47 protein-coding genes and 2 pseudogenes (1 of these 49 running past the window's edge) are annotated in these 57047 nt (G+C 72.9%); 17 read left to right on the forward strand and 32 right to left on the reverse strand.

The window, feature by feature from the left end; translation table 11 throughout:
* Positions 1-90 precede the first annotated feature (90 nt).
* Positions 91-1428, reverse strand: a complete 1338-nt coding sequence (locus ACIRFL_RS31260) for an MFS transporter (protein WP_404034943.1) — start codon at positions 1426-1428, stop codon at positions 91-93.
* A gap of 71 nt (positions 1429-1499) precedes the next feature.
* Here ACIRFL_RS31260 and ACIRFL_RS31265 point away from each other — a divergent pair, with 71 nt between their 5' ends.
* Complete coding sequence (locus ACIRFL_RS31265) at positions 1500-2576, forward strand: GlxA family transcriptional regulator (protein ID WP_404034945.1); 1077 nt, start codon at positions 1500-1502, stop codon at positions 2574-2576.
* Here the strand turns inward: ACIRFL_RS31265 and ACIRFL_RS31270 are convergent.
* The 3 genes from ACIRFL_RS31270 to ACIRFL_RS31280 form a co-directional block, all read right to left on the reverse strand.
* Positions 2498-3547, reverse strand: a complete 1050-nt coding sequence (locus tag ACIRFL_RS31270) for an alcohol dehydrogenase catalytic domain-containing protein (RefSeq protein WP_404034947.1) — start codon at positions 3545-3547, stop codon at positions 2498-2500. The genes ACIRFL_RS31265 and ACIRFL_RS31270 overlap by 79 nt on opposite strands.
* Positions 3547-4704: an acyl-CoA dehydrogenase family protein gene (locus tag ACIRFL_RS31275; RefSeq protein ID WP_404034949.1), complete on the reverse strand. Its 1158-nt coding sequence runs from the start codon at positions 4702-4704 to the stop codon at positions 3547-3549. The genes ACIRFL_RS31270 and ACIRFL_RS31275 overlap by 1 nt, the downstream gene beginning before the upstream one ends.
* A gap of 405 nt (positions 4705-5109) precedes the next feature.
* Positions 5110-6021, reverse strand: coding sequence for an SDR family oxidoreductase (locus ACIRFL_RS31280; RefSeq protein ID WP_404034951.1), 912 nt, complete (start codon positions 6019-6021; stop codon positions 5110-5112).
* 84 nt (positions 6022-6105) lie between these two features.
* Here ACIRFL_RS31280 and ACIRFL_RS31285 point away from each other — a divergent pair, with 84 nt between their 5' ends.
* Entirely contained in the window at positions 6106-7032 is a 927-nt protein-coding gene (locus ACIRFL_RS31285; protein WP_404034953.1) for a cyclase family protein, read from the forward strand.
* A gap of 206 nt (positions 7033-7238) precedes the next feature.
* On the opposite strand, the gene ACIRFL_RS31290 is transcribed toward ACIRFL_RS31285, so the two are convergent.
* The 5 genes from ACIRFL_RS31290 to ACIRFL_RS31310 all read right to left on the reverse strand — a co-directional run bounded on the left by ACIRFL_RS31290 (position 7239) and on the right by ACIRFL_RS31310 (position 11682).
* Positions 7239-7703: an ATP-binding protein gene (locus ACIRFL_RS31290; protein WP_404035060.1), complete on the reverse strand. Its 465-nt coding sequence runs from the start codon at positions 7701-7703 to the stop codon at positions 7239-7241.
* Positions 7704-7721: 18 nt separating this feature from the next.
* The gene (locus ACIRFL_RS31295) at positions 7722-7859 is read right to left on the reverse strand and encodes a hypothetical protein (protein WP_351739096.1); all 138 of its coding nucleotides are present in this window, start codon (positions 7857-7859) and stop codon (positions 7722-7724) included.
* Positions 7860-8256: 397 nt separating this feature from the next.
* A complete protein-coding gene (locus tag ACIRFL_RS31300; RefSeq protein WP_404034956.1) occupies positions 8257-9348 on the reverse strand; it encodes an acyl-CoA dehydrogenase family protein in 1092 nt (363 codons plus the stop codon).
* 7 nt (positions 9349-9355) lie between these two features.
* Positions 9356-10489: an acyl-CoA dehydrogenase family protein gene (locus ACIRFL_RS31305; RefSeq protein WP_404034958.1), complete on the reverse strand. Its 1134-nt coding sequence runs from the start codon at positions 10487-10489 to the stop codon at positions 9356-9358.
* A complete protein-coding gene (locus ACIRFL_RS31310) occupies positions 10489-11682 on the reverse strand; it encodes an amidohydrolase family protein (RefSeq protein WP_404034960.1) in 1194 nt (397 codons plus the stop codon). Before ACIRFL_RS31310 ends, ACIRFL_RS31305 begins: the two co-directional genes overlap by 1 nt.
* A gap of 160 nt (positions 11683-11842) precedes the next feature.
* Between ACIRFL_RS31310 and ACIRFL_RS31315 the strand changes: the two genes are divergently transcribed.
* Complete coding sequence (locus ACIRFL_RS31315) at positions 11843-13360, forward strand: class I adenylate-forming enzyme family protein (RefSeq protein WP_404034962.1); 1518 nt, start codon at positions 11843-11845, stop codon at positions 13358-13360.
* A gap of 28 nt (positions 13361-13388) precedes the next feature.
* On the opposite strand, the gene ACIRFL_RS31320 is transcribed toward ACIRFL_RS31315, so the two are convergent.
* Together ACIRFL_RS31320 and ACIRFL_RS31325 are read right to left on the reverse strand one after the other, a co-directional pair.
* On the reverse strand, positions 13389-13901 hold the full coding sequence (locus ACIRFL_RS31320) for an EF-hand domain-containing protein (RefSeq protein WP_404034964.1): 513 nt from the start codon (positions 13899-13901) through the stop codon (positions 13389-13391).
* Between the two features lie 677 nt (positions 13902-14578).
* A complete protein-coding gene (locus ACIRFL_RS31325) occupies positions 14579-14959 on the reverse strand; it encodes an STAS domain-containing protein (RefSeq protein ID WP_404034966.1) in 381 nt (126 codons plus the stop codon).
* Positions 14960-15668: 709 nt separating this feature from the next.
* Between ACIRFL_RS31325 and ACIRFL_RS31330 the strand changes: the two genes are divergently transcribed.
* Both ACIRFL_RS31330 and ACIRFL_RS31335 read left to right on the forward strand, forming a co-directional pair.
* Positions 15669-16247 (forward strand): sigma-70 family RNA polymerase sigma factor, encoded by a 579-nt coding sequence (locus tag ACIRFL_RS31330; protein ID WP_404034968.1) that lies wholly within the window; start codon positions 15669-15671, stop codon positions 16245-16247.
* Positions 16244-17569, forward strand: coding sequence for a maleylpyruvate isomerase N-terminal domain-containing protein (locus ACIRFL_RS31335; protein WP_404034970.1), 1326 nt, complete (start codon positions 16244-16246; stop codon positions 17567-17569). The genes ACIRFL_RS31330 and ACIRFL_RS31335 overlap by 4 nt, the downstream gene beginning before the upstream one ends.
* A gap of 186 nt (positions 17570-17755) precedes the next feature.
* Here ACIRFL_RS31335 and purU read toward each other — a convergent pair whose 3' ends face one another.
* Together purU and ACIRFL_RS31345 are read right to left on the reverse strand one after the other, a co-directional pair.
* Complete coding sequence (purU, locus tag ACIRFL_RS31340; protein WP_404034972.1) at positions 17756-18637, reverse strand: formyltetrahydrofolate deformylase; 882 nt, start codon at positions 18635-18637, stop codon at positions 17756-17758.
* A gap of 46 nt (positions 18638-18683) precedes the next feature.
* Positions 18684-19184 (reverse strand): hypothetical protein, encoded by a 501-nt coding sequence (locus tag ACIRFL_RS31345; protein ID WP_404034974.1) that lies wholly within the window; start codon positions 19182-19184, stop codon positions 18684-18686.
* A 117-nt stretch (positions 19185-19301) separates the two neighbouring features.
* On the opposite strand from ACIRFL_RS31345, the gene ACIRFL_RS31350 reads away from it, so the two are divergent.
* Positions 19302-20618 carry an ABC transporter substrate-binding protein gene (locus ACIRFL_RS31350; protein ID WP_404034976.1) on the forward strand — a complete coding sequence of 439 codons (1317 nt, stop codon included), beginning with the start codon at positions 19302-19304 and terminating at the stop codon, positions 20616-20618.
* 24 nt (positions 20619-20642) lie between these two features.
* On the opposite strand, the gene ACIRFL_RS31355 is transcribed toward ACIRFL_RS31350, so the two are convergent.
* Both ACIRFL_RS31355 and ACIRFL_RS31360 read right to left on the reverse strand, forming a co-directional pair.
* Positions 20643-22313: a hypothetical protein gene (locus ACIRFL_RS31355; protein WP_404034978.1), complete on the reverse strand. Its 1671-nt coding sequence runs from the start codon at positions 22311-22313 to the stop codon at positions 20643-20645.
* Positions 22314-22559: 246 nt separating this feature from the next.
* Positions 22560-23945, reverse strand: a complete 1386-nt coding sequence (locus ACIRFL_RS31360; protein WP_404034980.1) for a transcriptional regulator — start codon at positions 23943-23945, stop codon at positions 22560-22562.
* Positions 23946-24217: 272 nt separating this feature from the next.
* On the opposite strand from ACIRFL_RS31360, the gene ACIRFL_RS31365 reads away from it, so the two are divergent.
* The 3 genes from ACIRFL_RS31365 (at position 24218) to ACIRFL_RS31375 (ending at position 27635) form a co-directional block, all read left to right on the forward strand.
* The gene (locus ACIRFL_RS31365; protein WP_404034982.1) at positions 24218-24871 is read left to right on the forward strand and encodes a bifunctional DNA primase/polymerase; all 654 of its coding nucleotides are present in this window, start codon (positions 24218-24220) and stop codon (positions 24869-24871) included.
* Between the two features lie 389 nt (positions 24872-25260).
* Positions 25261-26052, forward strand: coding sequence for an ABC transporter ATP-binding protein (locus tag ACIRFL_RS31370; RefSeq protein WP_404034984.1), 792 nt, complete (start codon positions 25261-25263; stop codon positions 26050-26052).
* On the forward strand, positions 26049-27635 hold the full coding sequence (locus ACIRFL_RS31375; protein ID WP_404034986.1) for a transporter: 1587 nt from the start codon (positions 26049-26051) through the stop codon (positions 27633-27635). Before ACIRFL_RS31370 ends, ACIRFL_RS31375 begins: the two co-directional genes overlap by 4 nt.
* Before the next feature lie 261 nt (positions 27636-27896).
* Here ACIRFL_RS31375 and ACIRFL_RS31380 read toward each other — a convergent pair whose 3' ends face one another.
* Positions 27897-28754, reverse strand: a complete 858-nt coding sequence (locus ACIRFL_RS31380) for an alpha/beta fold hydrolase (protein ID WP_404034988.1) — start codon at positions 28752-28754, stop codon at positions 27897-27899.
* A 489-nt stretch (positions 28755-29243) separates the two neighbouring features.
* Positions 29244-29936, reverse strand: a complete 693-nt coding sequence (locus ACIRFL_RS31385) for a metal-dependent transcriptional regulator (RefSeq protein ID WP_404034990.1) — start codon at positions 29934-29936, stop codon at positions 29244-29246.
* A gap of 223 nt (positions 29937-30159) precedes the next feature.
* Between ACIRFL_RS31385 and ACIRFL_RS31390 the strand changes: the two genes are divergently transcribed.
* On the forward strand, positions 30160-30915 hold the full coding sequence (locus ACIRFL_RS31390) for an SIS domain-containing protein (RefSeq protein WP_404034992.1): 756 nt from the start codon (positions 30160-30162) through the stop codon (positions 30913-30915).
* 204 nt (positions 30916-31119) lie between these two features.
* Here ACIRFL_RS31390 and ACIRFL_RS31395 read toward each other — a convergent pair whose 3' ends face one another.
* Positions 31120-32538 (reverse strand): PAS domain-containing protein, encoded by a 1419-nt coding sequence (locus tag ACIRFL_RS31395; protein ID WP_404034994.1) that lies wholly within the window; start codon positions 32536-32538, stop codon positions 31120-31122.
* A 691-nt stretch (positions 32539-33229) separates the two neighbouring features.
* On the opposite strand from ACIRFL_RS31395, the pseudogene ACIRFL_RS31400 reads away from it, so the two are divergent.
* Positions 33230-34193 (forward strand): annotated as a pseudogene (locus tag ACIRFL_RS31400) (isopenicillin N synthase family dioxygenase).
* A gap of 21 nt (positions 34194-34214) precedes the next feature.
* Here the strand turns inward: ACIRFL_RS31400 and ACIRFL_RS31405 are convergent.
* Positions 34215-35315, reverse strand: coding sequence for a citrate synthase 2 (locus ACIRFL_RS31405; RefSeq protein ID WP_404034996.1), 1101 nt, complete (start codon positions 35313-35315; stop codon positions 34215-34217).
* 214 nt (positions 35316-35529) lie between these two features.
* On the opposite strand from ACIRFL_RS31405, the gene pdxH reads away from it, so the two are divergent.
* Positions 35530-36222 carry a pyridoxamine 5'-phosphate oxidase gene (pdxH, locus tag ACIRFL_RS31410; protein WP_404034998.1) on the forward strand — a complete coding sequence of 231 codons (693 nt, stop codon included), beginning with the start codon at positions 35530-35532 and terminating at the stop codon, positions 36220-36222.
* A gap of 37 nt (positions 36223-36259) precedes the next feature.
* On the opposite strand, the gene ACIRFL_RS31415 is transcribed toward pdxH, so the two are convergent.
* The 7 genes from ACIRFL_RS31415 to ACIRFL_RS31445 all read right to left on the reverse strand — a co-directional run bounded on the left by ACIRFL_RS31415 (position 36260) and on the right by ACIRFL_RS31445 (position 44971).
* Entirely contained in the window at positions 36260-36859 is a 600-nt protein-coding gene (locus ACIRFL_RS31415; RefSeq protein ID WP_404035000.1) for a TetR/AcrR family transcriptional regulator, read from the reverse strand.
* Positions 36847-37581 (reverse strand): enoyl-CoA hydratase family protein, encoded by a 735-nt coding sequence (locus tag ACIRFL_RS31420; protein WP_404035002.1) that lies wholly within the window; start codon positions 37579-37581, stop codon positions 36847-36849. Before ACIRFL_RS31420 ends, ACIRFL_RS31415 begins: the two co-directional genes overlap by 13 nt.
* A 132-nt stretch (positions 37582-37713) precedes the next feature.
* Positions 37714-39006: an acyl-CoA dehydrogenase family protein gene (locus ACIRFL_RS31425; RefSeq protein ID WP_404035004.1), complete on the reverse strand. Its 1293-nt coding sequence runs from the start codon at positions 39004-39006 to the stop codon at positions 37714-37716.
* Positions 39003-40889, reverse strand: coding sequence for an acetyl/propionyl/methylcrotonyl-CoA carboxylase subunit alpha (locus ACIRFL_RS31430; RefSeq protein WP_404035006.1), 1887 nt, complete (start codon positions 40887-40889; stop codon positions 39003-39005). Before ACIRFL_RS31430 ends, ACIRFL_RS31425 begins: the two co-directional genes overlap by 4 nt.
* Before the next feature lie 10 nt (positions 40890-40899).
* Positions 40900-42498 (reverse strand): acyl-CoA carboxylase subunit beta, encoded by a 1599-nt coding sequence (locus ACIRFL_RS31435; protein ID WP_404035008.1) that lies wholly within the window; start codon positions 42496-42498, stop codon positions 40900-40902.
* Complete coding sequence (locus ACIRFL_RS31440; protein ID WP_404035010.1) at positions 42495-44171, reverse strand: acyclic terpene utilization AtuA family protein; 1677 nt, start codon at positions 44169-44171, stop codon at positions 42495-42497. The genes ACIRFL_RS31435 and ACIRFL_RS31440 overlap by 4 nt, the downstream gene beginning before the upstream one ends.
* Positions 44168-44971 (reverse strand): TIGR03084 family metal-binding protein, encoded by an 804-nt coding sequence (locus ACIRFL_RS31445; RefSeq protein ID WP_404035012.1) that lies wholly within the window; start codon positions 44969-44971, stop codon positions 44168-44170. The genes ACIRFL_RS31440 and ACIRFL_RS31445 overlap by 4 nt, the downstream gene beginning before the upstream one ends.
* A 120-nt stretch (positions 44972-45091) precedes the next feature.
* Between ACIRFL_RS31445 and ACIRFL_RS31450 the strand changes: the two genes are divergently transcribed.
* From ACIRFL_RS31450 to ACIRFL_RS31460, 3 genes are read left to right on the forward strand one after another with little or no spacing between them, the layout of a single operon-like run.
* Positions 45092-45937, forward strand: coding sequence for a helix-turn-helix transcriptional regulator (locus ACIRFL_RS31450; protein WP_404035014.1), 846 nt, complete (start codon positions 45092-45094; stop codon positions 45935-45937).
* Positions 45903-46163 (forward strand): DUF397 domain-containing protein, encoded by a 261-nt coding sequence (locus ACIRFL_RS31455; protein ID WP_404035016.1) that lies wholly within the window; start codon positions 45903-45905, stop codon positions 46161-46163. The genes ACIRFL_RS31450 and ACIRFL_RS31455 overlap by 35 nt, the downstream gene beginning before the upstream one ends.
* A 20-nt stretch (positions 46164-46183) precedes the next feature.
* The gene (locus ACIRFL_RS31460; RefSeq protein ID WP_404035018.1) at positions 46184-46522 is read left to right on the forward strand and encodes a DUF397 domain-containing protein; all 339 of its coding nucleotides are present in this window, start codon (positions 46184-46186) and stop codon (positions 46520-46522) included.
* Between the two features lie 8 nt (positions 46523-46530).
* Here the strand turns inward: ACIRFL_RS31460 and ACIRFL_RS31465 are convergent, their stop codons facing one another.
* Positions 46531-47277, reverse strand: a complete 747-nt coding sequence (locus ACIRFL_RS31465; RefSeq protein ID WP_404035020.1) for a hypothetical protein — start codon at positions 47275-47277, stop codon at positions 46531-46533.
* 262 nt (positions 47278-47539) lie between these two features.
* Between ACIRFL_RS31465 and ACIRFL_RS31470 the strand changes: the two genes are divergently transcribed.
* The gene (locus ACIRFL_RS31470) at positions 47540-48874 is read left to right on the forward strand and encodes a DNA-binding protein (protein ID WP_404035022.1); all 1335 of its coding nucleotides are present in this window, start codon (positions 47540-47542) and stop codon (positions 48872-48874) included.
* Here the strand turns inward: ACIRFL_RS31470 and ACIRFL_RS31475 are convergent, their stop codons facing one another.
* From ACIRFL_RS31475 to ACIRFL_RS31490, 4 genes and pseudogenes are all read right to left on the reverse strand, one after another.
* Positions 48875-49888, reverse strand: a complete 1014-nt coding sequence (locus ACIRFL_RS31475) for an NAD-dependent epimerase/dehydratase family protein (protein ID WP_404035024.1) — start codon at positions 49886-49888, stop codon at positions 48875-48877. It abuts the gene before it with no gap.
* A gap of 134 nt (positions 49889-50022) precedes the next feature.
* On the reverse strand, positions 50023-50955 hold the full coding sequence (locus ACIRFL_RS31480) for an EamA family transporter (protein ID WP_404035026.1): 933 nt from the start codon (positions 50953-50955) through the stop codon (positions 50023-50025).
* Between the two features lie 143 nt (positions 50956-51098).
* Positions 51099-51853: pseudogene (locus tag ACIRFL_RS31485) on the reverse strand (metallophosphoesterase family protein).
* 4 nt (positions 51854-51857) lie between these two features.
* The gene (locus ACIRFL_RS31490) at positions 51858-54740 is read right to left on the reverse strand and encodes an FAD-binding and (Fe-S)-binding domain-containing protein (protein WP_404035028.1); all 2883 of its coding nucleotides are present in this window, start codon (positions 54738-54740) and stop codon (positions 51858-51860) included.
* 691 nt (positions 54741-55431) lie between these two features.
* Between ACIRFL_RS31490 and serC the strand changes: the two genes are divergently transcribed.
* Entirely contained in the window at positions 55432-56550 is a 1119-nt protein-coding gene (gene serC, locus ACIRFL_RS31495) for a phosphoserine transaminase (protein WP_404035030.1), read from the forward strand.
* A gap of 92 nt (positions 56551-56642) precedes the next feature.
* On the opposite strand, the gene ACIRFL_RS31500 is transcribed toward serC, so the two are convergent.
* Positions 56643-57047, reverse strand: partial view of a cellulase family glycosylhydrolase gene (locus ACIRFL_RS31500; protein WP_404035032.1) — the end only. Its footprint extends 1119 nt past the window's final position; the window shows 405 of its 1524 coding nt (coding positions 1120-1524); the start codon falls outside the window, past its right edge; the stop codon is at positions 56643-56645.

A 57047-nucleotide genomic window follows, 5' to 3' on the forward strand; every position in this document is an offset into this window, starting at 1 on the left:
CAACCGCTCACCCGCAGGCGCCTTGACCTGCCCCACCCTCGCCATACGAAGGACAACGAGCCACAGCCACTTAAGTCACCGGCATTGGGTCTAGGCGGCCTGGAGCGATGGGGCGGGGGCCGGTGGGTGGCGGCGGATGATCAGGGCCATGAGGGCCGCCGCGGCGCACAGGGTGCCGGAGGCGTACCAGACCATGTCATAGGAGCCGAAGACGTCGCGGGAGACGCCGCCCAGGTAGGCGACGAGGGCCGCGCCGACCTGGTGGGAGGCGAGTACCCAGCCGAAGACGATGGCACTGTCCGCGCCGTACTGCTCGCGGCACAGGGCGAGGGTGGGCGGCACGGTGGCGACCCAGTCGAGGCCGTAGAAGACGATGAAGAAGATCATCGGCGGGTGGATGCTCGGCCCGAGCAGCATGGGCAGGAAGAGCAGGGACATCCCGCGCAGGGCGTAGTACACGGCGAGCAGGCGGCGCGGCTCGAAGCGGTCGGTGAACCAGCCGGAGGCGATCGTGCCGACCACGTCGAACACGCCGATGACCGCGAGCAGCGAGGCCGCCGCCGTGATGGGCATGCCGTGGTCGTGGGCGGCGGGCACGAAGTGGGTCTGGATCAGGCCGTTGGTGGAGGCGCCGCAGATCGCGAAGGTGCCGGCGAGCAGCCAGAAGGGCCCGGTGCGTGCGGCGGAGGCCAGCACGGTCAGGGTGCGCCGGGCGGCGCCGGTGACGGGGGCCGGCTTGGGCACGAACTCCGGTGCGCCGTACGGCTTGAGACCCACGTCGGCCGGGTGGTCGCGCAGCAGCAGCCACACGAACGGGACGACCGCGAGGGCGGCGAGGGCGACCGTCACGGCCGCCGGACGCCAGTCGTACGTCTCGACGGTCCAGGACAGCACCGGCAGGAAGATCAGCTGCCCTGAGGCGGAGGCGGCGGTGAGGATGCCGGTGACCAGTCCGCGGCGCTCGGTGAACCAGCGGTTGGTGACGGTCGCGGCGAAGGCGAGGGCCATGGACCCGGAGCCGAGCCCGACCAGCAGGCCCCAGCACAGCAGCAGTTGCCACGCCGCGGTCATCCACACGGTCAGGCCCGAACCCAGCGCGATCACGGTCAGCGCCACGGCGACCACCTTGCGGATGCCGAAACGATCCATCAGCGCGGCGGCGAACGGCGCGGTCAGCCCGTACAGCGCGAGGTTGATGGAGACCGCCGCGCCGATCGTGCCGCGCGACCAGCCGTACTCCTGGTGCAGCGGGTCGATGAGCAGGCCGGGCAGCGAGCGGAAGGCCGCCGCGCCGATGATCGTGACGAACGTGACGGCGGCGACGAACCACGCGCGGTGCACCGCCGTGCGGCGGCCCCGCCACGGACGCCTCGGTCGGGGCTCCCGCAGCCGCCGGACGGCCGCCGCTGCATCGCTTGTCTGAGTCACGTCATAGAGCTTCCGGTGCCGCGCCGCCTCCGGCGAGTGGCCCAAAGGACAGCGTTCGCTAGGATCGGGCCATGAGCGCAGAGCCGGACTTCCGCCCGCACCGCGTCGTCGTCCTCGCGCTGGACGGCCTGCTCCCCTTCGAGCTGGGCATCCCGCACCGGATCTTCGGCCGCCCCAGGGACGCCCGCGGGCGGCACCTGTACGAGGTCGTCACCTGTTCCGTCCGGCCGCCCGGACCGGTGGAGACCGACGCCGACTTCGCCATCCACGTGGCGCACGGCCCGGAAGCCCTGGCCACCGCCGACACCGTCATCGTCCCGGCCTCCTACGAACTGGGCCCGGTCTACGAGCGGGGCGTGCTCGGCGAGGAGCTGGCCGCCGCGCTCGCCCGGATCCGGCCCGGCACCCGGCTCGCCTCCATCTGCACCGGCGTGTACGTCCTCGCCGCCGCCGGACGCCTCGACGGCCGCCCGGCGACCACGCACTGGGCCGACGCGGAACGGTTCCAGCGGATGTTCCCGAAGATCAAGGTGGACGCGGATGTGCTGTTCATCGACGACGGCGACGTGCTGACCTCGGCGGGGGTCGCCGCCGGGATCGACCTGTGCCTGCACCTCGTACGCCGCGACCACGGCACCGCCGTCGCCAACGACGTGGCCCGCCGCATGGTCGTACCGCCGCACCGCGACGGCGGCCAGGCGCAGTACATCGACCGGCCGGTGCCGGACCCGCAGCTGGCCACCACGACCGCCGCCCGCGCCTGGGCGCTGGACCGCCTCCACGAGCCGATCCAGCTGCGCGACCTGGCCGAGCAGGAGGCCATGTCGGTACGCACCTTCACCCGCCGCTTCCGCGAGGAGGTCGGCGTCAGCCCCGGCCAGTGGCTCACCCAGCAGCGCATCGAACGCGCCCGGCACCTGCTGGAGTCCACCGACCTCCCCGTCGACCGGGTGGCCCGGGACGCGGGCTTCGGCACGGCCCAGTCGATGCGCCAGCATCTGCAGACGGCGCTCGGCGTCACACCCACCGCGTACCGGCGCACCTTCCGCGCCGCCGGCCGGACGCGCGGTCAGAAGGTCAGCACCGCCCGGGCCAGCCGTCCCGCCGCCGCGTCCGCCCGCGCCCTGTCGAAGTCCTCGACCGGGTAGGTTCCGGTCACCAACTCGTCCAGCAGCAGCCGCCCCTGGCGGTACAGCTCGGCGTACAGGGCGATGTCGCGCTGCGGGCGGGCGGAGCCGTAGCGGCAGCCGAGGATCGACTTGTCCAGGTACATGGCGGAGACCAGGAACGACGCCTCGGCCGTGGCCGGCGGCACCCCGAGCAGCACCGCCTGCCCGTGCCGGTCCAGCAGGTCGACCGCCCGGCGGATCAGATCGGTGCGGCCGACGCACTCGAAGGCGTGGTCCGCGCCGGTCGGCAGCACGTCCCGCACCGCGTCCGCCGAGGTCAGGAAGTCGGTCGCGCCGAACCGCCGGGCCACCGCCTCCTTCGCCGGATTGGCGTCCACCGCCACGATCCGCAGCGCGCCCGCGATCCGGGCCCCCTGGATGACGTTCAGGCCGATCCCGCCCGCGCCGATCACCAGCACGCTGTCCCCGCGCTCCACCCGGGCCCGGTTGAGCACGGCCCCCACCCCGGTCAGCACCCCACAGCCGATCAGCGCGGCGCACGGCAGCGGGACGTCCTTCGGGATACGGACCGCCTGCACCGCCTTGACGACCGTGCGTTCCGCGAAGGCCGAGTTGGACGCGAACTGGAACAGCGGCTCCCCACCGCGGGTGAACGGCCGGCCCGGGCGGCCGATGGCCCGGCGGCACATGGTCGGCCGACCGCGGTCGCAGTCAGCGCAGGTGCCGCAGTTCGCGAGCGTGGACAACGCCACATGGTCGCCGGGCGCCACATGTGTTACGCCCACACCGACCGCCTCCACCACCCCCGCGCCCTCATGGCCCAGCACCACCGGAACCGGGAAGGGTATGGTGCCGTCCACCACCGACAGATCGCTGTGGCACAGCCCGGCCGCGGCGACCGCGACCAGCACCTCGCCGGGCCCCGGATCGCGCACCCGAAGGTCGTCGACGACCCGCACCCGTTCACCGTCGAACACCACACCGCGCATCACACGACTCCCCTCGACCCCTTCGGCTCCCTCGGCAGGCCGAGCACACGCTCGGCGATGATGGTGCGCTGGACCTGGTCGGAGCCGCCGTAGATGGTGTCGGCCCGGGAGAACAGGAACAGGTGCTGCGCCGGGTCCAGCGCGTAGGGCTGCTGCGGGGACCAGTCCTCCGGTCCCGCGGAGGCCGCCGCGCCCCGCACCCGCACCGCCAGCTCGCCCAGCCGCTGGTGCCAGCCCGCCCACAGCAGCTTGGCCACGCTGGGCGCGCCCGGGTCGTCCGCCCCGCCCAGGGTGCGCAGCGCGTTCCAGCGCATGGTGCGCAGTTCGGCCCACTGCCGCACCAGGCCGGCGCGCAGCACCGGGTCCGCTGCCGCGCCGGTCCGCACGGCCGTGCGCACGACCTGCTCCAGTTCCTGCGCGAAGCCGATCTGCTGGGCCAGCGTCGACACCCCGCGTTCGAAGCCGAGCAGGCTCATCGCCACCCGCCAGCCCGCGCCCTCACCGCCGACGACGTGCTCCACGCGCGCGTACGCCCCGTCGAAGAAGACCTCGTTGAAGTCGCTCGTGCCCGTCAGCTGCCGGATCGGACGGACCTCGATCCGGCCCGGCTGGTCCATGGGCACGAGCAGGAAGCTGAGCCCGTGGTGCCGGCGGGAGTCCGGGTCGGTACGGGCCAGCACGAAGCACCAGTCGGCCTCGTGGGCGAGGGAGGTCCAGATCTTCTGGCCGCTGACGCGGTAGCCGTGCGGCTCGCGTACGGCGGTGGTGCGCACGCCGGCCAGGTCGGAACCCGCGCCGGGTTCGCTGTAGCCCTGGCACCACAGCTCCTCGCCGGCCGCGACGGGCGGCAGGAAGCGGGCCTTCTGCTCGGCGGTGCCGTGGGCGATGAGGGTGGGGGCGAGCAGGTTCTCGCCGATGTGCCCGGAGCGTGGGGGCGCGCCCGAGCGTGCGTACTCCTCGGCCCAGGCGACCTGCTGGGTGAGGCCGGCGGTGCGGTTGCCGTAGCCCGGCTCCGGCCAGCCCAGACCTATCCAGCCGGCCTTGCCGAGCGTGCGTTCCCAGGAGCGGCGGTCCTGGGTGGCGCCGGCGTGCGCGGCCAGCCAGGCGCGGGCCTCGGAGCGGAATGCGGTGTCCTCTGGCGTTTGGCCGAAGTCCATGGCGGGGGCCTCCGGGGGTTTGGCCGTGGGGGCGGGGGGCGTCGGTTGTTCTGCGGGTGGGGTGGGCTGGGGCGGGGGTGCGCCGTTGGGGTGAGCGTCGTGGGCCGTGTGCGGGTGCGGTGGGCTGGGGCGGGGTCGCGCCGTTGGGTGGGCGTCTCGGCCGTCTGCGGGTGCGTTGTGGCTTGTCGCGCAGTTCCCCGCGCCCCTATGGGGCGCTGCCCAGCTGTGGGCTTGTGCGTTCGGGATGCTTAGCGGGTGTGGTGCGTCGTCGGGCGTCTGCGGGTGCGTTGGGGCTGGGGCGCGGTCCCGCCGTGGCGGTGAGCGTCGTCGGGCGTCTGCGGGTGCGTTGTGGCTTGTCGCGCAGTTCCCCGCGCCCCTATCGGGGCGCGCTGCACAGATGTCGGCTTATGCGTTGGGGCGGGAGGTTGAGCGGGCCGCCTGGGTCATTGCTGGGAGTTGGGACAGGAGCGGCATCGGGTCGGTGCCTACCGTGCCGGGGAGGGAGTCGGCGATGCGTTGCGGGGTCCAGGTGCCTTCCGCGTAGGCGGCGCGTAGTTCGCGGGGCTGGGCCCAGACGGCGATCTTGGGGCCGGCGATCGTGTACACCTGGCCGGTGACGGGCAGTTCGCGGGCCCGGTCGGAGAGCAGGTAGACCACGAGCGCGGCGACGTCCTCCGGTTCGCCGATCTCCGTCAGCTCCATCGGGACCCCGGCCGACATCCGGGTGCGGGCCACGGGTGCCACGGCGTTCGCGGTCACCCCGTACCGGTGCAGCCCGAGCGCCGCGCTGCGGACCAGGGAGATGATCCCGCCCTTCGCGGCGCTGTAGTTGGCCTGCGACACCGAGCCCTGGTGGTTGCCACTGGTGAAGCCGATCAGCGTGCCGGACCGCTGTTCGCGCATGACCGCGGCGGCGGCGCGGAACACGGTGAACGTGCCCTTGAGATGGGTGGCGAGCACCGGGTCCCACTCCTGCTCGGTCATGTTGAACAGCATCCGTTCCCGCAGGATCCCGGCGACGCAGACGACCCCGTCGAGGCGCCCGTACGCCGACAGGGCCGTCTCGACGACCCGCCGGCCGCCGGCCATCGTGGAGACGTCGTCGGCGACCGCGACCGCCTCACCGCCCGCCGTCTCGATCTCCTTGACCACGGAGTCGGCGACCTCGCTGCTCGGCGCGGTGCCGTCGGTCGCCACGCCGTAGTCGTTGACGACGACCCGCGCTCCCTCGGCCGCCGCCGCGAGGGCGACCGCGCGGCCGATGCCCCGCCCGGCGCCCGTCACGGCGACGGCCTTGCCTGCCAAGAAGTTCCCCACGCCCGGCCCCTTCCCGCGGTTTCTGACGGACCGTTAGATTTTATGGCGCCCCATACAGCCGGAGACAAGCCCCGGGAGGCCACGATGTCCTTGCCCGACGAGTTCCACGCCATCGCCAAGCGCGTGAACAACTGGGGCCGTTGGGGGGCGGACGACGAGATCGGCACCCTGAACCTGATCACCGACGAGGTGGTGCGGGAGGCCGCGGCCGGCGTCCGCTCCGGGCGCCGTGTCCCGCTGGCGCTGCCGCTGCGCCAGGACGGTGTGCAGACCGGGATGATCCCCGGGCGGGTCAATCCGCTGCACGCGATGGTGCAGATCAACCAAGAGTTGTTCGGGCCGGGCACGGTCGCGTGCAGCGACGACGCCGTGACGATGGGTCTGCAGGCCGGCACGCACTGGGACGCGCTGACCCATGTCTCGCACTCCGGGAAGCTCTACAACGGGCGGCCGGCCCACACGGTGTCGGCGCACGCCGGCGCGGAGTTCGGCGGCATCGACAAGGTGCGGCACCTGGTCTCCCGCGGGGTGCTGCTGGACGTGGCACGCGCGCATGGCACGGACCGGCTGGAGGGCGGGTACGCGGTCACCCCGGAGGATCTCGACGCGGCCGAGGAACTGGCCGGCACCCGGGTGCGGGCCGGTGACGTGGTGCTGGTGCGGACGGGGCAGATGCAGGTGTACCTCGCGGGCGACAAGCACGGTTACGCCCATCCCTCGCCGGGTCTATCGGTGCGCACCCCGGAGTGGTTCCACGCGCGCGACGTCGCGGCCGTCGCGAACGACACGCTCACCTTCGAGGTCTTCCCGCCCGAGATCGACGGGCTGTGGCTGCCCGTGCACGCCCTCGACCTGGTGGAGATGGGGATGCTCCAGGGGCAGAACTGGAATCTCGAAGAGTTGTCCACAGCCTGTGGACAAGCCGGCCGGTATGAATTCCTGCTGTCGGCGATGCCCGAACCGTTCACCGGCGCCACGGGTACGCCGGTCGCCCCGGTGGCCATCCTCTGAGGCTTCTTCCGGGGCTCCGGCCCGACCCACACTCGACGAGGGCTTCCGTCACCAAGCCCTTGCCGTCCCCTCGCGGCGAATCGCAGACCACAAGCGTGATCAGACGGTCACGAGGCGTCAACACCCGTACGAGGATTTATCGCTCATCCCCTCTTCACACGGGGTGCGCACGGATGCATGGACCGGCGCATCGCCGTGCCCCCCGGCTACACCGCCTCGAAGGCCAGCCCCTCGTACGCGGACCCGCCGCCCCCGTACGCCGCCGCCGCGCTCCCCTGCGGCCGGTCGCACCGGTCGAGTTCGCACCAGATGCGCTTGCCCCCGCCCTCCGGGCTCCAGCCCCAGCGGTCGGCGAGACCGTCGACCAGCGCGAGGCCCCGGCCGCCGGTCGCCTCGCGGCCGGCGCACCGCGGCACCGGCGCCCGGGCGCTGGTGTCGGCCACCTCCAGGCGCACCGTGGCCGGCTCCGCCGCCGTACCGGGCAGCGAGAGCCTGAGAACGGCGGGATGGCCCGTGTGCACCACGGCGTTGGTCACCAGTTCGGACACGAGCAGGATCAGGATTTCGGCCAACTGCTCGTCGGCCGCTATCCCGGACCCGGCGAGCCGCGAGCGGGCCCATCTGCGGGCCCGCCCCACCTCCGCGGGGTCGGGCCGGATCTCCAGCTGCACTTGAAGCACCTGCACCGCTCACACCATCCGAACCGGCGGACACATGACCCGACGCCACGCGCACGCCACGACGAGGGCCGCGACGAGCACCACGACGAAGGCCACGATCGTAGCCATTTTCTGCATGGGCAGGACAACGACCACAGCAAGGGTCACGGAACGTGACTCCCTTACGAGACAGCATGGTTGACGTACAGTCACCCCAACAAGCGCTTCGGGCATATTCCAGCGCGAAGGAGTACGCGTGCGGCATACTGTGCGACGCTCGCGGCGGGGGGCCGCACGGGTGGGGGCGAAGGCCCTGGTCGCCCCGCGAACAGCGGCGCGCACCGCCGGATGCGGAGCCACCCCAGGGGCAACACCGGCATGGCTCGTGCTCGGAACCGCTCGCATCCCACACAAGGTACCGGAGGGGACGGCCGACTCCGGGCCGTGACGAGTCACGCGGAGGACACAAGCCGATATCAACGCTCCGTGATCCCTGAATGCCACGATCCGTGACATCGGCCAGGGGTGGGCGACGCCCGGCGGCCCGCCGGGTTCTTCCCGGCCGTCAGCCGGCCAGATCGGCGGCGAGCAGTTCGGCTCCGTCCGTGCCGCCCCCACCGCGCCGGGCCCGCAGCCATGCCCGTTTCAGCTGGAGATGAACCTCTGACTCCCAGGTGAAGCCCATGCCGCCGTGCACCTGGAGGCAGTCGCGGGCGCCGCGCACGGCCGCCTCGTCGGCGAGCAGCCGGGCCGCCGCGATGTCCACCGGGTCACCGGTGACGGCCGCCGCGTACACCGCCGCGCGCGCCGTCTCGGTGCGCACCAGCATGTCCGCGCACAGGTGTTTGACCGCCTGGAACGCCCCGACGGGCTGTCCGAACTGCTCACGCGTCCGGGCGTGTTGCGCGGCCAGTCCGCACACGCGCGTGGCCGTGCCGAGCTGTTCGGCCGCGGTGAGCAGGACAGCGACGGGGTCAGGCGCGCCGGGGCCAGGCACCACGGGGTCAGACGCGACGGAGCCAGGCACGACGGGGTCAGACGCGACGGAGCCCGGCACGACAGAGCCCGGCACCACAGGGTCAGACGCGACGGAGCCCGGCGCGACGGGGTCCGCCGCCGCGCCGACCGCCCCAGCCCCGCCGACCGCCCCGGCCTCACCAGCCGCCCGGACCTCACCGATCACCCCGGCCCCGCCGGCCGCTCCCGCCGTCCCCGCCGGGGGCACCCGGTGCAGTGGGGTCAGTGGGTCCACCGAGCGCATCGGCACCGCCGCTGAGGCGTCACCGCGTACCACGTCGGCCGCCGCCAGCCACTCCACAAGGCCGCCGTCCACGGCCGTCACCACCGTCTCCCCGGTGGCCGCCCCGGGCACGGTGCCGGCCGCGAGGTGGGTGGCCACCAGCGGGCCGGGCAGCAGCGCCCGGCCGGCCTCCTCGAAGGCCAGCACCGCCTCCGGCAGCCCGGCCCCCGCCCCGCCGTCGGCCTCGGGCAGCCGCAGCGCGAACAGGCCCGCCGCGCCCAGCTCCCGCCACAGCGCCCGGTCCAGGCGGGGCGGGCCGAGCGCGGCCCGCGGCCGCCACGCGTCCCGCCGCCGGGCCAGCAGCCGTCGCACGCCGTCCCGCAACGCGCGCTGCTCGCCGGTGAGTTGGAAGCGCATCGGCCGTTCACCGCCCCTTCGGCAGGCCGAGGATCCGCTCGGCCACGATGTTCCGCTGGATCTGCGACGTACCGGCGGCGATGGTGTACGACAGGGAGGACAGCCGGTCGAGGACCCACGGCCGGTCCAGGTCCAGGCAGTCCGCGCCGAGGACGTCGGCCGCCGCGTCGTACAGCTCCTGACGGGCGTGCGAATACCTCAGTTTGAAGACCGAACCGCCGACCCCGGGCACCCCGCCGACCCGTTCGGCCTCGCTCACGTTCCACTGGGTCAGCCGCCACAGGGCCCGGAACTCCGCGTTGAGCGCGCCGAGCCTGCGGCGCAGCGCCGCATCGTCCCAGCGGCCGTTGGCGCGGGCCTCGCGGGCGAGTTCGCCCAGCACCCGGCGGCAGGCGACCACCTCACCGGCGAAGGCCGTGCCGCGTTCGAAGGAGAGCGTCACCATGGTCACGCGCCAGCCGTCGTTCTCGGCGCCGACCCGGTTGGCCACCGGCACCCGCACCTCGTCGAGGAAGACCTCGGCGAACTCCGCCGACCCGGCGAGCGTGCGCAGTGGCCGTACGGTGACGCCCGGGGCGTCCATGGGCAGCGCCAGCCAGGTGATGCCCCGGTGCCGGGGCGCGTCGGGGTCGGTGCGGACCAGCAGTTCGCACCAGTCGGCGACCTCGGCGTGCGACGTCCAGACCTTGGACCCGCTCACCACGTAGTCGTCGCCGTCCCGCCACGCGCGCGTGCGCAGCGCGGCAAGGTCGGATCCGGCGTCCGGTTCGCTGAAGCCCTGGCACCACACCTGCTCGCCGCGCAGGATCGGCGGCAGCCAGCGCGCCCGCTGCGCGGCCGTACCCTCCGCGGCGATCGTCGGGCCGGCGTGCAGCAGCCCGACGAAGCCCGCGCCCACATAGGGCGCGCCCGCCCGCTCCGTCTCCTCCAGGAAGATCAGCCGCTGTGTCGGCGGCGCGTCCCAGTGCACGTCGGCGTACCCGGCGTCGTACAGCATCCGCTGCCAGCCGAGGTCGTAGGCGCGGCGCGCGGGCCAGTCCTCCGGGGACGGCCTGGCCGGCAGGGTGGGCAGCGCCTTCGCCAGCCACTGACGCAGCCGCGCCCGGAAGTCCTCCTCCTCCGGCGTGTACGACAGGTCCACTAGCGGTCCAGGTCGAGGCCGAGCATGCGGATCGCGTTGCCCCGCATCAGCTTGTACACGGTCTCCTCGTCCAGGCCCTTCACATGGTCGAGGGCGACCTCCTCGGTGTGCGGGAAGGTCGAGTCGACGTGCGGGTAGTCGGTCTCGAAGGTGGCGTTGTCGCGGCCCACGGCGTCCAGGGACGCGACTCCGTGCTTGTCGCGGAAGAAGCAGCAGAAGATCTGCCGGTAGTAGTACGTCGACGGCGGTTCCGGGATCAGGTCGCGGACGCCGCCCCAGGCGCGGTGCTCCTCCCAGACGTCGTCGGCGCGTTCCAGGGCGTACGGGACCCAGCCCATCTGGCCCTCGGAGTAGGCCAGTGTGAGCCGCGGGAACTTCACGAGTACGCCGCTGAACAGGAAGTCCATCATCGAGGCCATCGCGTTGTTGAAGCTGAGCGACGCCTGGACGGCGGGCGGCGCGTCCGGTGAGGCGGCCGGCATCTGCGAGGAGGAGCCGATGTGCATGTTGACGACGGTCCCGGTCTCCTGGCAGGCGGCGAAGAACGGGTCCCAGTGGCCGGAGTGGATGGAGGGCAGCCCGAGGTGGGTGGGGATCTCGGAGAAGGTCACCGCCCGCACCCCGCGCTCGGCGTTGCGCCGGATCTCCGCGACCGCAAGGTCCACGTCCCACAGCGGGATCAGGCACAGCGGGATGAGCCGGCCGCCGCTGCCCGCGCACCACTCCTCCACCATCCAGTCGTTGTAGGCGCGCACACAGGCGAGCGCGACCTCCTTGTCGTGGGCCTCGGCGAAGGTCTGCCCGCAAAAGCGCGGGAAGGTCGGGAAGCAGAGGCTGGCCTCGACGTGGTTGAGGTCCATGTCCTTGAGCCGCTCGACGGGGTCCCAGCAGCCGGGCCGCATCTGCTCCCGGGTGATCCCCTCCAGGGTCATCTCGTCGCGGTCGAAGCCGACGGCGGCGATGTTGCGCTTGTAGGGGAACTTCAGGTCCTCGTAGATCCACCAGTCGGTGGGCTGGCCGTCCGGGTCCATGGTGATGCGGTACTTGCCGCCGATGTAGGCCAGCTCGCCGATCCCGGCGGTGAGCGGCTTGGGCCCGCGGTCCCGGTACTTCGCCGGCAGCCAGGTCTCGAAGAGGTGGGCGGGCTCGATCACATGGTCGTCGACGCTGATGATGCGGGGCAGTTCGGGCATGGGTCCCCTCCGCCTGACGTGGTGCTGACGGCCGCCGTATCTGATGGCCCGTCAGAAATACTCCGGGCAGGAGACTAGTCCCGCACCCCTGGACCGACAAGGCGCACGGCCCTACGCTCTGCGCACTATCTGACGCTCCGTCAGTCGAAGGGGGGCGGGGATGGACACCGCCGCACACGAACTGAGCACGTCCCGCACGCTCTGGCAGCTCCTCGCCCGCCGCGCCGCCCTCACCCCCGACCGCCCGGTGTTCCTCCAGGACGACCGGACGCTGACCTTCGGCGGCCTGCGCGCGGGCGCCGAGCGGGTGGCGGCGGGCCTGTACGGCATGGGCGTACGGCCCGGCACGGTCGTCGCCTGGCAGCTGCCCACCCGCATCGAGACGGCCCTGCTGTCCTTCGCGCTGGCCCGGCTCGGCGCCGTGCAGTCACCGGTCATCCCGTTCTACCGGGACCGGGAGGTCGGCTTCGCGCTGCGCGAGTCCAGGGCGGAGTTCTTCGCCGTACCGGGCACCTGGCGCGGATACGACCACACGGCGATGGCGCGGCGGCTGGGCGCCAAGGGGATCTTCGAGGCGTACGACGCGCTGCCCGACGGCGATCCCGCGCGGCTGCCGCCGCCGCCCGACGAGGGCACCTCGGTGCGCTGGATCTACTGGACCTCGGGCACCACCTCCGCCCCCAAGGGCGTGCTGCACACGGACCGTTCGCTGATCGCGGGCGGCTCCTGCCTCGCCCACGCGCTGCGCCTGCGACCGGACGACGTGGGCTCGATGGCCTTCCCGTACGCGCACATCGCCGGCCCGGACTACACGGTGATGCTGCTGCTGTACGGCTTCCCGGCGGTGCTGTTCGAGCAGTTCGCGCTGCCTGCGGCGCTCGCCGGGTACCGCAGGCACCGGGTGACGGTGGCGGGCGGCTCCACCGCCTTCTACTCCATGTTCCTCGCCGAGCAGCGCAAACAGCCCGGCGAGAGGATCATCCCGACGCTGCGGCTGCTCGCCGGCGGCGGGGCGCCGAAGCCGCCGGAGGTGTACCACGCCGTGGTCCGCGAGATGGGCGTGCAGCTCGCCCACGGCTACGGCATGACCGAGGTGCCGATGATCACCATGGGGGATCCGCGGGACACGGCCGAGAACCTCGCGACGACGGAGGGGCGACCGCCGCGGGAGATGGAGATACGGATCGTCGACGGGGAGGTGCGGCTGCGCGGGGAGGCCGTGTGCCGGGGCTATCTGGACCCGGCGCAGACCGCGGAGGCGTTCGACGCGGACGGGTTCCTGCGCACCGGCGACCTCGGGTATCTCACCGACGGCGGGCACCTGGTGCTCACGGGGCGGCGCAAGGACGTGATCATCCGCAAGGGCGAGAACATCTCGGCCAAGGAGATCGAGGACCTGCTGCACCGGCATCCCGCCGTCGGGGACGTGGCGGTGATCGGGCTGCCGGACACGGAGCGCGGTGAGCGGGTGTGCGCGGTGGTCGAACGGGCCGTACCACCGCCCCCGGACGGGGAGTTGACCCTGGAGGCGGTGACGGCGTACCTGCGCGCGGCAGGACTTTCCGTGCACAAGCTGCCGGAGCAGCTGGAGGTGGTGGACGCCCTTCCACGGGGCGAGACGCTGCGGAAGGTGCTCAAGTACGAGCTGCGGGAGCGTTTTTCGGGCGGCGGGCGGTGAGCGCCGTGGGGCGGGTGCGCGGTGCGTCTCACTCCGGCACGGTGAAGTAGCGGGCGAACGCGGGGACGATCTCCGCCTCCCCCACCCGGCCGTCGCCGTCCGTGTCCAGCGCCGCGGCCACCGGCCCCGCGATGTCCTGCGGGACACCGAGGATCCGCAGCACGCGCGCGGTGTCGTCGACCGTGGCCGCGCCGTCGCCGTCGGTGTCCGCGACGGCCAGGGCCGCGTGCAGGAAGGGGTGGGCGATCTCGGCGAACCGCTCGGGGTTGTCGCGCAGGCGCTTGACCGCGCCGGTCACGAACTCCTCCCGGGTGATGCGCTGGTCGCCGTCCCGGTCCGCTATCCCCGCCATGCCCTGCCAGAACGCCTCGGCGCCCGCGTACAGCGCCTGGCCCCTGGCGGAGCGGGCCGCCGTGTCGAACTCGGCGAGCAGCGCCTTGGCCGCCGCGCTGAAGTCCTCCCGGTCGATCCAGCCGTTGCCGTCCTGGTCGAAGGTGGCGAACCGGGCTGCGATCCGCCGCTCGTACTCGGTGCTGACCATGTCTTCTCGGGCCGCCTTACGTCACGTGGGGTGCATCTCGCACGGAGCGTACGACGCCCACACGGCCCACGGCCCGCCAACCCCACGCTTGTACCAAGACCACCGAACCCCCGCAACAACCCCGTCACCCAAGACAAACGCCGCCCTCTCCCGCCGGGGCCGGGCGGCGGTGGCATACCGGGCCGGGACCGGCAGCGGCATGCCGGGGGTGGGGGCAAGTGGCATGCCGGGACGGGCACGGTGACCCGACGCCGAAGCGGGGGCGGCGAACTCACGCCGGAGCAGCCGCGCGGCGACCTCCCGCCGGAAAGACGCGCGAACTCACGCCGGACGGGGACGGCGATGGCATGCCGGCACGGGAGCGGCGGTTTCCGACTCCGGCAGACGCGCAGCCTCACGCCGAACGGGGGCGCCGCGGACTCCCGCCGAGGCGGGCGCGGCATGTACTGCCCGGGCAGGCGGGCGGCCCCACGGCCCCGTGCCGGACGGGATGTGGCGGACTCACCCCAGGACGGAACACGGCGGTCTCACGCCGCGCCAGGCACGCGCACTCACACCGGAGCGCGGGCCGCGGTCTCATGCCGGGACGGGGACGTGGGGGTCTCGTGGTGGGGCAGGGCGTGGCGGTCTTGCGTCGTGGCAAGGCATGCGGTCACGCCTGAAACAGGTGCGCGGGGTCAGGCCGTGAGGGGGTTGGGGGTCTCTGTTGTGGCCGTGGTGAGGTCGGGGTGGATGTCGAAGAGGCGGCGTACTCCCAGGGCGCCGAGGACGCGGTTGACGTGTGAGCCGTCGTCGGCGCCCCGGGCGGGCAGGATGAGCCGCAGCCGGCCGCGGCAGGAGCGGATGAGGCGACGGGTGGCTATCAGCACGCCGACCCCGCTGGAGTCGCAGAAGAAGACCTCGGAGAGGTCCACCACGAGCAGGCGGTGCCCGTCGGCCACCGCGTCGTGCACCCGCTGGCGCAGCACCGGTGAGGTCACCAGGTCCAGTTCGCCCGACACCCGCAGCACGGCCCAGCCGCCACGCTCGTCCTCGGTCACTGTGAACGCCACCACCACGCCTTTCGCTCGCCGGGACCTCCCGGAACCATCCAGAAACGTCCAGAAACGTCCGGAAACGGAAGTTCCTCCTACGCTTCCTTGCAGCGCGGCTACCCAGCGGCCGTTCCGTCAACCACCCGGGACCGAAGTCCCGGGCCTGCACAACGGGCGCCACTGGCTGTGGCGCTGCGTTTGCGCTCTGTCCCACGCCCCGGTTCCCGGGAGACCCGGTTCGCCCCCCGCCTTACGGGCCTTGTACACGATGAACTGCCCCAGCTGGGCGAAGGCCCGGCCGGAGTAGGTGGCCCGTGGGGGCTTCGCAAGCCGTACCCGCTCACGGATGCTCTTCCTTGCGCCGCGGATGCGGTTGAGCTGCCGTCCGGCCATGATCCCGCCGTGGCAGTCGTCCAGATCGAGATCCGGCGCCGGTCGATCTGCCAGGAAGCATCCGGTCATCGTAGGGCCGCGCACCCTCCGGGCGGAAGACGACCGGCTTCGCCACCGCCCCGCACGGCAGCAGAAACGAAAAACCGGAAGAAGAGGCTTGTTCCAGTCGTCTTCGATCCTGTTCGATCGGACGGGGGACGCACGGCCACGAAGGTCCATTACCACCTGCGGTCCGCCGGAGGCGCGCATTGACGCAAAGGCACGTGCTCCGTCGGAACCGCCGATTACATTCGTGGAGACATTGGGTAGGCGCTGGACAGGGGCAAGGGGAGGGGGCCGCATGGCGAAGAAGGGCGCACCGCCCCGCTGGGACCGCACGATGCAGCAGCGCCTCGCACGCGGCGAGGCCGCGGCCCTCGGCGAGCTCTACGACCGCTTCGCCTCGCTGGTGCACGGCCTCGCCCACCGCGTACTGGGCGACGAGGGGGCCGCCGACGGCATGACCCGCGAGGTCTTCGCCCACGTCTGGGAACACCCCGACACCTACGACCCCCGGCAGGGCCCGCTGCGTTCCTGGATGGCCGCGCTGACCCACCGGCTCGCCGTGCAGCGGCTGCGCGCCACGGAGACCGCCGCGCTCACCCAGGGCGCCGACGCCGAGTCCCGCGCCGAGGAACTGGAGCGCAAGGTGCGTCACGCCTCGGTCGCCGCCCGCGCCGACTACATCGTGCACTCCATGCCCGCCCCGCTGCGCGCCGCCCTGGACCTGGCCTACGTCCAGCGTCGCGACTACCGGCAGACCGCCGCCGACCTCGGCGTCACCGAGGACGAGGCCCGCCGCCGGCTCCGCCTCGGCCTGCAACTGCTGTCCACCGCCCACGACGCCGGGACGCCCCCGGAAGACGGGGGCGCGCGGTGAGCGGAGCGGAGTGGTTCGATGCGCGTCACCATGACGAGGAGCCGGGCGGCCCGGATGCCGGCAGCGGTGCCGGGCATCCGCCGGGGGCGGGCGGCCCCGACGGCCCGCGGCCCGGTGACGGCCCCGAACCGGACCGCCCGCCGCGCATCCCGCTGCCCCGTGCCTCCGTCGAGGACGGCGGGCGGCCCCTGCCCGAGCCGGACGCGGTGGCGCCCGCTCCGACGCTGCCGCACGGCGTGCTGAGATCACTGCTCGGCGCGTGGGCGCTGGCCGCCTGCTCGGCCACCGAGACCGCCGCCGTCGAGGAGCACCTGGGCGATTGCGGTACCTGCGCCGACGAGGCGCGGCGGCTGCGCGAGGCGGTCGGCCTGCTGCACCAGCCCGAAAGCCTCGACCTGGACCCGGCGCTGCGCACCCGGGTCCTCGCGAGCTGCCTGGACCGGCGACCGCCGCGCATCCCGCTGCCCGAGTGGGCGACGCCGTACGACGCCGAGACCGCCCGGCTCGACGCGCTGCTCCAGGACATCGGGGCCGCCGAATGGCATGCGCCGGTGCGGCTGCGGTGGTTCGAGGGCGAGGCGGCGACGAGCCGCCGTACCACCGTCGCCGGGGTGATCGCGCACCTGCTGTCGGTGGACGGTCTGGTCGCGGTGGCGCTCGGCCTTGAGGACCCCGTGGCCGAGCGGGGCGTGACGGGTCCGGCGGCACGCACGGAGGCGTACTGGCGGGCCCTGCACTTCCCGCCGACCCGTGCCGTGCGGGCGCCCTGGCGGGAGCAGAGCCACAACCTGGTGCGGATGGTGTCCTTCAGCGGCGGCGCCGGGAAACTGCCCGTCGGCTACGGCGACTTCACCCTGCCGCTGCATGACGCCATGCTGGACCGTGCCTTCGAGTGCTGGGTGCACGCGGAGGACATCGCGGAGGCGGTGGACTACCCGTACGAGCCGCCCGCGCCGCGCCATCTGCACCGCATGATCGACCTGGCCGCGCGGATGCTGCCCGGGGCGCTTGCGGCCCGGCGGCAGGCGGGGCTGGCCGCCATGAGCGGCGCCCCGCACCTGGTCGCGGCCGGGCGTCCGGGCCGTAGCCTCCGGCTGGAGATCGAGGGAGCGGGCGGCGGCGAGTGGCTGATCCCGCTCGACTCGCCGGGCGCGGCGGGCTCCGCCGAGCTGGAGGTGGCCCATGTCGCCCTGGACGGCGTGGAGTTCTGCCGGCTGGCCGCGGGTCATGTGCCACCGCAGGACGCCGCGGCGGGCCAGACCGGTGACCGCGAGGCGATCCGCGAAGTCCTGTTCGCCACAGCGGGATTGAGCCGCATGTAGCGCACGGCGGCGTTGAGCCGGATGTAGCGGCTCGTGGGGGCGAGTCGGTTCATCGGCGACCGCGGCTCGTGGGGACGGGTTGCGGTTCATCGGCGGCTGCGGCTCGTGGGGGCCGTTCGCGCAGTTCCCCGCGCCCCTGAGGTCGGACCAGTCGAGCCTCCTCGACCGGCACAGGTGCCCGAGTTGCTAGGCGAAGACCACCGTGCGGCGGCCGTTGAGGAGGATGCGTCGTTCCGCGTGCCACTTCACGGCCCGCGCCAGCGCCTGGCACTCCACGTCCCGGCCGATCGCCACCAGCTGGTCCGGGGTGACGCCATGCCCCACCCGCTCGACCTCCTGCTCGATGATCGGGCCCTCGTCGAGGTCGGCCGTCACATAGTGGGCCGTGGCACCGATCAGCTTCACACCGCGGGCATGCGCCTGGTGATACGGCTTCGCGCCCTTGAAGCTCGGCAGGAAGGAGTGGTGGATGTTGATGATCCGGCCGCTGAGCCGCTTGCACAGGTCGTCCGAGAGGACCTGCATGTAGCGGGCCAGGACGACCAGCTCGACCCGCTGCTCGCGGACGATCTCCAGCAGCCGCTCCTCGGCCTGCTCCTTGGTGTCCTTGGTCACCGGGATGTGGTGGAAGGGGATATGGTACGACTCCACCAGCTCGGTGAACTCGGTGTGGTTGGAGACCACAGCCGCGATCTCCACCGGCAGCGCGCCGATCCGGGCCCGGAACAGCAGGTCGTTGAGGCAGTGGCCGAACTTGCTGACCATCAGGACGATGCGCATCTTCTCGTCGGCCTGGTTGATCTGCCAGTCCATCTGGAACGAGTCACCGATCGCCGCGAAGCTCGCCCGCAGCTTGTCCACGGTGACCGGGGCCTCCGCCGAGAAGTGGACCCGCATGAAGAACAGTCCCGTGTCGTGGTCGCCGAACTGCTGGCTGTCCTCGATGTTGCACCCGGTCATGAACAGATAGCTCGACACCGCGTGCACGATGCCCTTCTTGTCCGGGCACGAGAGAGTCAGGACGTACTGGTCGGACGGGGCCGCGGCCCGGGTGGACTGCTCACTCATGCAGCACAGGGTCCCACATCCGGCCCGCCGCGGGAGGCACGGCCCGCTACGCGGACCGCGTCATGATGCGCAGCACCTCAAGGCTGCGCGGCGGCACCTCGGGGTCGTCGCCGTCGCTCATGGACATCCGGACGTGCGCGTCCCGCGCCGCCCGCACCGCCTCCGGCCAGTCCTGGTGTTCGACGTACGCGGCGACCGGCGCGTCCGGTCCGACCTGGTGCATGATCCGCAGCACCCGCAGCACGGCGGTGTCGACGAGCGCCGCCTCCTGGGAGTCCCGGAAGATCGTGCCGACGTACTTCTCGGCGGACCAGTTGTCCAGCCAGGTGTCCTCCACCAGCCGGTACACGGCGTCGGTCACATCCCCGTACCCGTCGACGCCGGCCAGCCAGACGTCCCGCTGGAACACCGGGTCCGAGAGCATGTGCAGCGCGGAGCGCACATTGCTGCGCCAGCGCCACCACGGCATGTCATTCAGTGGCATGCCGCCCATGGTGGAGGAGCGACGGCCGCGACGGGAAGAGTTCTCCGAACCTTGCACGGTCACCGATCGTACGTTCCCCGGCGGCGGCGCCTGACCGACCCCCGTAATTCACCTCTATGTCACCTTTGATTGACCGAGGGTCACTCGCCGGTTAGCGATGTGGCGGAATCGTGCGTGAGCATGACCGGCAGGCGACGCATCCGCAAGACCCTTCCCCCCGCCCTCCCCCGGCCCGTCAAAGCCGCCGCGCTGTCCGCGGGCGCGCTCGTGGCCTGTGTCTCGCTCGCCGCCGGATGCGGGGTCATCCCGGGCACCGCGGGCGGCTCAGGGGACGACCCGATCAAGGTGATGACCTGGGCGCCCCGGGACACCGGCGCCACCAACAAGGCCGGCATGCCCGCCGTGGCCGCGGCCTACGCCCGCTGGATCAACTCCCAGGGCGGCATAGGCGGCCGCAAGCTGAAGGTCCTGACCTGCAACGACCACAACAACGCGGTGGGCGCCGCGAAGTGCGCCCGGCGGGCGGTGGACGAGAACGTGGTCGCGGTCGTCGGCTCCTACAGCCAGTTCGGCGACTCCTACTTCGCGCCGCTGGAGGGCGCGGGCATCCCGTACCTGGGCGGCTACGGCGTGACGAACGAGGAGTTCACCAGCGCCCTGTCCTACCCGGTCAACGGCGGCCAGCCCACGCTGATGGCCGGCCTCGGCAGGGCGCTCGCCGACAGCTGCGGCCCCGTCGCCCTGGTCCGCCCCGACAGCATCGCCGGCGACCAGCTGCCCGAGCTGATCGACTCCGGGCTGGCCTCGGGCGGTCACGACGCGGCGAAGGACCAGCTCGCACCCGAGGACGCCACCGAGTACGGCGGCCAGTCCGAGCAGGCGCTCAAGGCGGCGACCGCGGACCCGCTGCACAAGGGGTGCGTGGTGCCCGCGCTCGGCGGCCGCACGGACACCTTCATGGACTCCTTCCGGCGCGCCCGCGGGGACTACCCGGAGGTGCGGACCGCCACCGTGCTCGGCAGCGTCGACCAGAGCGTGATCAACGCGACGGGCGGCGCGAGCGGGCCGTACGAGGGCTCGTACATCACCGGCTGGTACCCGGTGGCCTCCGACAAGCGCTGGGACGCCATGAAGAAGGTGATCAACAAGGAGGCGTTCGGCGACAACCGGATCGACCCCGCGGACGCCGGGGTGCAGACCACGTGGATCGCCTACACCGCGCTGCGGGCCGTCCTGGAGGAGATCGGCGACGGCGAGGTGAGCGCCGAGACCGTGCGCCGCACCCTGAACTCCGGGGTCAAGATCGGCACGGGCGGGCTCACCCCCGCCCTCAGCTGGCACCAGCAGGGCCGGGGCAAGCTCGCCTCCGTCGGGCTGTCCCGCCTGGTCAACACGCAGGTGACCCTTCAGGTGGTGCGCGGGGGCCAACTGGTGGCGGCCAAGGACGGGGGCGCCGTGGACGTCACCAGGACGCTGCTGAACGCCAACCTCAGCTGAGCCGGCCGCGCCCGCCGCCCCGGCTCACAGCTGGGTCGGCTGGCGCTGCGTGAGGCCGTACGTCTTCGCGATCGCGTTCCACAGCGGCGCCGCCTTGGCCTTCTCCGCGCTCGCGGTGCCGCTGTCCCGGTTGCCCGCCTGGGTCTGGCCGGTGGTGCGGGCCTGCTTCTTCTTGCAGCCGTGCTTCCCCGCGGTCTGGTCCGCCCAGGCCGCGTAGTGGTTGTCGGCCGACGCCGAGGCATGCCACGCCTTGGTGAGCGCGGTGGTCAGCTCGGCGTGGTTCGGCAGCTTGTCCACGGTCAGCTGGGACAGGCGGGTGACCAGCTCGGAGCGCTGCTTGGCCGCGTCCCGCAGGTCCGCCGCGGCCCGGTCCAGGTTCTGGCAGGACTTCACATCGGACACCGCCTTGATCACCGAGGCGCGGCTGCTGCCGCTGTCGGCGAGCAGCTTGTCCAGGGCGACGGCCTGCTGCTCGGCGGGGTCGGCGGACGCCGACGGCGACGGCGACTCCTCCTCGGCGGGGGCCGAGGCGGCGACGGTCTTGTTGCGGTCGCCCTGGTCGTCGCCCCCGCCGCTGAGCAGCGCGCCGGCGCCGACCCCGAGGACGATGATGCCGATGCCGGCGGCGGCTATCAGCGGCACCCGCGAGCGGGACCGGCCGCCGCGCCCCGCGCGCCCGCCGCCGTCCTGCCCGCCGCGCCGTCCGCCGCCGGGGCCCTGCGGGGCGTAGGCGGGCTGCGGCTGCCCTGGATAGGGGTCCTGCGGCTGCTGGACGGGCGGCAGTTGCTGGGTGGCCGGGGCCGGACCGGCCGCGGCGCCGCGGAAGAGGTTGTCGAACTCGGCGGGCGGCTGCCGGTCCCCGCCCGGGGCGGCGCCGTACGGGGCGGCCACCGGGGCGATGTACTGCGTGGCCTCCGCGTCGGGGTTGGGGGCCGCGGGCCGCGGCTGGTCGGCCCGGCCCAGGAAGCGGGTGTCCTCGGCCGACGTCTCGGGCGGCAGCGCGCCCGGCGCCACCGGCGGTATGTACTGGGTGGCGCCCTCGTCCACGGGAGCCGGCGCGGGGCCGGGAGCGCCGGCGGCGACGGGCGGCAGGAACTGGGTGGCGCCCTCGTCCGCGGCGGCCGGCGGGAGGTACTGCGTCGCCTGCTCCCCTGCGGTCGCGGGGAGCGGTGCCGCGTACGACTGCTGCGGGGCGCCACCGCCCGCGTACGGCTGCTGCGGGGCGCCGCCCCCCGCGTACGGCTGCTGCATCGCGTCGCCGCCGGGGCCGTACGCCTGGTGCTGCGCGCCGTGCGCGCCGGAGCCGTACGCCGGCTCCTGCGGGGACCGGCCGCCGTACGACGGTGCAGTGGCGCCCTCCGGGGGAAGCGGGCCGGCGCCCGGGGCGGGCGGCTCCTGGGGCGTCCACGGGGCGGGCTGCCCGCCGGGGGCAGCCCATTCCTGCGCGCCGGCCGGGGCCCAGCCCTGGCCGGGCTGGGGAGCGGCGGTCTGCTGCTGGTCGGGGCCCCAGGGCCGGTCCCACGACTGACCGCCGGCCGGCGCGGCGGCCGGAGGGCCGGCAGCCGGGGCGGCCGGCTGGTTCGCGGCCGGCTGCGGGGCGGATCCGCCCGTCATGCCCGGCAGCAGGGGCTCGCCGCCGTCGGAGGGCAGCACGATGCCTTCGCGCGCGGGCTCGCCCTGTCCACTCTGCGTCACCGGGACTCCTACGAATGGGGGACCTTCGGAATCGTCGGCTCACGCTACCGGGTCTCCCGAGCCCGGTGCCACGCAGCTCAGGGCGTGACCTTCTTCCCTGTGACGCCTGTAACAGAACCACCTCGTGGCACGCTGTTCATGGGCACGTCCGTGCGTCAGCGCATCGTTTCCCGCGTGTTCACGCACCCGGCGGGCCGTCGTTCACACACCGAACGTGCCGTCACTCACGCCACGGCCGGGACCGCCTCACGCGGCCTGCTGAAGGTCCAGCCGCGCCCCGAACTCCCGTACCACCGGCTCGTCCCGGAACGGCTCAAGACGCTGCTGGAAGTCCTCCAGATACTCGGCACCGCGGTTGGACCGCAGCGTCTCCAGCAACTCGACCGCCTTCAGCCCGGTGTGGCAGGCCAGTTCGACCTCCCGCTGCTGCACCTGGGCCGTGGCGAGCAGCACATAGCCGATGGCCCGCCTGCGCGCCCGCCCCGCGGGGTGCCCGGCCAGCGACTGCTCCGCGTACCGCGCGGCCTCCCCTGCCTGCCCGAGATCACGGTGGCAGTGCGCCAACTCGTCCGACAGATACGCCTCGTCGAAGTGCGCGATCCACGCCGGGTCGTCCCCGGACTCCGCGTCGGCCGACTCCATGGCCGCGATCGCCCGCCCGGACGCCGTCTGCGTGGCCCGCACATCGCCCAGCAGCGCGTGCCCACGCGCCTCGGCCGCGTGGAACATCGCCTCGACGCGCGGGGTGACCCGGCCCCGCGCCCCCTCCTGGGCCGCCCGCGCCAACTGCGCGATCTCCCGCGGGTTTCCGAGCTGCGCGGCCAGATGGCTCATGGACGCGGCGAGCACATAGCCGCCGTATCCGCGGTCGCCCGCCGCCTGCGCCAGCCGCAGCGACTGGATGTAGTACCGCTGGGCCAGGCCGGGTTGGCCGGTGTCGATGGCCATGTACCCGGCCAGCTCGGTCAGTCGGGCCACCGCGGCGAACAGATCACGGCCGACCGCCTCCCGGTAGGAGCCGGCGAGCAGCCCGGAGACGACACTGTTGAGATAGTGCACGACCACCGGCCGCACATGCCCGCTGCCGTACTGGTGGTCGAGGTCCACGAGCGCCTGGGTCATCGCGCGCACGGCCGCCACGTCCGACTGCCCCACGCGCGCGCCCGCCTGCCGCGCCACCTGCGCGTCCGGCGCCGAGATCAGCCAGTCGCGGCTCGGCTCGACCAGCGCGGACGCCGCCACCGACGAACCGGACAGGAAGTCCCTGCGGCCCACGTCGCTGCGCCACAGCTCACAGACCTGCTCGATGGCCCCCAGTACCGTCGGCGAGAACTGGAGACCGACGCCCGAGGCCAGGTTCTTGCCGTTGGCCATCCCGATCTCGTCGATGGTGACCGTACGGCCCAGTTTGCGGCCCAGCGCCTCCGCGATGATCGCCGGAGCGCGACCGCGCGGCTGCTGCCCGCGCAGCCAACGGGCCACGGACGTCTTGTCGTAGCGCAGGTCGAGGCCGTGCTCGGCGCCGCACATGTTGACCCGGCGGGCCAGCCCGGCGTTCGAGCACCCCGCCTCCTGGATGAGCGCCTGCAACCGTTCGTTCGGCTGCCGCGCGACGAGAGGCCTTGCTGCCATGGCATACCCCCTGCGAACCCCTGGAGCGAAAAGATCCAGCTGTGAAGATCAATGCCCCGCCTCATGCCGAAAATGCGGGACATGCACGGATTGCCGGAGTAAAGGCTGGTGCCGGCCCCAGGGGTGGCTACCCCGTCACACCCTGCTTCCTCCCGCGCGCCCCCGCAGATGCACCCATGCGCCCCAGTTGAGGAATCGATGCTCCTCCCCCGCGCGCGGTCCTGTCATCGCACTGGCCGTAACCCGAGGTGGGCGCGGGAGTTGAGTGGGGCGTGGAAGAGACGATCGCTGGCGCCGAAGCCGCCAAGATTCCGACGCAGCGCGGGGCATCGCTGCTGGAAACCGCAGTTCGCTACGCCGAGGAGCGGCACTGGGACGTGGTCCCCGGCACCTGGCTGGAGGCCGCCGACGGGGAACAGCGCTGCTCCTGCGGCAACCCCGTGTGCGCCGCCCCCGGCGCACACCCGGGGCGCGCGGACTGGGCGGCGCAGGCGACCGGGAGCGTGACCGTCGTCCGCCGGATGTGGCAGAAGCAGCCGCGGGCTTCGATCCTGCTGCCGACCGGGCGTACCTTCGACGCGCTGTCCGTCCCGGAGTCGGCCGGGTTCCTGGCGCTGGCCCGGATGGAACGGATGGGGCTGGCGCTCGGGCCGGTGACGCTCACCCCGGACCGGCGGATGAACTTCTTCGTCCTGCCGGGCGCGGCCCTGAAGCTGCCGGAACTGGTCCGCGGGCTGGGGTGGTCGGTGGGGTCGCTGGATCTGGTCGTGCTGGGCGAAAACGCGTATGTGGCTGCGCCGCCTACGCGGTTCGGGTCGCAGGGGGCTGTGCAGTGGGCCTGCCGGCCTACTGTGGCCAATCGGTGGTTGCCGGATGCGGAGGAGTTGATTTCGGCGTTGGCGTATGCGTGTGGGCGGGATCGGTAGGGGGGCGCCTACTCGTTTGCGTGGTTGAGGAGTTTTGGCGTGTGCGGGGGTGTGGGGACCGTGCGCCTATTCGTCTGCGTGGTTGAGGACGCTTGGCGGGTGCGGGGGCCTGGGGGCCGTGCGCCTATTCGTCTGCGTGGCTGAGGAGTATTGGCGAGTGCGGTGTGGTGGGGGCTTGTCGCGCAGTTCCCCGCGCCCCTTTTTGGTGGCTGTGGGGGGAGAGGTGCCGTGCGCCTGCTCGTCTGCCTGGCTGAGGAATCTTGGCGGGTGCGGGATTGTGGGGGCTTGTCGCGCAGTTCCCCGCGCCCCTTTGGGGCGGCTGTGGGGAGGCTTCGTTCGCGGAGTTGCCCGGGACCCTTTGGGGGGTTGGTTCGCCGTAGGGTGCTGGTATGGCGGAGGTAGTGGGAGTGGGCGGGGTTGCCGTTTGTGTGCGGGGGCTTTGGAAGCGGTTCGGGCAGCAGGTTGCCGTGGCCGGGGTCGATCTGGAGCTGCCCGCGGGGAAGTTCATCGGGCTGGTGGGGCCCAACGGCGCCGGGAAGACCACCACCCTGTCCATGGTGACCGGGCTGCTCAGGCCCGACCAGGGAAGCGTCGAGGTGGTCGGCCACGACGTGTGGCGGGACCCGGTGGCCGTCAAGGCACGGATCGGCGTGCTCCCTGAAGGACTGCGGCTGTTCGAGCGGCTTTCGGGGCGCGAACTGCTCGGCTACTCCGGGCGGTTGCGGGGCCTGCCCGGGTCCGAGGTGGACAAGCGCGCCACCCAGCTGCTGGACGTACTCGATCTCGCCGGGGCCCAGCACAAGCTCGTCGTCGACTACTCCACCGGCATGCGCAAGAAGATCGGGCTCGCCGCTGCCCTCCTCCACAACCCCGAAGTCCTCTTCCTGGACGAGCCGTTCGAGGGTGTCGACCCGGTGTCCGCGCAGACCATCCGCGGCGTCCTTGAGCGGTACACGGCCTCAGGCGCCACCGTCGTCTTCTCCTCCCACGTCATGGAACTCGTCGAGTCGCTGTGCGACTGGGTGGCCGTGATGGCGGCGGGCCGCATCCGCGCGACCGGCCCGCTGCCCGAGGTGCGCGGGCAGCACTCCACCCTCCAGGACGCCTTCCTCGAACTGGTCGGCGCACAGGGCCGCGACGCCGGGTCCGACCTGGACTGGCTGGGCGGCGGCGCCCGATGAGCGACGTCACCGCCACCGTCGTACGGCTGAAACTGTCCCTGTTGCGCAACGGGCTCAGGCAGTCCGGCGGTCGGCGGGCCGCCTTCATCGCCTCGGCCGTCGTCGCGCTGTTGTTCGCCGCGCTGCTACTGCTCGGCCTGCTCGCGCTGCGCGGACACGCCCACGCCGATGCCGTCGCCGTGCTGGGCACGGCCGTGCTCGCGCTGGGCTGGGCCGTGATGCCGCTGTTCTTCCCCAGCGGGGACGAGACGCTGGACCCGACCCGGCTGGTGATGCTGCCGCTGCGCCCCCGCCCGCTGGTGCGGGCCCTGCTGGCGGCCTCGCTGGTCGGTGCCGGCCCGCTGTCCACCCTGCTCCTGCTGGCCGGCTGCGCCCTGTCGGTCGCCCGGGGCGCGGCGGCCTACGGCACCGCCGTGGTCGCGGTCGTCCTCGGGCTGCTGGTGTGCGTGGCCCTCGCCCGGGCTGTGGCCGCCGCGAACGTACGGCTGCTGACCAGCCGGAAGGGCCGCGATCTCGCGGTACTCAGCGGACTGGTCATCGCGGTCGGCGCGCAACTGGTCAACTTCGGCGCGCAGCGGCTCGGCTCGGCGGGGCTCGGACAGCTGTCCCCGGCCGCCGACGTGCTGCGCTGGCTGCCGCCCGCCTCCGCGGTGGGCGCGGTGCACGCGGTCAGCGAACGGTCCTACGGTACGGCCGCCGCCCAACTGCTGCTGACCGCCGCGGCGTTGGTGCTGCTGGTCGCCGTGTGGACGCGCAGCCTGACCCGGCTGATGACCGCGCCCGACGGCTCCACCCTTCAGGCCGCCGACAGCGGTGCCCGCGAACGCGCCTCGACGGGGCTCGGACGGCTGCTGCCCGCGGGCCGCACCGGCACGGTCATGGAACGCTCCCTGCGCTACATCTGGCGCGACCCCAAGACCAAGGCCGCGTGGGTGACCTCGCTCGCCATCGGCCTGATCGTGCCGGTGTTCAACGCGTTGCAGGGCACCGGTTCGATCTACTTCGCGTGCTTCGCCGCGGGGATGCTCGGCATCCAGATGTACAACCAGTTCGGGCAGGACACCTCGGCGTTCTGGATGGTGGCCGCGGCCATCTCGTCCGGCCGGGACGCCTATGTCGAACTGCGCGGCCGTGCGCTGGCGCTGCTGGTGATCACCCTGCCGTACGCCACCCTCGTGACCGTGCTGACCACGGCCATGCTGGGCGACTGGCCCCGGCTGCCGGAGGCGCTCGGCCTGTCCTTCGCGCTGCTCGGGGCGATGCTGGCGACCGGTGCGTGGACCTCGGCCCGCTTTCCGTACTCCATCCCGCAGGAGGGCTACAAGAACGTGGCGCCCGGGCAGGCCAGCCTCGCCTGGATCTCGATCTTCGGCGGCATGGTCTCGGCGGCCCTGCTGTGCGCGCCGCTCATCGCGCTCACCATCTGGCTGAACGTGAGCGCGGGCGGCGACGCGTTCACCTGGCTGCTGCTCCCGGCCGGCGCCGCCTACGGCGCGACGCTCAACCTGCTGGGCCTGCGCCTCGCGGCCCCGCAGACAGCGGCCCGCCTGCCAGAAATCCTGACAGCGGTGAGCAAGGGCTGACAGTGCCTGCGGCGCTTCGGCGGTAACGGCTGCCGGCGGCGGGGGGTTGTGGCAGCGGCGAGAGGCTGCGCGGGCGCCCGGCGGTCTCGCGAGGTGCGGGTTGTTCGTACGCGGGAGGGCGGGTCTCGCTGGGGTGCGGGCCTGACCGCAGGTGCGGGCGGTCCTGCGGGGTGCGGGCGGTGCCGCGCTCAGCGCCCGCACCCCGACGAAAGGCGCCCACGCCCCGCGAGGGGCGCGCTCATCTTGTGAGTGGGGCCGGGGTCAGTTTGTGGTGACTGTGGTCAGGAAGGGTTCGATCGCGGTGCGCCAGGCTTCGGGGCGGTCGTAGTGGACGAAGTGGCCCGCGTCGGCGACCTCCGCGTACTGGCCGTGGGGCAGGACCCGGACCATCTCCTGGGCCTCGGCGCGGCCCAGCTCGCCGTCGAGGCCGCGGACGACCAGGGTGGGGCAGCGGACCTGGGCCAGCTCCTCCCAGTGCGCGTCGTAGACCCACGTCTCGCGGGACTTCAACATCCGCTCGGGCTCGAAGACGGGCCGCCAGCCGTCGGCGGACTCCTGCATGACCTCGGCGAAGAACGCGCCGCGTGCCGGGTTCGGACGGTCCACCCAGGGGTCGTCCTCGCCGAACCACTTGCGTACGTCGGCGAGCGTGGCGAAGGGCACGGGCCAGGACTTGAACCAGTCGGCCCACTCACGCTGCGAGGCCCCGCCCAGCGCGGAGGCCCGCATGTCGCAGATAATCAGCGCCCGCACCAGGTCGGGACGCTTGGCGGCCAGCTGCCAGGCGGTGAGCGCGCCCATGGCATGCCCGATGAGCACGGCCGGGCCGAGACCGAGCTGTTCGACCGCCGCCTCGGCGTCCTCGATATAGGACTCGCGGGTGTAGGCGACCTGCGGGGGCTTCTCGCTCTGGCCGTGGCCGCGCTGGTCCAGTGCGATGGCCCGATGACGCTCGGAGAGCCAGCGTGCGGTGGCCGCCCAGTGCGAGGCGCGCCCCATCAGGCCGTGCAGTAACAGCACGCCGGGCCCGTGCTCCGGGTCCGCCTTGGGAGGGTCGGCGAACTCCCAGGCGGCCAGGCTCACGCCGCCCGCTCCCCTCACGTCGATACGCCGTGCCATGCGCTGGCACCCCCCTAGCTCCGCTCGGACCGTACCGCTGTCCTGCCTCGTACCGCTGCGTTGCCCAGCTGCTGCCGAAGACGGCCGCAGATTATCGAATGCCTATTCGGAACTGCTGCCTCTGCGGGCAACACCCCTCATTCGAGTGACCCCCGGCGAGGAATGATCGTCGCCACCGAGGGGAGTTCTTACGCGGGAGGCGGACCGCTCGGGGAAAACGGTCCGCGGGGATGACCCTGAGAGCTCGGGGCTCCGGGTCAGCACAGGGGAGGACAGGCCCCGGCGCCGCATGGCGCCGGGGCCCTCCCCCTGTCTTCGGCACATCCTCCCCACCCCCCTGTGGTCATATGCCCCTCGCGACAGCCTCGCACGGGAACCGTCGAAGCGCTGCCATTCGGCGTACCGAATCCTGGATGCGGCACCGTTCGCCCCGGCTCCCGTGCCGGCGCGCCGGCACGGGAGCCGACGGCGCACCCGGGCGCCGGGCGCTCAGCGCTTGGCGACGAACACGTGGGAGGCCACGTCCGACTCCAGCTCGGCCGCCTCACCGCTGCTGCCCACGAGCACACCGCCCGCCGACTCGGTCACGCTCACCACCGAACCGGGCTGCACGCCCGCCCGGCGCAGCGTGTACATCAGCTGCGCGTCGGTCTGGATCGGCTCGCCGATACGGCGGACGACGACCGTCTTGCCGTCCGCGCCCGGATCGAGGTCCGCGAGCGAGACCATGCCCTCGTCCAGGAACGGATCGGCCCCGTCCTTCTCGCCCAGCTCCTCCAGTCCCGGGATGGGATTGCCGTACGGCGACTCGGTCGGATGGCGCAGCAACTCCAGGACGCGGCGCTCCACCGCCTCGCTCATCACGTGCTCCCAGCGGCACGCCTCCGCGTGCACCTGCTCCCACTCCAGGCCGATCACGTCGACCAGCAGGCACTCCGCGAGGCGGTGCTTGCGCATCACGCGCGTGGCCAGCCGGCGGCCCTCCTCGGTCAGCTCCAGGTGCCGGTCGCTCGCCACCGAGACCAGGCCGTCACGCTCCATGCGCGCCACCGTCTGGCTCACGGTCGGCCCGCTCTGGTCCAGCCGCTCGGCGATGCGGGCGCGCATCGGGACCACGCCTTCCTCCTCCAGTTCGAGGATGGTGCGGAGGTACATCTCCGTGGTGTCGATCAGTCCGGACATACGTGCCCCTCGATTACCTCTGCCGGAAGCTCACCGCTCTCCGGCGTGCGCTGGCCCTGGCCTCAATTCTGACGCATACCGCTGACAACCGTGCCGCGCCGCCGAAACCACCGGGTGACGAGTGCGTGCGCGGCGCGGCCGGGACCGTCCCACCGCGTATTGACAGCGCACTGGTCCAGACCGCACGGTGATCCGCGACACGGACGCTGCGAAGGGGCACCGCATGAGCGAGGGCACACCGGCCGACCAGTTCTTCGACGCCGCCATCGGCCTGCTGCGACGGGCCCGTGACGAGGAGTCCGCGGCCATCGCCGCCGCCGGCACGCTCCTCGCCGACACCGTCGAGGCCGGCGGCCGGCTGTTCGCCTTCGGCGCCGGCCACTCCTCCCTCGCCGCCCAGGACATCGTCTACCGGGCCGGCGGTCTCGCCCTGATGAACCTGCTTCCCGTGCCCGGGGCGGTCGGGGTCGACGTCGTCCCCGCCACCCTCGGCTCCGCCCTCGAACGCGTCGACGGTCTGGCCACCGCCGTCCTGGACACCTCGCCCCTCAGGGCCGGCGACGCCCTCCTGGTCATCTCGCTGTCCGGGCGCAACGCCCTCCCCGTGGAGATGGCGATGCACGCCCGTTCCCTGGGGGTCAGGGTCATCGGCGTCACTTCGGTGGCGTACGCCGCGCAGACCTCCTCCCGGCACGCCTCCGGCACCTTCCTGAAGGACCACTGCGACATCGTCCTCGACTCGAAGATCGCGGTCGGCGACGCGGAACTCACCCTCGACACCATCCCGGCCCCCTTCGCCCCCGCCTCCACCATCGTCACCGCAGCCCTGCTGCAGGCGGTCATGGCCACGACGGCACAGACCCTCGCCGCCCGCGGCACCGAACCGCCCCTGCTGCGCTCCGGCAACGTCGACGGCGGCCACGACTGGAACGCCCAGATCATGACCGACTACCAAGACCGAATCTTCTACCACCACTGAAGCCCCCCAAAGGGGCGCGGGGAACCGCGCGCCCGGCCACACCCCACCCGCACCCGACAGCGCGCCCCAAAGGGGCGCGGGGAACTGCGCGCCCAGCCCCCACACCGCCGCAGCCGAACAACGGCCCGTCGAACCGGTTCACCCAGCGGAGCGTGACGGTTCAGCCAGCGGAGCGTGACGGTTCAGCCAGCGGAGCGTGACGGTTCAGCCGGCGGACCGTGCCGCCAAGTCCAGGGCCGCCGCGATACGGGCCGCCACATCCTCCGCATACATCGCGTCGACCCGTTCGAAGCCCGCGCGGGCAGCGCCCCGCAGGAACGTCACGACGCCCAGCGTCCGCCCCCGGCTGCGCAGCACCGCGCACAGCGCGTGCACACAGTCCCCGGGCCACTGCCGGGCCAGCGCCCACTCACGGGCCCGCTCCGCGGACACGCCGCCGGCGTCGGCCCGCACCGTCCCGCCCCGCTCGACGCACTGCAGCGCGGGGTGGCCCTCCTCGTAGCGCACCGGCAGCCCGGCCGCTCCGGTGAGCAGGCTGGGCCCCGGCGCGCCGGAGGGGGTCGCGGCGACCCGCACCAGCCGCGCCCGCGCCGTACCGTCGTCGCCCGGCGGCGGACCCGCCACCCGGTCGATCAGCGCATGGTCGGCGAAACCGGCGAGCGCGAAGTCGAGGTGGACGGTCGCCGCCTCCGCCGGGTCCTCGCACTCGGCCGCCGCACGGGCCGCCCGGTGCAGCTGGTTGGCGCGGAAGCGCAGCAGCGACGCCTCCTGTTCGCCCTGTTTGGCCTCGGTCACGTCCTGGAACATCCAGCCCACCCCGAGCGGCACCGGTTCCTCCGCGAGCGGCGAGGCGAGCCGCAGGAAACCGCTGCGCCAGCAGCGCCGCCGCTCGCCCTCCGGGGTGCGCACCGCCACCCACATCTCGGCCGGCGCGGGCGGCGCGCCCTCGGCCAGCACATGGGTGAGCGCGCCCTCCAGCTCCTCCACACCCTGTGCGAGCAGTTCGCCCAGGGGCCGGCCGAGCGCGGACGTACGCCCGATGCCCAGGGCCCGTGCCGCGTGCGCGTTCACGACCGCGGGCCGCAGGTCGGCGTCGACGAGCACGACCCCCCACGCCGCGTCCTCGAACAGCGCCTCGCTCAGCGCGATCGACCGCTCCAGGTCGATCTGCGCGTGCACCTCGCTGAAGGCGCAGTACACGCCGGCCGGCTTGCCGTCCGGCCCGCGCACCGCCGCGGACTGGGTGCGCACCAGGACCCGGCCGCCGTCCTTGGTGACCAGCGCGAACTCATGCACCTGCCGGCCGGGCGCATGCATCGCGGACAGCAGCCGGCCCTCGACCTCCTCGGCGTCGGCGCTGCGCACCGCCCAGCCCGCGAACCCCTGCCGCCCCACCGCCTCGGCGGCGGTCCAGCCGAGGATCCGCTCCGCCTCCCGGTTCCAGTGGGTGACCACGCCGTCCGCGTCGAAGGCGCACAGCGCCGCGTCCATTCCGTCCAGCAGCGCGGCGAGCAGATCGGAGCCGCCCGGGTCCTCCGGACCGGACACGCCGGCGCCACCGCCCCGCTCGGGCTCGTCCGGCCCCAGTTCGTCGGTGGTCCCACTACGCCGGGAAGCACTCACCTGGACCCCCTGCAGGCTGCGTCCGCACACACGGCGCGAAAATTCGCTCTCCGCCTTTCATTCAACTCGAACGTGACACAGCGCACACTTGGTTCCCGCAAGATTGAAAGAATCGTTGTAGACCCGCTTCCAGGCTCCCCTCGCCGCAAGGGGGACGTCAACGCCTCAGAAAATCCCTTGAACACCCGCCGCCCCCTTCTTAAGGTGATCCGTACGTGAGAAAGGAGGTGATCGGGTACATGAGTGAAACCCGGACGCGCGAGGTGGCTGCGGGCTAGCGGCCTGCCACCACACCGAGTGCGGTGCCGGACCAGCGTGGGCAAGCGACACGCAGCCGGCCTAATCCAACGCAGTCACCCGACCCGCGGGCTCGCCGGTACGTCCGGCCGGCTTCTTCGTCGTTCGACGGAGGACCCGAGTCCGCGGGTCGTCTGCGTCTGCGGGAACGACCGCCGAGGGGAGGGCGGTACCCTTGGCCCATGCTTGCGATGCTCGTTCGGCGCCGTCATGTGGACTTTCTGCGCGTCACGAGCATGGCCTGTCGGCGCACCGCCTGACCGGGCCCCGCACGCCCGTTCCGAACGCGGCTTCTCGTGTCTTCTCCCGTCTCCTCCCGCCGAGGCACCCGCGGCTGCGCCCATCCTTGACGGCGACGGCTGCCCGGCCCCGTACACCCCGCGGACGCACCCCCATGACGCATCCCCCGTCGTACGACCACCTGCCCATCATCGATCTGTCGGCCGCCGACCGCGGACCGCAGGCCCGGGCCCTGCTGCGCGCGCAACTGCACAGCGCCGCCCACGACGTCGGCTCCTTCCAGCTCGTCGGGCACGGCGTGCCCCGGGCCGAGAGGGAGGCGCTGCTCACCGCGACGCGTGCCTTCTTCGCCCTGCCCGAGGCCGACCGGCTCGCCCTGGACAAGGTCAACTCGCCGCACTTCCGCGGCCACACCGGCGGGACCGGCGCCCGGTGGGAGCAGTTCGACATAGGCCCGGAACGCCCGGCGTGCGCCCCCGGTCCCGGGGAGCCCGCGTACGGGTGGCTCGAGGGCCCCAACCAGTGGCCCGCGGCCCTCCCCGCACTGCGTACCGCCGCCCTCGCCTGGATCGACCGGCTCGGCGGCGTGGCCCGGCGGCTGCTGCGCGAACTGCTCACCGCGATCGGCGCTCCCGCCGGCTTCTACGACCCCGTACTCGGCGACCGCGCCCACCCGCGCCTGAGGCTCGTACGCCGCCCCGGGAGCGCGGGCGACGGCACCGGCCGGGACGCCGGCGCGCACCAGGACCGGGGCTTCCTGACGCTGCTGCTCCAGGACACCGCCGGCGGCCGCCCCGACGCAGTGCCGCTGGATGGCGCCTTCGTGGTCGGCGTAGGCGACCTGCTGGAGGCGGCGACCGACGGCTATCTGGTCGCCGCCGGCCCCCGGGCCATGGGCCCCGCCTCGCTCTTGTCCGTCCGGTTCGTCTGCGCCCCGCGGCTCGACGCGCGCGTGACGCCGCTGCCGTTCCCGTACGCGGGCGCGGCACCCGGCCGCACCGCCGCCCCTGACGGCCCGCTGCGCGCCGAGTACGGCCACCACGCGCTGAAGGGCGAGCTGCGGGCCCACCCGCGGGTGGCCCGGCGGCCACCACGGGAGTCTGCTCGTACCGGCGTGAGGAGCGTCCCGGGGCGGCTCCTCAGCGGGCGATGGCCTCGTATCCCGCGACCTCGCGGGGGCTGCGCGGTCCGGGCCCCACATAGCGTGCGGAGGGCCGCACCAGGCGTCCCGTCCGCTTCTGCTCCAGGATGTGCGCCGACCACCCCGCGGTCCGGGCGCAGGTGAACATCGAGGTGAACATCTGCGCGGGCACCTCGGCGAAATCCAGCATGATCGCCGCCCAGAACTCGACGTTGGTGGCGAGGACCCGGTCCGGGCGGCGGTTGTGCAGTTCCTCCAGGGCCGCCTTCTCCAGTGCCTCGGCGATCTCGTAGCGCGGCGCGCCCAGCTCGCGGGCGGTGCGGCGCAGCACGCGCGCGCGGGGGTCCTCTGCGCGGTACACCCGGTGTCCGAAGCCCATCAGCCGCTCGCCCCGGTCCAGGGCCTGCTTGACGTACGCCTCGGCGTCGCCGGTCCGCTCGATCTCCTCGATCATCCCGAGGACCCGGGAGGGTGCGCCGCCGTGCAGCGGACCCGACATGGCGCCGACCGCGCCGGACAGCGCGGCGGCCACGTCGGCTCCGGTGGAGGCGATGACACGGGCGGTGAAGGTGGAGGCGTTCATGCCGTGTTCGGCGGCGGAGGTCCAGTAGGCGTCGACGGCCGCGACGTGCTTGGGGTCCGGCTCACCCCGCCAGCGGATCATGAACCGCTCGACGATCGTCTGCGCCTTGTCGATCTCCCGTTGCGGCACCATCGGCAGGGTCTGGCCGCGTGCCGACTGGGCGACGTAGGACAGGGCCATCACGGCGGCGCGCGCGAGGTCGTCGCGGGCCTGCTCCACGTCGATGTCGAGCAGCGGCTTCAGTCCCCACACCGGGGCGAGCATGGCGAGCGCCGACTGCACGTCGACCCGGATGTCGCCGGAGTGCACGGGGATCGGGAACGGCTCGGCGGGCGGCAGGCCGGGGTTGAAGGCGCCGTCCACGAGCAGCCCCCATACGTTCCCGAAGGAGACGTGACCCACCAGTTCCTCGATGTCGACGCCCCGGTAGCGCAGGGCGCCGCCTTCCTTGTCCGGTTCGGCGATCTCCGTCTCGAAAGCGACGACTCCTTCTAGCCCGGGTACGAAGTCGGACATGGGGCGGCTCCTCGTGGTGTGTACGGCGCAGGCCGGAACGCGGGTACCACCACGGTTCCACGGTCGCTCTCCAGACTCGCGGTCCGGGCGGTCACCCCGGTGATGCCCCGATCGGCCGATGCTCACCCGACCGTCGGGGCATCAGCACCATAACCCCGGGTGCCAGGGTTGGGGAGGGTCCGCGGCACTGGGTGCCATACGGGTGCGGACGGGTATGCGGCAGGATGACCGGGTGACCGACCGCGATCCCCTTCTCGATCCCGCCGCCATGCGCAAGCACTACCGGGTGGAAGGTCTCGACGAGACCGACCTGGCCGCGCACCCGATGGACCAGTTCGCCCGCTGGTTCGAGCATGCCGCGCTGGCCGGGGCGCACGGCACGCTCTACGAGCCGAACGCGATGGTCCTCTCCACCTCGGACGCCGAGGGCCGTCCCAGCTCCCGGACGGTGCTGCTGAAGGAGTACGACGAGTACGGCTTCGTCTTCTACACCAACTACGACTCCCGCAAGGCCCGTGAGCTGGCCGGGAACCCGTATGTGTCCGTGGTGTTCCCCTGGCATCCGATCGCCCGCCAGGTCGTTGTCTCGGGTACCGCCCGGCGTACCGGCCGCGACGAGACGGCCGCCTATTTCCGCACCCGTCCGCACGGTTCGCAGCTGGGTGCCTGGGCCAGCGCCCAGTCCTCGGTGATCCCGTCCCGGGCCGGTCTTGAGGCGTCCTACGCCGAGTTGGCCGCCCGCTATCCGGAGGGCGAGCAGGTGCCGGTGCCGCCGAACTGGGGCGGTTTCCGTATCGCGCCGCAGACGGTCGAGTTCTGGCAGGGCCGCGAGAACCGGCTGCACGACCGGCTGCGTTACGTCGCCGAGCCGGACGGCTCCTGGCGGCTGGAACGGCTGAGTCCCTGACCGGTCGGCGTGGCCCGCCGGCGGTGTGGCTGTGCTCTCAGGCCAGTGCTTCGTCCAGGAGGAGCGTCCACTGGGCGACCACGCGTTCGCGGCGGGCCGTGTCGTCGGTGAGGAGGTTGGCAAGGCCCAGGCCGCGGGCCATGTCGAGCAGTCCCTGCACGGTTTCCCGGACGCCGGGCCGGGACTCGTCGGCGCCGAGCAGTTCCACCGCTATCCGGTGGGTCTCGCGGCCGACGCGGGCCTCCAGTTCGGTCACCCGGGGCCGCAGCTGCTCCTCGTCGCCGGCGGCGACCCACAGGTGCAGGGCGGCCCGGAACAGGGGGCCCGTGTACAGGTCGACGAGGGCGGCGACGACGGCGGGGCGGGCCGCGGCGCCCTCCGGGAAGAGGGCGCGCAGGGCGGCTGACCGCTGCTCGGCGACGTACTCGACGGCCGCCGTGAACAGGTCCTCGCGGGTGCGGAAGTGGTGCTGGGCGGCGCCGCGTGAGACGCCCGCGCGTTCGGCGACGACCGAGACGGTGGAGCCCGCCCAGCCGTGCTCGGCGAGGCAGGCCACGGCGGCCTCCAGCAGCCGCTGCCGGGTGGCCCGGCTGCGGTCCTGCTTGGGGAGGCGGTCGACTGCGGTCACAGCACCCATGGGGCATCCCGTCGTTCGAGGAAGGCCGTCATCCCCTCCCGGGCCTGCACGGAGGAGAACAGCCGGGCGGAGAGCGCGCTCAGGTCGGCCGCCGCCCGGTCGAATGTCTCCAGCACCCTAGCCGTGAGCAGGCGCTTCGTCGCGGCCAGGCCCTGGGGCGAGGATCTGCGCAGGCCGTCGAGGACGGGGGTGAGCGCCGCGTCGACGTCGTCCCCGCTGAGGGTCAGCAGGCCGATACGGGTGGCTTCGGCGGCGTCGAAACGCTCGCCGGTGAGGTAGTAGCGGGCCAGGGCGCGCGGGTCGGCACGCGGGATCACGGGCAGCGAGATGACGGCCGGTGCCACCCCCATGCGTACCTCGGTGAAGGCGAACGTGGCCTCGGTGGCGGCGGCCGCGATGTCGCAGGCGGCGAGCAGGCCGAGGCCGCCCGCGCGGACGTGTCCGGTGATCCGTGCGACGACCGGTTTGTCGAGTTCGACGATCTGCCGCAGCAGGGCGACGACGGTGTCGGGGTGGGGCGGGTCGCGCAGGTCGGCGCCGGCGCAGAAGGTGCCGCCGGTGTGGGTGAGGACGACGGCCCGTACGCCGGGGTCGGCGGCGCATTCGGCCAGCGCGTCCGCGAGACCGCCGACCAGGGCGGCCGACAGGGCGTTGCGGGTGTCGACCGAGTCCAGGCTGACGGTCTCGATGCCCCGCACGCGGGTACGTCCGATCGGCGTCACACCGGCCTCCCGACCGCGCGCGGTCCACGGCGGGGCATCTCACCGAAGCCGGACCGGGACACCCCGTGGACAAAGGTGGCGTGCCGTATCCGTAGGCAGCGGAACACGGTTCCTCCTCGGGGGTCGGGCGGGCTAGTAGGACTTGGGGAGGCCGAGGGTCTGGTGTGAGACGTAGTTGAGGATCATCTCGCGGCTCACCGGGGCGATGCGCGCCACGCGTGCGGCCGTGATCAGCGAGGCGAGGCCGAACTCCCGGGTGAGGCCGTTGCCGCCGAGGGTGTGCACGGCCTGGTCGACGGCCTTCACGCAGGCTTCCCCGGCCGCGTACTTGGCCATGTTGGCGGCCTCGCCGGCGCCGATGTCGTCGCCCGCGTCGTAGAGGTGGGCGGCCTTCTGCATCATCAGCCGGGCCAGTTCGAGGTCGATGTGCGCCTGTGCGAGGGGGTGTGCGATGGCCTGGTGGGCGCCGATGGGGGTCTGCCAGACGGTGCGGTCCCGGGCGTACTCGACCGCCTTGGACAGCGCGTGACGGCCCATGCCGATCGCGAACGCGGCCGTCATGATCCGTTCCGGGTTGAGCCCGGCGAACAGGTGCAGCAGACCCGCGTCGCCCTCCTCGCCGATGAGCGCGCCGGCAGGCAGCCGCACATCGTCCAGGGTGAGTTCGAACTGCTTCTCGGCGGCGCTGAGTTCCATGTCGATGGGCCGCCGGACAAAGCCCTCTGCGTCACGCGGGACGATGAACAGGCAAGGCTTCAGCCGGCTGCTCTTTTGGCTCGTTCGCCTCCGGGGCGCTTCAGTCGGTGTCGAGCCCCCGACCGTGCTCACCCCTTCGGGCCTCCGCGCGCTCGGGCTCTCGACACCGACGCGCCCCTCCGGCTCACTCGCGGAGCGGGCGTCCTCGGTGCGGGCGACGATCAGTACCGCGTCGGCGATGTCCACCCCGGAGATGAACACCTTGCGTCCGGTCAGCAGCCAGTCGCCGCTGCCGGGGTCGCGGCGTGCGGTGGTGGTGATGCGGTGCGCGTTGGAGCCGGCGTCGGGTTCGGTGATGCCGAAGGCCATGGTGCGGGTGCCGTCGGCGATGCCGGGGAGCCAGGCGCGTTTCTGCTGCTCGGTGCCGAAGCGGGCGATGACCGTGCCGCAGATCGCGGGCGAGACCACCAGCATCAGCAGCGGGCAGCCGGCGGCGCCCAACTCCTCAAGCACGATGGCGAGTTCGGTGATGCCGCCGCCCCCGCCGCCGTGTTCCTCCGGCAGGTTGACGCCGAGGTAGCCGAGCTTTCCCGCCTCGGACCACAGTTCGGCGGGGTGGCGGCCCTCGGCGACGGTGCGGGTGAGGTACGCACGGCCGTAGCGTGCGCCGAGGGCGGCCACGGCGGCCCGCAGCGCCTTGTGCTCTTCGGACTCGATGAGGGCGGTCATGCGGTACCTCCGCGTCGGCTCGTCCGTGGCTGCTCGCGCTCCTGGGTGGGTTCGACCACCGCCAGCACCGTGCCCGGCTCCACCTGCTGTCCCGGCTTGGCGTGCAGGGCGCTGAGGGTGCCTGGGCCGGGGGCCGCGATCCGGTGCTGCATCTTCATCGCCTCCAGCCAGACCAGGGGCTGGCCCGCCTGCACGGGGGCGCCCTCGGTCAGGCCCTCGGCGATACGGACGACCGTGCCCGGCATCGGGGCCAGCAGGGAGCCGGGTGCCACCTGGGCCGTCGGCTCCGGGAACCGGGGCAGGGCCGTCAGGGTGGCGGCGTTGACGTGGACCTGGTCGCCGTAGCGGGCGATCTCGAAGCGCCGCTGTACGCCGTCCACTTCGAGTACGACCGTCCCCGCGTCGGCGCGCACCACCCGCACACCGTCGGCCGCGAGGCCCTGGCGGGTGTGCCGGTAGCTGACCTCGTGTTCCTCGCCGGCCATCAGATAGCGCTTGGTCTGCGGCTGCGAGGGCAGATTGCGCCAGCCGCCGAACCGGGAGCGGCCGTGCGCGTCGGCGAGGGCGGCGGCCAGCGGGGCGTACGGATCGGGGGCCGGGGCGGTGAGGTCCGCGAGGTGACGGTCGTAGAAGCCGGTGTCCATGCGGGCCGCCGTGAACTCCGGGTGCCGCAGGGACCGTACGAGCAGGTCGCGGTTGGTGACCGGGCCGTGCACGGCCGCCCGCTCCAGGGCGCCGGACAGCCGGCGGATCGCCTCCGCGCGCGTGGGGGCGTGCGCGACGGCCTTGGCGAGCATCGGGTCGTAGTGGACGCCGATGGCGTCGCCGTCGGCGTAGCCGACATCGAGGCGGATGCCGTCCGGTACGGCCAGACGGTGCAGGGTGCCGGTCTGCGGGGCCCAGTCGCGGGCCGGGTCCTCGGCGTACAGGCGGGCCTCGATCGCGTGCCCACGCGCGCGTGGCGGCCGCTGGGCCAGCGCGTGGCCCTCGGCGACGCGGATCTGCTCGGCCACCAGGTCGATGCCGAACACCGCCTCCGTGACGGGGTGTTCGACCTGGAGGCGGGTGTTCATCTCCAGGAAGTGGGCCTGCTGCCCGGCGACCAGGAACTCGACGGTGCCGGCGCCCACGTAGGCGACGCGGCGGGTGGCGCGCTCGGCCAGCGCGTACAGCTCGTCGGTGAGGGCCGGCTCCAGGCCGGGCGCGGGGGCTTCCTCGATCACTTTCTGGTGGCGGCGCTGGAGCGAGCAGTCGCGGGTGCCGAGCGTCCACACCGTGCCGTGCGCGTCGGCGAGGATCTGCACCTCGACATGGCGGCCGTCCTCGACGTACGGCTCGACGAAGACCTCGCCGTCCCCGAACGCGCTCGCCGCCTCGGCCCGCGCGGCATCCAGGGCGGCGTCGAGCTGGTCCAGGCCGCGCACGATCCGCATGCCGCGGCCCCCGCCGCCCGCCGCCGCCTTCACCAGCACCGGCAGATCGGCCGCGGTGACCTCGCGCAGCGGCGCGCGGCCCATCAGCTCCTTGGCGCGCGTCTTGGAGGCCATCGTCTCGATCGCCTCCGGCGGCGGCCCGATCCACACCAGGCCGGCGTCCAGGACGGCGCGCGCGAAACCGGCGTTCTCGGCGAGGAAGCCGTAGCCGGGGTGCACGGCGTCCGCGCCGGCGGCCACGGCGGCCTTCACGATCAGGTCGCCCCGCAGATACGTCTCGGCGGGCGCGGCGCCCGCGAGGCGTACCGCGGTGTCGGCCACGCGCGTGTGCAGGGCGTTCTCGTCGGCGTCCGAGTGCACGGCGACCGTCCGGATGCCCAGGTCGCGGCAGGTGCGGAAGATCCGGCAGGCGATCTCGCCCCGGTTGGCCACAAGGACAGAAGTGATCACGGCTGGTCCCTCACATCCGGAAGACGCCGAAGCCGCCCCGCGCACCCTGGTAGGGCGCGGTGTGCAGGGCGGACAGGCACAGGCCGAGGACGGTACGGGTGTCGCGCGGGTCGATGACGCCGTCGTCGTACAGCCGCCCGGACAGGAACATCGGCAGCGACTCGGCCTCGATCTGCTGCTCCACCATGGCGCGCAGCGCCGCGTCGCCGTCCTCGTCGTACGGCTGTCCCTTGGCGGCGGCCGACTGGCGGGCCACGATCGACAGCACCCCGGCGAGCTGCTGCGGGCCCATGACGGCCGACTTGGCGCTGGGCCAGGCGAACAGGAACCGCGGGTCGTAGGCGCGTCCGCACATGCCGTAGTGCCCGGCGCCGTAGGAGGCACCCATGAGGACCGACAGGTGCGGCACCGTGGAGTTGCTGACCGCGTTGATCATCATCGCGCCGTGCTTGATGATGCCGCCCTGCTCGTACTCCCTGCCGACCATGTAACCGGTGGTGTTGTGCAGGAACAGCAGCGGGATGTCGCGCTGGTTGGCGAGCTGGATGAACTGGGCGGCCTTCTGCGACTCCGGGCTGAACAGCACGCCCTGCGCGTTGGCGAGGATGCCCAGCGGGTAGCCGTGCAGAGCGGCCCAGCCGGTCGTCAGGCTCGTCCCGTACAGCGGTTTGAACTCGTCGAAGTCGGAGCCGTCGACGATCCGGGCGATCACCTCGCGCGGGTCGAAGGGGGCCCTCAGATCGCCCGGGACGATGCCGAGCAGGTCCTCCGGGTCGTACTTCGGCGGCTCGGCCGGGCCCGGATCGGGGTACGCCTTGCGGTGGTTGAGGCGGGCCACCACGCGCCGCGCCTGCCGCAGGGCGTCCCGTTCGTCCACGGCGAAGTGGTCGGCGAGCCCCGACACGCGCGCGTGCATCTCCGCGCCGCCCAGGGACTCGTCGTCGCTCTCCTCCCCGGTGGCCATCTTCACCAGCGGCGGACCGCCGAGGAACACCTTCGCCCGCTCCTTGACCATGATCACGTGGTCGGACATGCCGGGGATGTAGGCGCCGCCGGCGGTGGAGTTCCCGAAGACGACGGCGACGGTGGGGATGCCGGCGGCGGACAGCCGGGTCAGGTCCCGGAAGACGGCGCCCCCGGGGATGAAGATCTCCTTCTGCGAGGGCAGATCGGCGCCGCCCGACTCCACCAGGCTGATGCAGGGCAGCCGGTTGGCGAGCGCGATGTCGTTGGCGCGCAGCGCCTTCTTCAGGCTCCACGGGTTGCTGGCGCCGCCGCGCACGGTCGGGTCGTTCGCGGTGATCAGGCACTCGACGCCTTCGACCACGCCGATGCCGGTGACGAGGGAGGCGCCCACGGTGTGGTCGCTGCCCCAGGCGGCCAGCGGCGACAGCTCCAGGAACGGCGTGTCCGGGTCCAGCAGCAGCTCGATGCGCTCGCGGGCGAGCAGCTTGCCGCGCCGCCGGTGCCGCTCCACGTACTTCGGACCGCCGCCCGCGAGGGCCTTCGCGTGCTCGGCGTCCAGCTCGGCGAGTCTCGCGAGCATGGCCTCGCGGTTCGCCCGGTGGTCGGCGCCGCGCACGTCGACGGAGGAGGAGAGGACCGTCACAGCAGGGCCTCCGGGATGTCCAGGTGGCGGGAGCGCAGCCATTCGCCGAGGGCCTTGGCCTGCGGGTCGAAACGGTGCTGGGCGGCGACGCCCGCGCCGAGGATGCCCTCCACGGTGAAGTTGAGGGCGCGCAGACCGGGCAGCACGTGACGGGTCACGGTCAGCGACCGGCTCTCGGGTATCAACTGCCGGAATCTGTCGGCGGTCAGCTCGTGCGCCAGCCACCGCCAGGCGTCGTCGGTACGGACCCAGACGCCGACGTTGGCACTCCCGCCCTTGTCACCGCTGCGGGCCCCGGCGACCAGCCCCAGCGGGGCCCGGCGGGTCGGCCCGGCGGGCGGCGGCGCCGGCAGGTCCGGCTCCGGTACGGCGTCGAGCACCCGGGTGTCCTGGGGTCCCGGCACGGGGATACGGCGCCCGTCGTAGAGGACGGCCACATGGTCGACGGCACCATGGGGGACGTACACATCCTCGAAGACCCCATACGGTGTGCCCTTCCCCGGGGGCGCGAGCACATGGAAGCCGGGGTAACTGGCCAGCGCCAGCTCGACGGCGGCGCCGCTGAGCGCCCGGCCGACGACCGCCTGATCGCCGTCCCTGACGACGAGCCGCAGCAGCGCGCTCGCTGTCTCCTCGGTGTCCGCGTCCGCCCGGTCGGTGCGGACCAGCTCCCACCGCGCCTCCCGGGGCGGGGACTTGGCGAGCGCGTCGGCCATCTGCTCGCGCACCAGCGCCGCCTTGGCCTCGATGTCGAGCCCGGTCAGTACGAAGACGACCTCGTTGCGGAAGCCGCCGAGCCGGTTGACGCCGACCTTCAGGGCCGGCGGCGGAGCCTCCCCGCGTGCGCCCTCGACCCGCACCCGGTCGGGTCCCTCCTGGATGAGCCGTACGGTGTCGAGGCGCGCGGTGACGTCCGGCCCCGCGTACCGGGCGCCGCCCGTCTCGTACAGCAACTGGGCCGTGACCGTGCCGACGTCCACGAAGCCGCCGGTGCCGGGGTGCTTGGTGACGACGGCGGTGCCGTCCTCGTGGATCTCGGCGAGCGGGAAGCCGGGACGGCGGACGTCGCCCTCGGTGAAGAAGGCGTAGTTGCCGCCGGTGGCCTGCGCCCCGCACTCCAGCACATGTCCGGCGACCACGGCGCCCGCGAGCCGGTCGTACTCCCCGGGCGCCCAGCCGAAGTGCGCGGCAGCCGGACCCATGACCAGCGCCGCGTCGGTCACCCGCCCGGTGACCACGATGTCGGCGCCGGACCGCAGACACTCCGCGATGCCGAAGCCGCCCAGATAGGCGTGGGCGGCCAGGCCCGGGTGGTCGGCGGTCAGGTCGTCGCCCGCCACGTGCGCGACCCGCACCGGGACACCGAGCCGGTCCGCCAACGCCCGTACGGCGTCGGCGAGTCCGGCGGGATTGAGACCGCCGGCATTGGTCACGATCCGGACCGAGCGCTCGTGCGCGAGCCCGAGGCAGTCCTCCAGTTGCCGCAGAAAGGTACGCGCGTACCCGGCGCCCGGGTCCTTCAGCCGGTCCCTGGCCAGGATCAGCATCGTCAGCTCGGCGAGGTAGTCGCCGGTCAGCACGTCCAGTTCGCCGCCGGTCAGCATCTCGCGCATCGCGTCGAACCGGTCGCCGTAGAAACCGGAGGCGTTGCCTATGCGCAGCGGTCCGGTCACGACCGCTCCCCCGGCCCGCGCCCCGGCTCCCGCCCGGCGCCCGGCGGGCCCGCGAACGCCTGCGCGACGTCCAGCCAGCGGTCGGCGTCGGCACCCACCGCACGCACCGCGAGGTCGGCCCGGTGGGCACGCTGGGTGACCAGGAGACAGAAGTCGAGCGCGGGCCCCGTGACGCGCTGCGCGGCGCCCTCGGGGCCGTACGCCCAGACCTCACCGGACGGGCCGACGACCTCCACCCGGAACTCCTCGGCGGGTGCGGGCAGCCCATGGGCGGCGAAGGCGAAGTCCCGGGCCCGCACACCGATGCGGACCACATGCTTCAGCCGGTTGGTCGGGGTGCGGACCACACCCAGGGCGTCCGCCACGTCCTGGCCGTGGGCCCAGGTCTCCATGAGTCGGCCGGTGGCCATGGATGCGGCCGACATAGGCGGGCCGTACCAGGGGAAACGGGCGCCGACGGGCGCGGCACGCAGGGCCTCGTCGAGCGCGGCCCGCCCCTTGCGCCACCGCGCCAGCAGCGCGTCGGGCGCCTCCCGGGCCCCGTCCTCCGCGCCCTCGTCCACGAATGTCTCCGGTGCGGCGAGGGCCTTCTCGGCCAGCCCCCGGAACGCGTCCGCGTCGGTGACCGCGAGCAGCGCGGAACGGTCGGTCCAGGCGAGGTGCGCGATCTGGTGGGCGACGGTCCAGCCCGGCGCGGGGGTGACGAGCGCCCAGGCTCTCGGCTCCGACTCCCTTACGAGTCGGTCCAGTTCGTCGCCCTCCGCGCACAGATCATCAAGAACAGGCGTGGGGTCGGCCATGCGGAGGAGCATGACAGCACCCCCAGAAACAATCAAGCACGCTTGCATGAATTGGTTTTCCACAACTCCGCTCCCCGTGTGCTTGCGTATCGCTACTCTCGGTGACAGGAGGTGGCCGGCATGCGAAGCCGCGAACTGGACCCCAGCGCATCGCCGTTGGACTACTACGGCTACGAGCTGCGCCGGGCGCGGGAAGCCGCGGGACTGACGCTGGCGCAGTTGGGCTCGATCGTCTTCTGCACGGGGTCGCTGATCGGCCAGATCGAATGCGCGGCAAGGGTGCCGCAGAGAGAGTTCTCCGAACGGGTGGACGCGGCCCTGGGAACGGACGGCACGTTCTCACGGCTGGTGGGGCTGGTCCTGCGGAGCCAGTTGCCGAGCTGGTTCCAGCCGTACGCGGAGATGGAGGCGATGGCGACCCATGTCTCCACGTTTCAGGCTCAGTTGGTGGATGGACTCCTCCAGACTGAGCCGTACGCACGAGCGGTGCTAGGCAGCCGAAACGACGGCAATCTCGACGGCAGGGTGGCCGCTCGGCTGGAGCGCCAGCGCATCCTGCACGGCGATCAACCACCGGTGGCATGGGTGGTGCTGAGCGAGGCGGTGCTGCATCAGGAGATCGGCGGCCGTAAAGTCATGCGGAAGCAACTCGCACACCTGCTGGACTTGCAAAAGCACACGTGGCTGGACATCCAGGTGCTGCCATTCGAAGCCGGAGCGCACACGGGGCTGATGGGCTCATTCTGCCTTCTGCGCTTCGAGAAGGACCCCGACATCGTCTACACCGAGGACTTCGTCCAGGGCCATATGACGGCCAATCCTGAAGCTCTCAAAGAGGGTTCGGTCCGTTACGATCACCTTCAGGCGGCTGCCCTCTCCATCGATAGCTCGGCAGCCCTCATCGCCCGCGTGATGGAGGAGAGGTATGGGAATGACCCTGGACCTGACGAGCACGACGTGGCGTAAGTCGTCCTACAGCGGCGACACCGGAGGCGAATGCGTGGAGTGCGCTCCCCTCGGCACCGCCACCTGGCGCAAGTCGTCGTACAGCGGAGACACCGGCGGTCAGTGCGTCGAGGTCGCCGACCTGACCCCGCACATAGCCGTCCGCGACTCCAAGCAGCCCACGGGGCCGCACGTGACCTTCTCCCCCACCGCGTGGGCCGACTTCCTGACTCACGCCACGCAGTGACCCCACACGGGAGGAACGCCATGCGGAACAACCGGACACTCACAGGAGCCCGTTGGCGTAAGTCGTCCTACAGCGGCGACACCGGAGGGGACTGCGTGGAGTGCACCCCGCTTGGCACCGCCACTTGGCGCAAGTCCTCGTACAGCGGCGGCACCGGAGGCGAGTGCGTCGAGTGTGCCCCGCTGGGTGGCGCCGTATGGCAGAGGTCGTCGTACAGCGGTGACAACGGCGGCGCTTGCGTCGAGGTCGCCGACCTGACCCCGCACATAGCCGTCCGGGACTCCAAGCAGCCTGCCGGGCCGCACGTGACCTTCACACCGGCCGCCTGGGCCGACTTCCTGGCTCACGCCACGCAGTGACCCGCCGGTCAGGCGGATGGCTTGCGGCGGCCCACGTGGGTGCGGACCGCGCCGATGTTGACCTCCCAGCTCGCCTTGCCTGAAGCGAGGCCGGGCGGAGGAAGGAGAACCAGCGGGTCTGCTGATGCGTCCGCTGCGGTCACCGGAGAGCTCTCTCCGCCCGGGCTGCCACGCCGAGGCTGAGCAGATCCTTCACCTCGTCCACGTATGTGAGCCCACCCGGGGAGTCCATGGGCACGCACCAGTAGGCCCGTCCGCGCCGCTCCCCGATCCACGGGGCCGGAACGCCCAGGAAAATGACCCGTGCCGAGGCATTCCACCCCGGGGAAATCCCGGTCACTCCACTTCCAATCTGTGAGCCCGGGCACGAGGACGTAATAGAGGCGGGCGTGGAGGTCCATGAACACCGCGCCGCCATCGAAGAACCGGCGAAGGAAGCCGTCCGTCTCCTCCAGGTTCTCCGTACCGGCCGCCGCCCAGACGAGTCCGGCGGGAATCCGCACGGCGGAGAGGATGCCGCCGCAGGCCAGGAGCGCAATTCCCTGGTCCGCCCACTGCTTCCGGGCCTGCTCCCGGTCGTCGGAGGCGGTCAGGAGCCAGTGGGAGACCGCGAGTTCCCGCATCCGGCGGGCCAACAGGTCCGCGCTCTCCAAAGGCTCTGCGTCGCCGTCGCCGTCGGCTTCGCTGAGTTCGAGTAGTTCGGCGGCGCTCAGCTTGGGGGCGGCTTGCTCCCGTGTGGTTCGTGATCTGCTCATCGTCACGCCTTGTCCGGGGAACGGGGCGGGGAGTCCCCGCCCACGGGGTAGGCGATCAGCGTTCTCCATCGGCTCATAGCCCCGCCATGCCCTTGCGGGTTGCCTCTACGGCACTTCCGAGTGACCCACATAGCTTCTGGGTAGCTCTGAAGTCGCTTCTCTCCAGAGCGGGTTGCCATGGGGAGAAGCGGCGGTGTCCCCTTCCCGGAAGGGATCGATCCGCGGACGCGCCGGCTGAACGGCGCCGGAGACTGGGGGCGGTATGAGCAGCGAACCGACCACACTGCTCAGGTTGCTGTGTGACCGGGAGAGGCTGACGTACCGCAAGTTCAATGAGCGGTTCACGCTGACCGGCGTGGACCTGTTCGGCCGGAACCCCAACAATCCGACCTGCGGCGAGCCTCAGTTCCGGCGCTGGACGGGCGGCAAGCTCGTGGGCCTGCCCGGCGCAGAGACATGCACGGTACTTGAGCGCATGTTCCCCGGCTACACGGCGGCGCAACTGTTCGCGCACCCGTCCGAGGTCATCGACCCCCAGGTACCCGCATACGACCTGGATCTGGAAGAACGAATCGCAATGACCGCACGTGATGCCCATGAGGCCGCCGGCGCAACCGCCGGTATGTCCATCTCAGACAACACCGTCGACGAGCTCCACGATCAGGTCGTCACCCTCGCTCGCCGCTATCACCGGCTCGCCCCCGTGAGGGCGTTCGAGGAGGCCGAGGAACTACGCCGGAAGGTCGAGGACCAGCGGGACCGCACGCAGGTTCCCGCACAGCTCCAGTCCCTGATGATCCTCAACGGCCAAGTGGCGGCCCTGCTGTCCGCCGCGGCTTTCAATCTCGGCTACCTGCGCCATGCGCGGACGTTCGCCCGCACCGCCGCCCTGTTCGGTGAGACCACACGGTTCACCCCGCTGCGAGGATTCGCGGACGGCTCGCTCGCGTACATCGCGTACCACGCCGGCGACAACACGGAGTCCGTGACCAAAGCCGAACGCGCCCTGTCCTACGGCGGGCTCGGCGACGTCGCAGAGCGCCGCCTCCACGCCATCCAGGCCCGCGCATACGCCCACCTCGGCGACATCGCCTCCGCGCAGCGCGCTATCCGTCTTTCCGAGGAGCCCGGCCGCGACCGCCGGGACGAGCTCCACGACACGGTGGGCGGCGAGTTCGGTTTCACCGCCGAGCGACTGGCCATGTCCAACAGCACCACCGCGCTCATCGTCGGCGACAGCGACCAGGCCGAGGCCGCCGCCCACCAGGCCCTCACCCTCCTCGGCCAGCGGGCACCGGATGAACAGTCCGCGCATGTCCGAGGCGGCGCCTCGGCCGACTTGGCCATGGCCCGCCTCCTGGCCAATGACGTGGAGGGCGCCGCCGAAGCGCTCGCACCGGTGTGGGAGATCCCGAGCGACCAACGGATGACGGGCATCGTGGTCCGTACCGCCCGCGTCCACCGCCACCTGTCGCGCCCGGCGTACCACGGCGCGCAGCTCGCCGGGCAGATCCGGGAACGGATCGAGGACTTCAACCGGGTTTCCCCACCGCATCAGATCGGCCCGCACGTCGGGCTGCTCGCTCTCGAAGCGTGATTACAGGGAGGCCAGAATCTTGGCCTCCTTCTCCGGGGCGATCCCGTGCTCTGCCCACCTCGGGTGGTCCACGGGGCGCCCGTCCCGGGCCAGCCACGCCCACGTGTCCCGGATCGTCTCAGCGACCGGCCGGCACCGCAGGCCCGCCGCAACGGCCCTCGCCGAGTCGACCGACCACACGCCGGCGTGCGTACGCCACAGCGGCAGTTCCGTCCACTGCTTCACGCCTTGCTCGATCAGGACCTCGGGCGTCACCCACACCGGTGTTCCGGTGCTGTCCGTCACCGCCAGGCACTCGCCGAGGAAGCTGTCGAAGGTGATTCCCTCCGGGTGGGTGACGTTGTAGCCGCCGCTGGTCGCGCTTGCGGCCTGGTCCAGCGCGAACTCCGCGACGTCCCGCACGTCCACCGGCTGGATGTGCTGCCCGGCCGGGGCCGGGGCCACGATGCGCCCGCCGCGCTCGGCACGGTTCAGCCACCAGGGGAGGCGGCCGACGTACTCGCCGGGGCCGAGGATCACACCCGGCCGCAGGAAGACGGCGGCCTCCCCGAATGCCTCCGTCACCGCGCGTTCGCCGCCGGCCTTCTGGAACCCGTAGACGGTGGGACTGCCGTCCGCGCCCGTATACCCGTACGTCTCGTCCGCGTCCGCCGGACACACCAGCAGCGGCGAGGCGTCCGTCAACTGCTGGTGAGGCCAGCCCTCGTAGACGGACACGGTGGAGAGGTGAACCCATCGCCGTGCCGCGCCCCGGAGGGCGGTGGCGGACAGCAGGACGTCACGCGGCGCCAAGTCGGAGCTGGACGTGTCGATCACGGCATCCCACGGGCCGTGTGCGGCGAGCCGGTCCAGATCCTCCCGGACCGTACGGTCGCCGCGGACCGGCTGGACTCCATCGACGTCCGCGCCGGATCGTCCACGGTTGAAGGTGGTGACGGCCCACCCCCTCGCGAGCGCTCGCTGTGCAATGGCCTTGCCCAGGAACCATGTTCCGCCGATCACCAGAATGCGCATGACCCCGATCCTGCCGTCACGCGGCCAGGCGGGGGAAGCGCCGCCCGGGATCGGCAGCCCACTGTCGGTGACGTCCCCCACCGCCTGGGCCGACTTCCTGGCTCACGCCACGCAGTGACCCGTTGGCCCACCGGTCAGGTGGCTGGCTTGCGGCGGCCCACCTGGGTGCGGATCGCGCCGATGCTGGCCGCGATGACCAGGGCGATGGCGAGGGACTGGGTCACGGTCAGGGCCTGGCCGAGGATCAGGAAGCCCGCGGCGGCGGCGAGGGCCGGTTCCAGGCTCATCAGGACGGCGAAGGTGGAGGCGGGCAGGCGGCGCAGGGCGAGGAGTTCGAAGGTGTAGGGCAGGACGGAGGAGAGCACCGCCACCGCCGAGCCCAGCGCCACGGTGGTGGGGTCCAGGAGCCTGCTGCCCGACTCGGCGATGCCCAGCGGCAGGAACACCAGCGCCGCCACCGCCATCGCCAGGGCGAGCCCGTCGGCCTGCGGGAAGCGGCGGCCCGTGCGGGCGCTGAAGACGATGTAGGTCGCCCACATGGCCCCCGCCCCGAGCGCCAGAGCGACTCCCAGCGGATCGAGGTCGGTGAAGCCCCCGCCGCCCAGCAGGAAGACGCCGGCCAGGGCGAGGGCCGCCCAGACTGCGTTGAGCGCCCGGCGGGAGGCCAGCACGGACAGGGCCAGCGGGCCCAGCACCTCCAGGGTGACCGCGGCGCCCAGCGGGATGCGGTCGGCGGCCTGGTAGAACAGGCCGTTCATCGCGGCCATCGTGATGCCGAAGACGATCACGGTGCCCCAGTCGGTGCGCGAGTGGCCGCGCAGCCGGGGCCGGCACACCACGAGCAGCACCACGGCCGCCGCGAGCAGCCGCAGCGTCACCACGCCGAAGGCGCCGGCGCGCGGCATCAGGGTCACGGCGAGCGCCGCACCGAACTGGACCGAGATGCCGCCGGAGAAGACGAGTCCGAGCGCCCCGAACCGGCGCGGTGCCGCGCTCTGCGCGGGGGCGGCCCCGGGCGGGGCGGTGGTCGAGGCGGAAGTCGGCGTGGAGGCGCTGCGGGTGGTCACGGGCGGTCCAGGGGATCGATCAGGCGTTCATCATGGTGTACTTCCGAGTCCAGAGTAGTTGACTCCCGTCAGGTGTGTGAACCCGGTATGCCACTGTCCTGGATGCCGAGACGAGCCGAGTACGGCTAAGTCCGCCGGCGGCCTCAGCGTCGCCCGTCCCGCGGCCCGAACTGCTCCAGCACCTCGGTGTCCGTGGCCCGCGCGTGCAGGAAGTAGTCGGCCCAGGCGGCGATGTCCGGGTAGGCGCTCTCGGCGACCAGGCGGTCGACGGCAGCCGGGATGTCGTACGGCGTGACCCGCAGGTCGGTGCCGGGGCCGAGCAGGCACCAGTGGGCGCCGGGCGTCCGTAGGGCATGCCGACACTGCCGGGATTGACGACGAGCCGGCCGTGGGCCAGGCGGACGTAGGGCATATGGGTGTGGCCGCAGACCACGGTGCGGACGGCGGGATCGAGGTCGGTGAAGACCTCCGCCCAGCGCTCGGGACGGGAGTCGACGAGCACGACCTCCTCGTCGTCGCGGGGTGTGGCGTGGCAGAACAGGACCGGGCCGAGGCCGGTGACGTCGAGGGTCAGGGACGTGGGCAGACCGGCCAGCAGGTCGACCTGGTCGGCGCGCAGGGCTTCGGCGGCGAACGGGGCGATGGGGTCGGGGATGTCGTCGCGTGCGCCGCGCCGGAACTCCACCAGTTCGCGGTCCGCGTTGCCCGAGATCCACAGGACCCGCTCGCCCTGCGCCCGCAGCAGGTCGATCACCTCGGCCGGCTGCGGACCGGCCGCGAGATCACCGGTGAGCACGATGCGGTCGGCGCCGGCCACGTCGGGCTCGGCGAGGACGGCCTCCAGGGCGGGCAGCACGCCGTGGATGTCCGAGAGCACGGCGACACGGTCGAACGACATGCGCTCACCTTTCCCCGGCGTCCCCGGCGTCGTCCAGGGCCGCGGCCAGCACCTCCGCCAGGTGCCGCCCGCGGACCCCGGCCAGCTGCGCCAGCTGGGTGCGGCAGGAGAAGCCGTCCGCCAGGATCACCGCGTCCTCGGCGGCCTCGCGTACGGAGGGCAGGAGGCGTTCCTCCGCGCAGGCAACGGACACCTCGTAATGCCCCTTCTCGAAGCCGAAGTTGCCCGCAAGACCGCAGCAGCCGCCGCTGAGGTCACCGGTCAGGCCCGCGGCCTCGCGCAGCCGCCGCTCGGCCGCGTCACCGAGGACCGCGTGCTGGTGGCAGTGGGTCTGGCCGGCCGCGGGCCGGTCCACCGCGGGCGGGGTCCAGTCGGGCGCGTACCGCTCCAGTGCCTCGGCGAAGGTGACGACGGCCGCCGCCAGGCGGGCCGCGCGCGGGTCGTCATGGAGCAGTTCGGGCAGGTCGGTGCGGAGGGTGGCGGCGCAGCTGGGTTCCAGGACGACGACGGGCACCCCGGCCCGCAGCACGGGGTCCATCAGGTCGAGGGTGCGGCGCAGCACCGCGCGGGCCCGATCGAGCTGGCCCGTGGAGATGTAGGTCAGACCGCAGCAGACCCGGCCCCGGCCCCGGAGGATCGCGAGCGGGTTCAGGTCGGCCTGCCTGCCGCCGCCCACCGGGGGCGCCGCCAGGTGCAGGGTCGGCGGGAGGGCCACGCGGAGCCCGGCTGCCTCCAGCACGCGTACGGCCGCCCGGCCCACCGCGGGCGAGAAGTGCTCGGTGAAGGTGTCCGGCCACAGCACGACGAGGTCACCGCCGTCCGCCGAGGCCTGCTCGTGCCGCCGCCACCAGCGGCCGAACGGCTGTCTGGCCAGCCGCGGCAGGTCCCGCTCGGGCGCGATCCCGGCCGCCCGCTTCGCCAGGCGCGCGAGGGGCCGTACGGCGGCGAGCGCGTTGAGGGCGGGCGCCATGTGGGCGCGCGCCACCCAGCGCAGCCACATGGGCAGCCGGCCCATCGTGTAGTGGGCCGCCGGGCGGCGCCGTCCGGCGTAGTGGTGGTGCAGGAACTCGGCCTTGTAGGTGGCCATGTCGACCTCGACCGGGCAGTCGGAGCGGCAGCCCTTGCAGGACAGGCACAGGTCGAGCGCGTCCCGGACCTCGGTCGAGCGCCAGCCGTCCGTGACCAGTTCGCCGGCCAGCATCTCGTGCAGCAGCCGGGCACGCCCGCGCGTGGAGTGCGCCTCCTCGCCGGTCGCCCGGAAGGACGGGCACATGACGGAGGCGCCGGCCGCCGTCGTCGTACGGCACTTGGCGACGCCCACGCAGCGGCGTACGGCCGCGGCGAAGTCACCGCCGTCACCGGGGTAGCCGAAGGCGACGGGGACGGGTTCGCGGGGCAGGGCGGAGAAGCGGAGGTTCGCGTCGAGGGGTGCGGGGCGGACCAGCATGCCGGGGTTGAGCAGGCCGTCGGGGTCCCATACGGCCTTGGCCCGCTCGAAGAGGCCGAGGAGCCGGGTGCCGTACATCTTCGGGAGCAGTTCGGCCCGCGCCTGCCCGTCCCCGTGCTCCCCGGACAGCGAGCCGCCGTGCGCCACGACCAGGTCGGCGACCTGCTCGGAGAAGGACCGGAAGCGGCCGATGCCGGCCTCGGTCAGCAGGTCGAAGTCGATACGGACATGGATGCAGCCGTCACCGAAGTGCCCGTAGGGCGTGCCGCGCAGCCCGTGCGCGGCCAGCAGCGCGCGGAAGTCCCGCAGGTAGGCGCCGAGCCGGGCGGGCGGCACCGCGCAGTCCTCCCAGCCGGGCCATGCCTCCGTGCCGTCCGGCATCCGGGTCGCCGTGCCGCTCGCGTCCTCCCGGACCCGCCACAGGGCCCGCTGGGCGCCGGGGTCGGTGACGACGAGCGCGTCGACGACGTCGGCCGCGCGGACGATCTCCTCCGCACGCGCGCGTGCCTCGGCCGCCGAGTCGCCGCCGGTCTCCACGAACAGCCAGGCCCCGCCCCGGGGCAGCCCGGCGGGCGACGGCACCAGGTCGGCCGCCATGCCCTCGACGGTGAGCGGCCAGTGCGGCAGCAGACCGGCGGCGGCGTCGGCCGCGGCGCTCTCGTCGGGGTAGCCGAGCACGGCCAGGGCACGCGCGCGTGGGTCCTCGACGAGCCGTACGACCGCCTGGGTCAGCACGCCCAGCGTGCCCTCCGAGCCGCAGAAGAAGCGGGCGACGTCGGCGCCGCGCTCGGGCAGCAGCGCGTCCAGGGCGTACCCGGAGATACGGCGGGGCAGTTCGGGGAAGCCGGTGCGCAGCAGCGCCAGCTCGCCCTCCACCAGGGCGCGCAGCCCCTGCGGGGCGCCCGCCCAGTCCGGTCCCGGCCGCAGCCGCTCACCGCGGGCGGTGCACACCTCCAGTTCCCGGACGTTGTCCGCGGTGGTGCCCCAGGCCACCGAGTGCGCGCCGCAGGAGTTGTTGCCGATCATCCCGCCGAGCGTGCACCGGCCGTGGGTGGACGGGTCGGGTCCGAAGCGCAGGCCGTGCGGCGCCGCGGCCTCCTGGAGCCGGTCGAGGACCAGGCCGGGCTGGACGACGGCGGTGCGGGTGCCGGGGTCGATGTCCAGGACCCGGTTCATATGGCGGGTGAAGTCCAGCACCACGCCGGTGCCGGTGGCCTGCCCGGCGATCGACGTACCGCCGCCGCGGGCCACCACCGGCACCCCGCGCGCCCGGCACACGCCGAGGACGGCGGCGACATCGTCGGCGTCCCGCGGCGCCACCACCCCGAGCGGGATCCGCCGGTAGTTGGACGCGTCCATGGTCGTCAGCGCCCGGGACGTGACGTCGAAGGCGACCTCACCCCGGACGGCCCCACGCAGCTCGACCGCAAGATCCGTCATACCCCCAGCAAACCAGCCGCCCGGCGAGCACCGCAGCCACCGGAACGCATGCGCTTGCTCCAGCGGCCCCCACACGGGGCACCGGGGCCTACACGGCGGGCGCAGAGCACTCCGAGGACGGGCACGGGAGCCGGGGCCCCCGGCAGGGATGGGGCGCGGGCACATGGGCGCGGCCCACACTCAGGGGAGCCGAGGCTTTCGGACGCGGAAGCCTTGGAGCACGGTGCCAGAACCTCGGGCGCGCACGGGAAAACCAAGGCCCGCCGGAATCCGCCCCGCCGGACGGCGCGGGGTCCGCGCACGGCAGCCAGGACCCGCGCGCAAGGACGCTGAGCCCGCGGGCGCGGCAGCCGGGCCCTCGGGCAGGCATGGAGCGCGGGCGAGGGAAGGAGCGCGGGCCGCGTTCGCAGCGGGCAGCCGGGCGCGTGAACGGGGGCCGTGGTGACTGCCGTCAAGGTTGCCGTCAAGGGCCGGGGCACCCGTCGGGCCATCGGCGCCGCGCGGTGCCGAAGCCGTCGCCGGCCCGGAGCCGGAGGCCGTGCGCGCCGGTGCCGGCCCCCCGCGCTCCGGTGCTGAGCCCCCCGCGCGCGGATGTCGTGGCCGTCAGCACGCGAGGGCACGTCACCCGAAACGCCGTCTCAGCCGACGGACGAGGTTTCGCCCGGGTTTCTTCCACGGCTAACCTCACCTCGTGGCTGAGATCCAGATTCCTGCTGACATCAAGCCCGCGGACGGTCGGTTCGGCGCGGGTCCCTCCAAGGTTCGGGTGGAGGCGCTGGACGCGCTGGCCGCCACCGGTACGTCCCTGCTGGGCACCTCCCACCGCCAGGCCCCGGTGAAGAACCTGGTCGGCCAGGTGCGCGAGGGCATCGGCGCCCTGTTCTCGCTCCCGGACGGCTACGAGGTCGTCCTCGGCAACGGCGGCTCCACCGCGTTCTGGGACATCGCCACCCACGGGCTGATCGAGAACAAGTCGCAGCACCTCACGTTCGGCGAGTTCTCGTCCAAGTTCGCCAAGGCCGCCAAGCTGGCGCCGTGGCTGGCCGAGCCCACGGTCATCGCCACCGACCCCGGCACCCACCCGGAGGCACGGGCCGAGGCGGGCGTCGACGTCTACGCCTTCACGCACAACGAGACCTCGACCGGTGTCGCCATGCCGATCAGGCGGGTGGCCGGCGCCGACGAGGGCGCGCTGGTGCTGGTGGACGCGACCAGCGGCGCCGGCGGCCTCCCGGTCGACGTCGCCGAGACCGACGTCTACTACTTCGCCCCGCAGAAGTCCTTCGCCTCCGACGGCGGCCTGTGGATCGGTGTCTTCTCCCCGGCGGCGATCGAGCGCGCCGAGCGGATCCACGCGAGCGGCCGGCACGTCCCCGAGTTCTTCTCGCTGCCCACGGCGATCGACAACTCGCGCAAGAACCAGACGTACAACACCCCGGCGCTGGCCACCCTGTTCCTGCTGAACCAGCAGCTGGAATGGCTCAACGGCCAGGGCGGCCTCGCCTGGTCCACGGCCCGCACCAAGGACTCCTCGACCCGCCTGTACTCCTGGGCGGAGGAGTCCAAGTACGCCACCCCGTTCGTCGCCGACCCGACCAAGCGCTCCCAGGTCGTCGGCACGATCGACTTCGCCGACGACATCGACGCGGCGGCCGTCGCCAAGGTGCTGCGCGCCAACGGCATCGTCGACACCGAGCCGTACCGCAAGCTCGGCCGCAACCAGTTGCGCATCGCGATGTTCCCGGCCGTCGACCCGGCGGACGTCGAGGCGCTGACCCGCTGCGTGGACTACGTGATCGAGAAGCTCTGACCGCTTCCGTACGGCGCTGACCCGCCGCTTCCGGTACGGCGCACGGGCGCCCGGTGCTTCTTCGCCGGGCGCCCTTCGCTCGTACGGGCCCGTCAGGTGGCCGCGCAGGTCAGGCTCGGCACGGTGCCGCCGCCGGGCGCGCCGCCGAAGCCGAAGCCGGCCGAACCACCCGCGGCGATCGCCCCGTTGTGCGCGGCGTTCACCGCCGTGACGCTCGCCCCGCTCTGGGTGTAGGCGGCGTTCCACAGCGAGGTCACCCGCTGCCCGCCGCTCCATGTCCAGGTCACCTTCCAGGAGGTGATGGGGGTGGTGCCGGTGTTGGTGATCCGCACATCGGCGTTGAAGCCGCTGCCCCAGTCGCTGCTGACGGTGTAGACGGCGCTGCACGCGGGCGTGCTCCCGCCGCCGTCGTCGCCACCGCCGCCGCCCGGGAAGCCGGGCGCCTTGACGCTCGCCAGGTATCCGTCCTTCACGGTGTCCACGGTCGTCCAGTCGTC

The organism is Streptomyces sp. NPDC102462 (assembly GCF_044765425.1).
Lineage (GTDB): Bacteria > Actinomycetota > Actinomycetes > Streptomycetales > Streptomycetaceae > Streptomyces.

Excerpts from the sequence above, each read along its gene's own strand:
- ACIRFL_RS31265 (WP_404034945.1), top strand. The coding sequence starts at position 1,500 with ATGAGCGCAGAGCCGGACTTCCGCCCGCACCGCGTCGTCGTCCTCGCG.
- ACIRFL_RS31270 (WP_404034947.1), bottom strand. The coding sequence starts at position 3,547 with ATGCGCGGTGTGGTGTTCGACGGTGAACGGGTGCGGGTCGTCGACGAC.
- ACIRFL_RS31275 (WP_404034949.1), bottom strand. The coding sequence starts at position 4,704 with ATGGACTTCGGCCAAACGCCAGAGGACACCGCATTCCGCTCCGAGGCC.
- ACIRFL_RS31285 (WP_404034953.1), top strand. The coding sequence starts at position 6,106 with ATGTCCTTGCCCGACGAGTTCCACGCCATCGCCAAGCGCGTGAACAAC.
- ACIRFL_RS31300 (WP_404034956.1), bottom strand. The coding sequence starts at position 9,348 with ATGCGCTTCCAACTCACCGGCGAGCAGCGCGCGTTGCGGGACGGCGTG.
- ACIRFL_RS31310 (WP_404034960.1), bottom strand. The coding sequence starts at position 11,682 with ATGCCCGAACTGCCCCGCATCATCAGCGTCGACGACCATGTGATCGAG.
- ACIRFL_RS31315 (WP_404034962.1), top strand. The coding sequence starts at position 11,843 with ATGGACACCGCCGCACACGAACTGAGCACGTCCCGCACGCTCTGGCAG.
- ACIRFL_RS31320 (WP_404034964.1), bottom strand. The coding sequence starts at position 13,901 with ATGGTCAGCACCGAGTACGAGCGGCGGATCGCAGCCCGGTTCGCCACC.
- ACIRFL_RS31330 (WP_404034968.1), top strand. The coding sequence starts at position 15,669 with ATGGCGAAGAAGGGCGCACCGCCCCGCTGGGACCGCACGATGCAGCAG.
- purU (WP_404034972.1), bottom strand. The coding sequence starts at position 18,637 with ATGAGTGAGCAGTCCACCCGGGCCGCGGCCCCGTCCGACCAGTACGTC.
- ACIRFL_RS31350 (WP_404034976.1), top strand. The coding sequence starts at position 19,302 with ATGACCGGCAGGCGACGCATCCGCAAGACCCTTCCCCCCGCCCTCCCC.
- ACIRFL_RS31360 (WP_404034980.1), bottom strand. The coding sequence starts at position 23,945 with ATGGCAGCAAGGCCTCTCGTCGCGCGGCAGCCGAACGAACGGTTGCAG.
- ACIRFL_RS31370 (WP_404034984.1), top strand. The coding sequence starts at position 25,261 with ATGGCGGAGGTAGTGGGAGTGGGCGGGGTTGCCGTTTGTGTGCGGGGG.
- ACIRFL_RS31375 (WP_404034986.1), top strand. The coding sequence starts at position 26,049 with ATGAGCGACGTCACCGCCACCGTCGTACGGCTGAAACTGTCCCTGTTG.
- ACIRFL_RS31380 (WP_404034988.1), bottom strand. The coding sequence starts at position 28,754 with ATGGCACGGCGTATCGACGTGAGGGGAGCGGGCGGCGTGAGCCTGGCC.
- ACIRFL_RS31385 (WP_404034990.1), bottom strand. The coding sequence starts at position 29,936 with ATGTCCGGACTGATCGACACCACGGAGATGTACCTCCGCACCATCCTC.
- ACIRFL_RS31390 (WP_404034992.1), top strand. The coding sequence starts at position 30,160 with ATGAGCGAGGGCACACCGGCCGACCAGTTCTTCGACGCCGCCATCGGC.
- ACIRFL_RS31405 (WP_404034996.1), bottom strand. The coding sequence starts at position 35,315 with ATGTCCGACTTCGTACCCGGGCTAGAAGGAGTCGTCGCTTTCGAGACG.
- pdxH (WP_404034998.1), top strand. The coding sequence starts at position 35,530 with ATGCGGCAGGATGACCGGGTGACCGACCGCGATCCCCTTCTCGATCCC.
- ACIRFL_RS31415 (WP_404035000.1), bottom strand. The coding sequence starts at position 36,859 with ATGGGTGCTGTGACCGCAGTCGACCGCCTCCCCAAGCAGGACCGCAGC.
- ACIRFL_RS31425 (WP_404035004.1), bottom strand. The coding sequence starts at position 39,006 with ATGACCGCCCTCATCGAGTCCGAAGAGCACAAGGCGCTGCGGGCCGCC.
- ACIRFL_RS31445 (WP_404035012.1), bottom strand. The coding sequence starts at position 44,971 with ATGGCCGACCCCACGCCTGTTCTTGATGATCTGTGCGCGGAGGGCGAC.
- ACIRFL_RS31450 (WP_404035014.1), top strand. The coding sequence starts at position 45,092 with ATGCGAAGCCGCGAACTGGACCCCAGCGCATCGCCGTTGGACTACTAC.
- ACIRFL_RS31455 (WP_404035016.1), top strand. The coding sequence starts at position 45,903 with ATGACCCTGGACCTGACGAGCACGACGTGGCGTAAGTCGTCCTACAGC.
- ACIRFL_RS31460 (WP_404035018.1), top strand. The coding sequence starts at position 46,184 with ATGCGGAACAACCGGACACTCACAGGAGCCCGTTGGCGTAAGTCGTCC.
- ACIRFL_RS31465 (WP_404035020.1), bottom strand. The coding sequence starts at position 47,277 with ATGAGCAGATCACGAACCACACGGGAGCAAGCCGCCCCCAAGCTGAGC.
- ACIRFL_RS31470 (WP_404035022.1), top strand. The coding sequence starts at position 47,540 with ATGAGCAGCGAACCGACCACACTGCTCAGGTTGCTGTGTGACCGGGAG.
- ACIRFL_RS31475 (WP_404035024.1), bottom strand. The coding sequence starts at position 49,888 with ATGCGCATTCTGGTGATCGGCGGAACATGGTTCCTGGGCAAGGCCATT.
- ACIRFL_RS31490 (WP_404035028.1), bottom strand. The coding sequence starts at position 54,740 with ATGACGGATCTTGCGGTCGAGCTGCGTGGGGCCGTCCGGGGTGAGGTC.